This is a genomic window from Nocardiopsis sp. NPDC006139 (assembly GCF_040614155.1).
Taxonomy (GTDB): domain Bacteria; phylum Actinomycetota; class Actinomycetes; order Streptosporangiales; family Streptosporangiaceae; genus Nocardiopsis; species Nocardiopsis changdeensis.
Genome location: NZ_JBEXTT010000008.1, coordinates 217,643 through 272,607, shown reverse-complemented (window position 1 = coordinate 272,607; position 54,965 = coordinate 217,643). Strand labels below are relative to the sequence as shown.

The 54,965-nt window shown below is 74.2% G+C and carries 53 protein-coding genes and 2 CRISPR repeat arrays (2 of these 55 running past the window's edge); of the genes, 26 read left to right on the top strand and 27 right to left on the bottom strand.

Features of this window, described 5'->3' with window-relative positions; translation table 11 throughout:
• From ABZ249_RS13670 to ABZ249_RS13650, 5 genes are all read right to left on the bottom strand, one after another.
• Positions 1 to 54, bottom strand: partial view of a thioredoxin domain-containing protein gene (locus ABZ249_RS13670; RefSeq protein ID WP_355261718.1) — the start only. It extends 642 nt beyond the left edge of the window; 54 of the gene's 696 nt are visible here — the first part of the coding sequence; its start codon is at positions 52 to 54; its stop codon lies off the left edge, out of view.
• 123 nt (positions 55 to 177) lie between these two features.
• Positions 178 to 564 (bottom strand): DUF2946 family protein, encoded by a 387-nt coding sequence (locus ABZ249_RS13665; RefSeq protein WP_355261715.1) that lies wholly within the window; start codon positions 562 to 564, stop codon positions 178 to 180.
• Between the two features lie 80 nt (positions 565 to 644).
• On the bottom strand, positions 645 to 1,481 hold the full coding sequence (locus ABZ249_RS13660; protein ID WP_355261712.1) for a citryl-CoA lyase: 837 nt from the start codon (positions 1,479 to 1,481) through the stop codon (positions 645 to 647).
• Entirely contained in the window at positions 1,478 to 2,698 is a 1,221-nt protein-coding gene (locus tag ABZ249_RS13655) for a CoA transferase (RefSeq protein ID WP_355261709.1), read from the bottom strand. The genes ABZ249_RS13660 and ABZ249_RS13655 overlap by 4 nt, the downstream gene beginning before the upstream one ends.
• The gene (locus tag ABZ249_RS13650) at positions 2,695 to 3,480 is read right to left on the bottom strand and encodes an IclR family transcriptional regulator (protein ID WP_355261706.1); all 786 of its coding nucleotides are present in this window, start codon (positions 3,478 to 3,480) and stop codon (positions 2,695 to 2,697) included. The genes ABZ249_RS13655 and ABZ249_RS13650 overlap by 4 nt, the downstream gene beginning before the upstream one ends.
• 307 nt (positions 3,481 to 3,787) lie before the next feature.
• Here ABZ249_RS13650 and ABZ249_RS13645 point away from each other — a divergent pair, with 307 nt between their 5' ends.
• Genes ABZ249_RS13645 through ABZ249_RS13635 form a run of 3 tightly spaced genes read left to right on the top strand, consistent with a single transcriptional unit; the run spans position 3,788 to position 6,934 of the window.
• Positions 3,788 to 4,780, top strand: coding sequence for a tripartite tricarboxylate transporter substrate binding protein (locus tag ABZ249_RS13645; RefSeq protein ID WP_355261703.1), 993 nt, complete (start codon positions 3,788 to 3,790; stop codon positions 4,778 to 4,780).
• Positions 4,777 to 5,385, top strand: coding sequence for a tripartite tricarboxylate transporter TctB family protein (locus ABZ249_RS13640; RefSeq protein WP_355261700.1), 609 nt, complete (start codon positions 4,777 to 4,779; stop codon positions 5,383 to 5,385). The genes ABZ249_RS13645 and ABZ249_RS13640 overlap by 4 nt, the downstream gene beginning before the upstream one ends.
• A 1-nt stretch (position 5,386) precedes the next feature.
• Positions 5,387 to 6,934, top strand: a complete 1,548-nt coding sequence (locus ABZ249_RS13635; RefSeq protein ID WP_355261697.1) for a tripartite tricarboxylate transporter permease — start codon at positions 5,387 to 5,389, stop codon at positions 6,932 to 6,934.
• 186 nt (positions 6,935 to 7,120) lie between these two features.
• Here the strand turns inward: ABZ249_RS13635 and ABZ249_RS13630 are convergent, their stop codons facing one another.
• Entirely contained in the window at positions 7,121 to 8,137 is a 1,017-nt protein-coding gene (locus ABZ249_RS13630; RefSeq protein WP_355261694.1) for an ABC transporter substrate-binding protein, read from the bottom strand.
• Between the two features lie 196 nt (positions 8,138 to 8,333).
• Here ABZ249_RS13630 and ABZ249_RS13625 point away from each other — a divergent pair, with 196 nt between their 5' ends.
• From ABZ249_RS13625 to ABZ249_RS13605, 5 genes are all read left to right on the top strand, one after another.
• Positions 8,334 to 9,503: a PP2C family protein-serine/threonine phosphatase gene (locus ABZ249_RS13625; protein WP_355261691.1), complete on the top strand. Its 1,170-nt coding sequence runs from the start codon at positions 8,334 to 8,336 to the stop codon at positions 9,501 to 9,503.
• 126 nt (positions 9,504 to 9,629) lie between these two features.
• Complete coding sequence (locus tag ABZ249_RS13620; RefSeq protein WP_355261688.1) at positions 9,630 to 10,202, top strand: XRE family transcriptional regulator; 573 nt, start codon at positions 9,630 to 9,632, stop codon at positions 10,200 to 10,202.
• Positions 10,203 to 10,242: 40 nt separating this feature from the next.
• Complete coding sequence (locus ABZ249_RS13615; protein ID WP_355261685.1) at positions 10,243 to 11,676, top strand: FAD-dependent oxidoreductase; 1,434 nt, start codon at positions 10,243 to 10,245, stop codon at positions 11,674 to 11,676.
• Complete coding sequence (locus ABZ249_RS13610; RefSeq protein ID WP_355261682.1) at positions 11,673 to 13,184, top strand: oligopeptide:H+ symporter; 1,512 nt, start codon at positions 11,673 to 11,675, stop codon at positions 13,182 to 13,184. The genes ABZ249_RS13615 and ABZ249_RS13610 overlap by 4 nt, the downstream gene beginning before the upstream one ends.
• A 103-nt stretch (positions 13,185 to 13,287) precedes the next feature.
• On the top strand, positions 13,288 to 14,268 hold the full coding sequence (locus ABZ249_RS13605) for a hypothetical protein (protein WP_355261679.1): 981 nt from the start codon (positions 13,288 to 13,290) through the stop codon (positions 14,266 to 14,268).
• Between the two features lie 370 nt (positions 14,269 to 14,638).
• On the opposite strand, the gene ABZ249_RS13600 is transcribed toward ABZ249_RS13605, so the two are convergent.
• Positions 14,639 to 15,475, bottom strand: a complete 837-nt coding sequence (locus ABZ249_RS13600) for an NAD(P)H-binding protein (protein ID WP_355261676.1) — start codon at positions 15,473 to 15,475, stop codon at positions 14,639 to 14,641.
• An 85-nt stretch (positions 15,476 to 15,560) separates the two neighbouring features.
• Positions 15,561 to 16,313: a siderophore-interacting protein gene (locus ABZ249_RS13595; protein WP_220560850.1), complete on the bottom strand. Its 753-nt coding sequence runs from the start codon at positions 16,311 to 16,313 to the stop codon at positions 15,561 to 15,563.
• 189 nt (positions 16,314 to 16,502) lie between these two features.
• On the opposite strand from ABZ249_RS13595, the gene ABZ249_RS13590 reads away from it, so the two are divergent.
• Complete coding sequence (locus ABZ249_RS13590) at positions 16,503 to 17,264, top strand: TetR/AcrR family transcriptional regulator (protein ID WP_355261672.1); 762 nt, start codon at positions 16,503 to 16,505, stop codon at positions 17,262 to 17,264.
• Positions 17,265 to 17,434: 170 nt separating this feature from the next.
• Here ABZ249_RS13590 and ABZ249_RS13585 read toward each other — a convergent pair whose 3' ends face one another.
• Complete coding sequence (locus ABZ249_RS13585) at positions 17,435 to 18,406, bottom strand: DJ-1/PfpI family protein (protein ID WP_220565735.1); 972 nt, start codon at positions 18,404 to 18,406, stop codon at positions 17,435 to 17,437.
• A gap of 232 nt (positions 18,407 to 18,638) precedes the next feature.
• Here ABZ249_RS13585 and ABZ249_RS13580 point away from each other — a divergent pair, with 232 nt between their 5' ends.
• Positions 18,639 to 19,232 carry an isochorismatase family protein gene (locus ABZ249_RS13580; protein WP_355261669.1) on the top strand — a complete coding sequence of 198 codons (594 nt, stop codon included), beginning with the start codon at positions 18,639 to 18,641 and terminating at the stop codon, positions 19,230 to 19,232.
• Positions 19,233 to 19,314: 82 nt separating this feature from the next.
• Here ABZ249_RS13580 and ABZ249_RS13575 read toward each other — a convergent pair whose 3' ends face one another.
• The 3 genes from ABZ249_RS13575 to ABZ249_RS13565 form a co-directional block, all read right to left on the bottom strand.
• Positions 19,315 to 20,595 (bottom strand): alpha/beta fold hydrolase, encoded by a 1,281-nt coding sequence (locus tag ABZ249_RS13575; protein WP_355261666.1) that lies wholly within the window; start codon positions 20,593 to 20,595, stop codon positions 19,315 to 19,317.
• Between the two features lie 119 nt (positions 20,596 to 20,714).
• Positions 20,715 to 21,398, bottom strand: a complete 684-nt coding sequence (locus ABZ249_RS13570) for a DNA alkylation repair protein (protein WP_355261663.1) — start codon at positions 21,396 to 21,398, stop codon at positions 20,715 to 20,717.
• A gap of 31 nt (positions 21,399 to 21,429) precedes the next feature.
• Positions 21,430 to 22,719: an MFS transporter gene (locus ABZ249_RS13565; protein ID WP_355261661.1), complete on the bottom strand. Its 1,290-nt coding sequence runs from the start codon at positions 22,717 to 22,719 to the stop codon at positions 21,430 to 21,432.
• 180 nt (positions 22,720 to 22,899) lie between these two features.
• Here ABZ249_RS13565 and ABZ249_RS13560 point away from each other — a divergent pair, with 180 nt between their 5' ends.
• The 3 genes from ABZ249_RS13560 (at position 22,900) to ABZ249_RS13550 (ending at position 25,131) form a co-directional block, all read left to right on the top strand.
• Positions 22,900 to 23,457 (top strand): Chromate resistance protein ChrB, encoded by a 558-nt coding sequence (locus tag ABZ249_RS13560; RefSeq protein WP_355261658.1) that lies wholly within the window; start codon positions 22,900 to 22,902, stop codon positions 23,455 to 23,457.
• Positions 23,458 to 23,629: 172 nt separating this feature from the next.
• Positions 23,630 to 24,580, top strand: a complete 951-nt coding sequence (locus tag ABZ249_RS13555; protein WP_355261655.1) for a GNAT family N-acetyltransferase — start codon at positions 23,630 to 23,632, stop codon at positions 24,578 to 24,580.
• Entirely contained in the window at positions 24,577 to 25,131 is a 555-nt protein-coding gene (locus ABZ249_RS13550; protein WP_355261652.1) for a CYTH domain-containing protein, read from the top strand. Before ABZ249_RS13555 ends, ABZ249_RS13550 begins: the two co-directional genes overlap by 4 nt.
• Before the next feature lie 69 nt (positions 25,132 to 25,200).
• Here ABZ249_RS13550 and ABZ249_RS13545 read toward each other — a convergent pair whose 3' ends face one another.
• Both ABZ249_RS13545 and ABZ249_RS13540 read right to left on the bottom strand, forming a co-directional pair.
• Positions 25,201 to 25,443, bottom strand: coding sequence for a DUF397 domain-containing protein (locus tag ABZ249_RS13545; RefSeq protein WP_355261649.1), 243 nt, complete (start codon positions 25,441 to 25,443; stop codon positions 25,201 to 25,203).
• Complete coding sequence (locus tag ABZ249_RS13540) at positions 25,440 to 26,303, bottom strand: helix-turn-helix transcriptional regulator (protein WP_355261646.1); 864 nt, start codon at positions 26,301 to 26,303, stop codon at positions 25,440 to 25,442. Before ABZ249_RS13540 ends, ABZ249_RS13545 begins: the two co-directional genes overlap by 4 nt.
• Positions 26,304 to 26,552: 249 nt before the next feature.
• On the opposite strand from ABZ249_RS13540, the gene ABZ249_RS13535 reads away from it, so the two are divergent.
• A complete protein-coding gene (locus tag ABZ249_RS13535) occupies positions 26,553 to 27,128 on the top strand; it encodes an ATP-binding protein (RefSeq protein ID WP_355261643.1) in 576 nt (191 codons plus the stop codon).
• Positions 27,129 to 27,576: 448 nt separating this feature from the next.
• Positions 27,577 to 28,835: a CRISPR direct-repeat array (repeat unit 29 nt; unit sequence GTGCTCCCCGCGCACGCGGGGATGGTCCC).
• 40 nt (positions 28,836 to 28,875) lie between these two features.
• On the opposite strand, the gene ABZ249_RS13530 is transcribed toward ABZ249_RS13535, so the two are convergent.
• Both ABZ249_RS13530 and ABZ249_RS13525 read right to left on the bottom strand, forming a co-directional pair.
• Positions 28,876 to 29,628, bottom strand: coding sequence for a metal-dependent hydrolase (locus ABZ249_RS13530; protein ID WP_355261640.1), 753 nt, complete (start codon positions 29,626 to 29,628; stop codon positions 28,876 to 28,878).
• Positions 29,629 to 30,111: 483 nt separating this feature from the next.
• Positions 30,112 to 30,753 carry an acyltransferase gene (locus ABZ249_RS13525; RefSeq protein WP_355261637.1) on the bottom strand — a complete coding sequence of 214 codons (642 nt, stop codon included), beginning with the start codon at positions 30,751 to 30,753 and terminating at the stop codon, positions 30,112 to 30,114.
• Between the two features lie 230 nt (positions 30,754 to 30,983).
• Positions 30,984 to 32,355: a CRISPR direct-repeat array (repeat unit 29 nt; unit sequence CTGCTCCCCGCGCACGCGGGGATGGTCCC).
• 224 nt (positions 32,356 to 32,579) lie between these two features.
• Here ABZ249_RS13525 and ABZ249_RS13520 point away from each other — a divergent pair.
• The 3 genes from ABZ249_RS13520 to ABZ249_RS13510 all read left to right on the top strand — a co-directional run bounded on the left by ABZ249_RS13520 (position 32,580) and on the right by ABZ249_RS13510 (position 35,241).
• Positions 32,580 to 33,149, top strand: coding sequence for a TetR family transcriptional regulator (locus tag ABZ249_RS13520; RefSeq protein ID WP_355261634.1), 570 nt, complete (start codon positions 32,580 to 32,582; stop codon positions 33,147 to 33,149).
• Complete coding sequence (locus tag ABZ249_RS13515; protein WP_355261631.1) at positions 33,146 to 34,357, top strand: FAD-dependent monooxygenase; 1,212 nt, start codon at positions 33,146 to 33,148, stop codon at positions 34,355 to 34,357. Before ABZ249_RS13520 ends, ABZ249_RS13515 begins: the two co-directional genes overlap by 4 nt.
• Positions 34,358 to 34,479: 122 nt before the next feature.
• Positions 34,480 to 35,241 (top strand): phytanoyl-CoA dioxygenase family protein, encoded by a 762-nt coding sequence (locus ABZ249_RS13510; RefSeq protein ID WP_355261628.1) that lies wholly within the window; start codon positions 34,480 to 34,482, stop codon positions 35,239 to 35,241.
• A gap of 61 nt (positions 35,242 to 35,302) precedes the next feature.
• On the opposite strand, the gene ABZ249_RS13505 is transcribed toward ABZ249_RS13510, so the two are convergent.
• The 3 genes from ABZ249_RS13505 to ABZ249_RS13495 are packed head-to-tail and all read right to left on the bottom strand — an operon-like array spanning position 35,303 to position 36,310.
• The gene (locus ABZ249_RS13505) at positions 35,303 to 35,629 is read right to left on the bottom strand and encodes a DUF1048 domain-containing protein (protein WP_220560865.1); all 327 of its coding nucleotides are present in this window, start codon (positions 35,627 to 35,629) and stop codon (positions 35,303 to 35,305) included.
• A gap of 1 nt (position 35,630) precedes the next feature.
• On the bottom strand, positions 35,631 to 35,987 hold the full coding sequence (locus tag ABZ249_RS13500) for a DUF1048 domain-containing protein (RefSeq protein WP_355261624.1): 357 nt from the start codon (positions 35,985 to 35,987) through the stop codon (positions 35,631 to 35,633).
• Complete coding sequence (locus ABZ249_RS13495) at positions 35,984 to 36,310, bottom strand: PadR family transcriptional regulator (RefSeq protein ID WP_355261621.1); 327 nt, start codon at positions 36,308 to 36,310, stop codon at positions 35,984 to 35,986. Before ABZ249_RS13495 ends, ABZ249_RS13500 begins: the two co-directional genes overlap by 4 nt.
• Before the next feature lie 224 nt (positions 36,311 to 36,534).
• Between ABZ249_RS13495 and ABZ249_RS13490 the strand changes: the two genes are divergently transcribed.
• Both ABZ249_RS13490 and ABZ249_RS13485 read left to right on the top strand, forming a co-directional pair.
• Positions 36,535 to 36,981: a hypothetical protein gene (locus ABZ249_RS13490; RefSeq protein ID WP_355261618.1), complete on the top strand. Its 447-nt coding sequence runs from the start codon at positions 36,535 to 36,537 to the stop codon at positions 36,979 to 36,981.
• Positions 36,982 to 37,222: 241 nt separating this feature from the next.
• The gene (locus ABZ249_RS13485; RefSeq protein WP_220560869.1) at positions 37,223 to 37,717 is read left to right on the top strand and encodes a hypothetical protein; all 495 of its coding nucleotides are present in this window, start codon (positions 37,223 to 37,225) and stop codon (positions 37,715 to 37,717) included.
• 69 nt (positions 37,718 to 37,786) lie between these two features.
• Here ABZ249_RS13485 and msrA read toward each other — a convergent pair whose 3' ends face one another.
• Positions 37,787 to 38,296, bottom strand: a complete 510-nt coding sequence (gene msrA, locus ABZ249_RS13480; protein WP_355261615.1) for a peptide-methionine (S)-S-oxide reductase MsrA — start codon at positions 38,294 to 38,296, stop codon at positions 37,787 to 37,789.
• A 335-nt stretch (positions 38,297 to 38,631) separates the two neighbouring features.
• Here msrA and ABZ249_RS13475 point away from each other — a divergent pair, with 335 nt between their 5' ends.
• The 5 genes from ABZ249_RS13475 (at position 38,632) to ABZ249_RS13455 (ending at position 44,453) form a co-directional block, all read left to right on the top strand.
• Positions 38,632 to 40,038 (top strand): MDR family MFS transporter, encoded by a 1,407-nt coding sequence (locus tag ABZ249_RS13475; RefSeq protein ID WP_355261846.1) that lies wholly within the window; start codon positions 38,632 to 38,634, stop codon positions 40,036 to 40,038.
• Between the two features lie 171 nt (positions 40,039 to 40,209).
• Positions 40,210 to 40,728 (top strand): 2Fe-2S iron-sulfur cluster-binding protein, encoded by a 519-nt coding sequence (locus ABZ249_RS13470; protein ID WP_355261612.1) that lies wholly within the window; start codon positions 40,210 to 40,212, stop codon positions 40,726 to 40,728.
• Complete coding sequence (locus ABZ249_RS13465) at positions 40,725 to 41,717, top strand: xanthine dehydrogenase family protein subunit M (RefSeq protein ID WP_355261610.1); 993 nt, start codon at positions 40,725 to 40,727, stop codon at positions 41,715 to 41,717. Before ABZ249_RS13470 ends, ABZ249_RS13465 begins: the two co-directional genes overlap by 4 nt.
• Positions 41,714 to 43,795, top strand: a complete 2,082-nt coding sequence (locus ABZ249_RS13460; RefSeq protein WP_355261607.1) for a xanthine dehydrogenase family protein molybdopterin-binding subunit — start codon at positions 41,714 to 41,716, stop codon at positions 43,793 to 43,795. The genes ABZ249_RS13465 and ABZ249_RS13460 overlap by 4 nt, the downstream gene beginning before the upstream one ends.
• 97 nt (positions 43,796 to 43,892) lie before the next feature.
• A complete protein-coding gene (locus ABZ249_RS13455) occupies positions 43,893 to 44,453 on the top strand; it encodes a TIGR03086 family metal-binding protein (RefSeq protein WP_220560878.1) in 561 nt (186 codons plus the stop codon).
• A gap of 43 nt (positions 44,454 to 44,496) precedes the next feature.
• On the opposite strand, the gene ABZ249_RS13450 is transcribed toward ABZ249_RS13455, so the two are convergent.
• On the bottom strand, positions 44,497 to 45,891 hold the full coding sequence (locus ABZ249_RS13450; RefSeq protein WP_355261604.1) for a PLP-dependent aminotransferase family protein: 1,395 nt from the start codon (positions 45,889 to 45,891) through the stop codon (positions 44,497 to 44,499).
• Between the two features lie 46 nt (positions 45,892 to 45,937).
• Here ABZ249_RS13450 and ABZ249_RS13445 point away from each other — a divergent pair, with 46 nt between their 5' ends.
• The gene (locus ABZ249_RS13445) at positions 45,938 to 47,215 is read left to right on the top strand and encodes an MFS transporter (protein WP_355261601.1); all 1,278 of its coding nucleotides are present in this window, start codon (positions 45,938 to 45,940) and stop codon (positions 47,213 to 47,215) included.
• Here the strand turns inward: ABZ249_RS13445 and ABZ249_RS13440 are convergent.
• The 4 genes from ABZ249_RS13440 to ABZ249_RS13425 form a co-directional block, all read right to left on the bottom strand.
• Positions 47,197 to 47,859 carry a lysophospholipid acyltransferase family protein gene (locus tag ABZ249_RS13440; RefSeq protein WP_355261598.1) on the bottom strand — a complete coding sequence of 221 codons (663 nt, stop codon included), beginning with the start codon at positions 47,857 to 47,859 and terminating at the stop codon, positions 47,197 to 47,199. The two genes, ABZ249_RS13445 and ABZ249_RS13440, sit on opposite strands and share 19 nt — an antisense overlap.
• A 169-nt stretch (positions 47,860 to 48,028) precedes the next feature.
• Entirely contained in the window at positions 48,029 to 49,888 is a 1,860-nt protein-coding gene (locus ABZ249_RS13435; RefSeq protein WP_355261595.1) for an FHA domain-containing protein, read from the bottom strand.
• Positions 49,889 to 50,251: 363 nt separating this feature from the next.
• Positions 50,252 to 50,749 (bottom strand): ASCH domain-containing protein, encoded by a 498-nt coding sequence (locus ABZ249_RS13430; RefSeq protein ID WP_220560883.1) that lies wholly within the window; start codon positions 50,747 to 50,749, stop codon positions 50,252 to 50,254.
• Positions 50,750 to 50,819: 70 nt separating this feature from the next.
• Positions 50,820 to 51,740, bottom strand: coding sequence for a threonine/serine dehydratase (locus ABZ249_RS13425; RefSeq protein ID WP_220560884.1), 921 nt, complete (start codon positions 51,738 to 51,740; stop codon positions 50,820 to 50,822).
• A gap of 97 nt (positions 51,741 to 51,837) precedes the next feature.
• Between ABZ249_RS13425 and ABZ249_RS13420 the strand changes: the two genes are divergently transcribed.
• Positions 51,838 to 52,755, top strand: coding sequence for a LysR family transcriptional regulator (locus ABZ249_RS13420; protein ID WP_220565741.1), 918 nt, complete (start codon positions 51,838 to 51,840; stop codon positions 52,753 to 52,755).
• A gap of 7 nt (positions 52,756 to 52,762) precedes the next feature.
• On the opposite strand, the gene ABZ249_RS13415 is transcribed toward ABZ249_RS13420, so the two are convergent.
• Positions 52,763 to 53,395: a trimeric intracellular cation channel family protein gene (locus ABZ249_RS13415; RefSeq protein ID WP_220560885.1), complete on the bottom strand. Its 633-nt coding sequence runs from the start codon at positions 53,393 to 53,395 to the stop codon at positions 52,763 to 52,765.
• 162 nt (positions 53,396 to 53,557) lie between these two features.
• Positions 53,558 to 54,965 carry the 3' portion of an MFS transporter gene (locus tag ABZ249_RS13410; protein WP_355261590.1) on the bottom strand. Its footprint extends 146 nt past the window's final position, so the window shows 1,408 of its 1,554 coding nt (coding positions 147–1,554); its start codon lies off the right edge, out of view — the gene reads right to left on this strand; the stop codon is at positions 53,558 to 53,560.

The following is a 54,965-nucleotide window of genomic DNA, read 5'->3' as shown; positions in this document are numbered from 1 at the left end:
GAGCAGGCCCAGGACGGTGAGCATCACGAGGGTGAAGGTCGTGTTCTGGTTCACGGTTCTTCCGTTCCAACGGGTCCGTGCGCGGGGCACGGAGGGATCACGACGGGACCGCCGGTCGGGGCGGTCCGGGGAAGGGGGAGGCGGCGCGGACGCGGAGGGCGTCGGCGCGGTCGTGTTCTAGACCCGTTGCACGCAGAGCAGGGTGAGCAGCCCGGGCCCGTGCCGGGGCGCCGCGGGGGCGTCCTCGACGGGCGGGGCCGGCGCGTGCGCGGCGCGGACCAGCGCCCACAGCAGGGGGAGCGGGGCCAGGAGGAGCGGCGGGCCCGAGGCGGAAGCCGAAGCGGGGGCCACCCCGCAGGTGTGGTCCCCGTGCCCGGCGCCGCCGGTGTCGGTCGCCGGGGCGTCGGTGGCCGCGGCCACCGGGACGGCCCCGGAGCCCGCGGGCGGGGCGGTGTGCGCCGCGGTGCCGGTGCGCACCAGGGCGCAGGCCAGGCAGGCCAGCACGAGCACGGCGAGCAGCACCGCGAGGGTGCGCGTGCCGCGTGTGCCGGGGTGCCCGTCCATGATCGGCACTTTAACGGCGCCCCGTCCCGCCCCCGCCCCGGGGTGCCCCTGAGACCCCGCGGACAGCCCGGGCGCGGGTGTCACCGTGGCAGGTGGCGCGTCTCCGGCCCGTGGTGCCCGGCCAGGACCCGCCGGGGCAGCGGGCCCTTGATCCGGGCCCCGGCGCCGCTCTCCTCCCAGGCGTGGGCGAGGATGCCCACGGACCTGGACAGGACGAACAGGCCGCGCCCCAGCTCGGCGGCGAACCCGAGGGAGGCGTAGACGATCGCCGTGGCGCCGTCGATGTTCATCGGCACGGGACGGCTGCGCCCCCGGGCCAGCGCGGCCTCCAGAGCCAGCCCCGACTCCAGGTGCGTCGGCGGCACCAGGCCCCGGTCGACCGCCTCGCGGACCCGGTCGACGAGGGGGTCGCGGCGCGGGTCGCGGGGGTGGAAGCGGTGGCCGAAGCCGGGGACCCGCTGCCCGTGCTCCCGGTGCTCGGCCACGACGGCCTCGGCGGCCCCGTCGGCGGACGCGCCCTCCTCCCGCAGCAGGGCCATCCGCTCCAGGAGGGCGATGCACTGCTGGCCCGCGCCCCCGTGCACGTCCCCCAGGAGGTTGACCCCGGTGGCGACCGCGTTGTTGAGCCCCACACCGCAGGTGGCGGCCATCCGGGCGGCGGCGATGGAGGGCGCCTGCGGCCCGTGGTCGACCGCGGCCACCAGGGCCGCCTCCAGCAGGCGGGCGCGCTCGGGGTCCGGCAGCTCGCCGCGCAGCAGGAGCCAGACGGTCTCCACCAGGGAGACCCGCCCGATCAGCTCCTGGACCGGGTAGCCGCGCAGGTCGATCTCCCCGGGGGCGATCCGCGTGATGGCGGTCGACCACCACGCGCCGATCTCCTCGTGGGTCATGGACCCCGCCGTGTCCTGTGTGCTCATACCGCGCCTTCCTCTCGCAGGGCCTCGATCTCGGCGTCGTCGAACCCGGCCTCGCGCAGCACGGGGACGGTGTGCTCGCCCAGCAGGGGAGGCGGGGTCCGGGGCGCCAGGGGCGCCCCGTCCACGTGCACCCCGCTGCCCAGCACCCGGAGCCCGCGGTCTCCGGAGCCGGGGAAGGGCAGGGTGTGGACCAGGCCGCGGTGGGCGATCTGCTCCGACTCCAGGGCCTCCCGGACCCCGAGCACCCGTCCCGCCGGGACGCCCGCGCCGGAGAGCTCTTCCTCCCACTCCGCGGCGGACCGCGCCCGCAAGTGCTCCTCCAGGGCCTTGCGGAGCTCCTCCCGGTGGGCCTTGCGGTCCTCGCGCCGGGCGAAACGGGGGTCCCCGCACAGCTCGGGGGCCCCGACGACGCGGCAGAGGACCTCGAACTGCTCCTGCTTGTTGGCGGAGATGTTGAGCGCTCCGTCGCCGGTGGCGAAGGTTCCCGAGGGCGCGGCGGTGGCGTTCTCGTTGCCGATGCGCTCGGGCTCGGCTCCCGTGGAGAGGTAGTTGGACACGCCCCAGCCCATAGCGGTGATCGCGGTCTCCAGCATGGACACGTCCAGGTGGGTGCCCTGCCCGGTGCGCTCGCGCCGCGCCAGGGCGGTGGACACCGCGAAGGCGGCGGCCAGGCCGCCCAGCACGTCGGCGATGGGGAAGCCCGCCCGCAGCGGCCCCGTGTCGGGGGTGCCGGTGGCGCCCATCATCCCCGACAGGCCCTGCACGATCTGGTCGTAGGCGGGCCGGTCGCTCAGCGGGCCGTCGGCGCCGAACCCGGAGATGGCGCAGTACACCAGGCGCGGGTTGACCTCGCGCAGCACGTCGGGGCCGAAGCCGAGGCGCTCCAGCACCCCGGGGCGGAAGTTCTCCAGCAGGACGTCCGCGCCGGCCAGCAGCGTCCGCATGACCCGTCGGCCGGAGGCGGACTTCAGGTTCAGGGTGAGCGAGCGCTTGCCGCTGTTCTGGGCGAGGAAGGACGCGCCCAGCCGCCGGTCGTTGAGCTCGGCCGAGGCGCCCAGCCGCCGGGCCAGGTCGCCGGTCCCGGGGACCTCGACCTTGACGACGTCGGCGCCCATGAGGGCGAGCTGGTAGCCGGCGTAGGGGCCGGCCAGCACGTTGGTCATGTCCAGGACCCGGACGCCCGCCAGGGGCGGGCCGTCCCCGCCGGTGCCGGTCATCGGTCCTCCCCCGGGGCCGGGGCGCCGCCGGCCGGGTCCAGGCCGATCTCGGAGATGCGCCGGGCGGCGCCCATGACGGACTCGGTGAACCCCCGCACGGCGGCGTCGGTGAAGCGGGCCGTTGGCCCGCCGACGGCCAGCGCGGCGACGGGGGTCCGCCCGGTCCGCCCGAAGACGGGGGCGGCCACACCCGAGGCCCCGTGCTCGCGTTCGCCGTGGCTGACGGCGTAGCCGCGTTCGGCGGCGTCCTCGACCTGCGCGCGCAGCCGGTCCACGTGGGCCGGGCCGTAGGGGGAGGCGGCGGCCACCCGCAGCAGGGTGGCGTCGTCGGCCCCGATGAGCAGGACCTTGCTCGCGGCACCGCCCCACAGCACCATCTCGTCGCCGGTGTTGACGACGTGCCGCAGGCGCTGCGGCCCCTCCTCCTGGGCCACGCACACGCGGACGGCGTCGGCGCGCACGTACAGGTTGACGGTCTCGGCGGTGTCGGCGACGAGTTCGCGCATGACGGCGCGGGCCGCCTCGGGCACCTGCCAGACGGCGTGGGCCAGACGGGCCCAGCGGAGCAGGCCGGGACCCGCGGCGATCCTGCCGTCCGGGCCCGTCCACAGCAGGCCCCGCTGCTCCAGCGTGCCGACCAGGCGCAGGACGGTGGTCTTGGCCAGGCCGGTGCGCTCCACCAGCTCGCGCGTGGTGTAGCGCAGGTTCCGCTCGTCGAACAGGTCGAGCATGTCGATCGCGCGCGTCACGCTCCGGACGCCCCCGTCCGAGTCACCGGACATGCGCCCTCCTCTCATGTGGTCCGCTAGGCGGACCTATAAGACCATCAAGTGGACTGTGGTGGTCAGCGTAACGCATCGCCAGCCACCCCGCCAGAGCGCTCCGGAGATCCGGGCGCCGCCCTCCCCTGATCGGTAAATCCCGGATTCACCAGGGGTTCCCCCTCCCTCGACAGGGGGGAGGGGGAATGTTGCACAAAGGTTCCGCGACCCCATTGACACGGACAAACGTGATCCGCATCATTTCCTGAACCGAACAGCGGCCCGTTCGGTCCGCCAGGCGGACCAATCGGGGCGAGAGGGAGTGAAGATGGACAAGCAGCGGGCCCTCCGGGCGACCGGGGCCGTGTGCGCGGCCCTGGTCGTGGGCGCCGCCGCGGTGAACGCCGCGCTCACAGGAACGCACGAGTCCCAGGCGCGGGCGAGGATCGACATCCTCGTCCCCGCCGACCCCGGCGGCGGGTGGGACCTGGTGGCCCGCGAGACACAGCACGCGCTGCGGGTCAACGGCATCGTCGACAACACCCAGGTGCTCAACCTGCCCGGTGCGGGCGGCACCATCGGGCTGGCCCAGACGGTGCGGCGCGAGGGGGAGGCCACGACCCTCATGACCACCGGGACGGTCATGATCGGCGGCATCATCGTCAACGACTCCGCCCAGACCCTGGAGGACGTCGTCCCCATCGCACGGGTCGCCGACGACTACGAGGTGTTCGTGGTCCGCGCCGACTCGCCGCTCCAGGACATGGGCGACCTGGTCGAGGAGTGGCGGGACGACCCGGGCTCGGTCGCCGTCGGCGGGGGCTCCCTGGGCGGCACCGACCACCTCCTGGCCGGCCTGGCCGCCCGCTCCCAGGGGATCTCCCCCGACGAGGTCAACTACATCCCCTTCGCGGGCGGCGCCCAGGCGCTGACCTCCCTGCTCTCCGGCAGCATCGACGTCGGCGTCTCCGGCTACAACGAGTTCCGCGACCAGGTGGAGGCCGGGAACCTGCGGGTGCTCGGCGTCTCCGCCCGGGAGCGCGTGGACGGCCTGGAGGAGCACCCCACCCTCCCCGAACAGGGGGTGGACGCGGTCCTGCCGAACTGGCGCGGCTTCATGGCCCCGCCCGGCATCACCGAGGAGGAGCGCGCCGAGCTCACCGCCGTCGTCGAGGAGATGGTGGCCACCCCGGAGTGGCAGGACACGCTGGAACGCAACCGGTGGGACGACACCTTCCAGTCCGGCCCCGAGTTCGAGGAGTTCCTGGAGGCCGAGATCGCCCGCATCACCGAGGTCACCGAGGAGCTGGGACTGTCATGACCACCCACCGCACCGAGGCCGCCCCCGGCGGCACGGCCCCCGCGGCCCCCGGGGCCCGCTCCTGGTGGCGGGGGCGCAGCGAGATCTTCGTCGGCCTGCTCACCGTCGCCATCGGCGTCTTCCTCGCCGTCCAGACCGGCGCCATGCACGTGCCGGACAACTCCGCCTCGCCCGGCCCCCGGCTCTTCCCTTCCCTGGTGTCGGCCCTCATGATCGTCCTGGGCGCGGTCCTGGTCCTCCAGGTCGTCCGCCGCCCCGCCCCCGAGCCGGACGGCGGGGAGGCCGACCGGCCCGAGGGCGCCGGGGTCGTCGGCGCCCTGGTGGAGGGCGAGCGCCCCCACACCGCCGCGCCCGCCGCTCACAGCGACTGGCGCACCGTCGGCACCGTGCTCGGCTCCGTGGTCCTGTTCGCCCTGCTCCTCCAGCCCGTCGGGTGGCTGCTGTCCGGGGCGCTCCTGTTCTTCGGCGTCGCCTGGGCCTTCGGCGGCCGCCGCCCCCTCTTCGAGGCGACCGTCGCCCTCGTGTACTCGTCCGTCGTCCAGCTGGCCTTCGTGGCGGGCCTCGGACTCAACCTGCCCTCCGGCATCCTGGGAGGGGTGCTCTGACATGGAGACCTTCGGACTCCTGGCGGGCGGCTTCGCCGCGGCGCTGACCCCCGAGAACCTGCTGTGGGCCCTCGTCGGCGTGCTCCTGGGCACGGCGGTGGGCGTCCTGCCCGGACTGGGATCGGCCATGGCCGTGGCGCTCCTGCTCCCGGTCACCTTCAAGCTCGACCCCACCGGGGCGTTCATCATGTTCACCGCCGTCTACTACGGCGGCCTGTTCGGCGACTCCACCACGTCGATCCTCATGAACACCCCCGGCAACAGCTCCGCCATCGCCACGGCGATCGAGGGGCACCGGATGGCCCGGCGCGGCAGGGCCCCGCAGGCCCTGGCCACGGCCGCCGTCGGGGCGTTCCTCGGGGCGGTCGTCTCGACCACGGTCGTGGCGTTCTTCTCGAACGTCATCATCGACATCGCCCTGCGGTTCGGCCCGGCCGAATACCTGGCGCTGGCCGTCTTCGCGTTCCTGGCCACCTCCGCGGTGGTCGCCCAGTCCATGGTCCGGGGCACCATCGCCCTCACCATCGGCCTGGCCATCGCGATGGTCGGCATCGACTCCCAGAGCGGGGCCGCGCGCTTCACCCTCGGCGTGCCCTCCCTGTTCGAGGGCATCAGCGTGGTCACCGTGACCGTGGGCCTGCTCGCCCTGGGCGAGGTCCTCCACGTGGCGTCGCGCGTCCACCGGGGCGGCCACGCCGCGGCGCCCGTCAGCGCGGGGGGGACGCCCTGGCTCGGCCGCGGCGACCTGCGCCGGGCGCTGCCCGCCTGGCTGCGCGGCATCGGATTCGGCCTGCCCTTCGGCGCGATCCCCGCGGGCGGCTCGGAGATCCCGACCTTCCTGGCCTACGGGACCGAGCGCCGGCTCGCCCGGTTCCGCGCCCGCCGCGGCCGGGGGGCCGACGAGTTCGGGGAGGGCGCGATCGAGGGGGTCGCGGCGCCGGAGTCCGCGGCCAGCTCCACGGCGGGGACCGCGATGGGCGCCCTGCTGGGCCTGGGGCTGCCCACCTCCGCGACGGCCGCCATCATGCTCGCCGCCTTCCAGCAGTACGGGATGCAGCCCGGTCCGCTGCTCTTCGAGCGCAACGCGGACCTGGTCTGGACCCTGCTGGCCAGCCTGTTCGTCGGCAGCGTCATGCTGCTCGTCCTCAACCTGCCGTTCGCGCCGCTGTGGGCCAGGCTGCTGCTGATCCCGCGCCGGTACCTGTACGCGGGCATCACCGGGTTCGCGGTCCTGGGGGTCTACGCGGCGTCGTACTCGACCACCGACCTGTGGCTCCTGATCCTGCTGGGGCTGCTCGGCTTCATGATGCGCCGCTACGAGATCCCGCTCGCCCCGGTGCTCATCGCGGTCATCCTGGGGCCGCTGGCCGAGACCGAGCTGCGGCGCGCGCTGGCGATCGGCCAGGGGGACGTGGGCGTCCTCTTCGCCGGGCCGATCACCCTGGGCATCTACACCGTGGTCCTGGCGGCCGTCGCCTTCGTGGGGATCGCCCGGGCGCGGTCCCGCGCCCGGGCGGCCGCACCCGCCCCCGAGGACACCCCGGCGTGATGACGCCCCGCCCCGGGGCGGCGCCCACCGGTGCCGTCCCCGCCCGGGCGGGGACAGGGGCGCCCGCCCCACCCGGCCGGGCGCCCATCGGTGCCGGTTCCCGGCGGGGTGGTGGGGGCCGGGGTTCGGTGACCGGACCGGCTCCTCGCCGGGCCGCGGGGCTCGGGGGCGTTCCCGTGTGGCCGTCTAGGCCAGGGCGCCGACCACTGGGGCCAGCTCGTCGCGCAGCCAGCGCAGGGAGATCGGCGCGGGGGAGTTGATGGCGTTGGCGAAGTCCAGGCCCGCGAAGTAGACGGTGCCGTTGCGGACCGATGGCAGCTCCCGGAACAGCGGGTCGGCCTCCAGCTCCGCCTGCCGCTCCCCGGTCTGCGCCCACACCGCCAGCAGGTCGGCGTCCAGGTCGCCGGTGTTCTCCAGGGAGAGCGCGGCCGCGGTCTGGGTGTTGTCCTGGTTGTCGGCCGGGCGCATCCCGAACAGCTCGAACAGGGAGCCGTTGCCGAACACGTAGCCGTTGTCGTCGGCCCGCACCCACTGGTAGGTCCGGTCCCCGATCCCGGGCACCTCCGCGCCGACGGCGGCGAACTCCTCCTCCAGTTCGGCGATCAGCTCCCGCGCCCGCTCGGTGCGGTCCACCGCGGCGGCGGTGGAGAGCAGGCGCTCGTCCCAGTCGGGGTTGAAGGCGTCGGTGTCGGGGGTGATGGTAGGGGCGATGGCGTTGAGCCGGTCGAACGCCGCCCGGTCCGGCACCTGGTAGACCTCGGCGATGATGAGGTCCGGCGCCGCGGTGGCGATCGCCTCCAGGTCGGGGCTGCCGTCGGCGGTCACCAGGGAGGGGTCGGCGATCGAAGCCAGGTCGCCGTCCCCGGCGGCCTCGGTGAGGGGGTCGACCAGCCAGGGGGCGTTCTCGGCCAGCGTGTCGGGGTCGACGGCGACCTTGACGGGGTCGATGTCCAGGGAGATGAGCTCGTCGGCGGAGGAGAAGCCGAGCGCCACCACCCGCTCGGGCGCCGACTCGACGGTGACCTCGCCCTGGGATGTCGCCACGGTGATCGGGTAGGCACCACCGCCCCCGCCCCCGCCCCCGTCTGCCGCGGCCGGGGCGTCGTCCTGCGCCGCCGCCCCGCAGCCGGTGAGCGCGGCCGCCAGCAGCCCCGCCAGTGCGATACCCCCGAGCCGGGCGGTGCGCCCTCGTGCTCCCGTCACGGTGTTCCTCCTCGATCCCGCCATGTGGTGAGGGGAGCCTAACCTAATTCGATATGAATTGGATGGCCGGGTCTGGTCGAAATGAGTGCTATGTGGGTATCTGTGCCTGGTGTGGCGGATGTGCGACCATGGACGTTCGGTCGCGAAGACACCGCGGAGGGGAGGGCCGAGAGGCCCTCGGGGGAACGGGGTTGCCATGCCCGTACAACACTCGTCCAACGACTTGATGGTCTCCCTGGTGCGGGCCGGGCACCTGGCCACCTTCGAGGAGCTACCGGAGCTGGTGGCCAAGAAGGCCGACGCGGCCGGCCTGCCCGAGGCCCGGTTCTACCTTTCCGACCACCAGCAGCAGGTCCTGCGCGAGGTCACCGGCGTGGGCCCCGACGCCCACGGCGGCGGCGAGGACCTGTCCATCGACCACTCGCCGGCGGGCCAGGCCTACATCACCGGCGTGGCGGTGCGCTCGGACGGCGGGCCGCGCTACTGGGTCCCCATCCTGGACGGCGCCGAACGCCTGGGCGTGCTCCACGTGGCCTGGGCCGGCGACCCCGACCGCTCGGCGATGCGCGACCTGGCCGCCATGGTGGGCCTGCTGGTCATCGCCAAGCGCTCCAACAGCGACTCCTACGCGCGGCTCATCCGGACCGAGCCCATGTCGGTCTCCGCCGAGATGCAGTGGACGCTCATGCCCCCGGGCACCTTCGCCGACGCCCGGGTGACGATCTCCGCCGCGGCCGAGCCCGCCTACGAGAACGCCGGGGACTCCTTCGACTACGCCATCACGGAGGAGACCGTCCACCTGGCGATCTTCGACGCCATGGGCCACGACACCGCCGCGGGGCTCATCGCCAACCTCGCGGTCGGGGCCTTCCGCAACGAGCGCCGCAGGGGCACGCCGCTGGCCGAGATCCCCCAGGGGGTGGAGGCCACCCTGATCCAGGAGTTCGTGCGCACCCGGTTCGCCACCGCCGTCCTGGCCGAGCTCCACCTCACCACCGGAATGTTGGAGTGGGTCAACTGCGGCCACCTGCCACCCGTGCTCATCCGCGGGGAGAAGGTGCGCGAGCTGGAGTGCGACCCCTCCCATCCCCTGGGCATGGACCTGGGGCTGCCGGTGACGGTGTGCCGTGAACGGCTCGAACCCGGCGACCGCCTGCTCTTCTACACCGACGGCGTCATCGAGGCCCGCGACGCCGACGGCAACGAGTTCGGTGTCGATCGGTTCGTGGACTTCGTCATCCGCAACCAGGCGGACAACCTGCCCGTCCCCGAGACCCTGCGGCGCCTGGTGCACGAGGTGCTGGCCTACCACCACGACACGCTCAACGACGACGCCACCGTGCTCTTCTGCGAGTGGCACGGCTGACCCGGACCGGTCGGCGTCACCCGCGCGTTTCGGCATCGCGGCTGCTCACGGCCGGGCACTAAAGAAAACTTTAGTGCTGGCAACATCCATTGTGCTCCCAGTCGGGGTTCTGTTAGGTTCCTCACCATGCCGAACGACCAGACCGGCGCCGAGGCGGGCGTCGGCTCCCGCCTCCGCCGCCGCAGGCGGGCCCTCCACCTCACCCTCAAGGACGTCGCGGAGCAGACCGGCCTGACCGAGGGGTACCTGTCCCAGATCGAACGCGACCAGGCCAACGCCAGCGTCCGCACCCTCCAGCGCCTGTGCGCCGTCCTCAAGCTCTCGGTGGGCGACCTGTTCGCCCCGCCGGGCGCGGCGGCCAGCGCCGTCCTGCGCTTCAGCGACACCCGGGGCATGGCCTTCGGGGAGGGCGCGACCAAGTTCAAGCTCACCCCCGGGGCCTTCGACCACCTGGAGGTCCTGCTCGGGCACTTCGGGCCCGGCGGCTCCACCGGGGTCGAGCCCTACACCCACGGGGACTCCGAGGAGATCCTCCTGGTCCTGTCCGGCGAGGTCGAGGTGCAGGTGGACGGCCAGGTCCACCGCCTCTCCGCCCTGGACTCGATCCACTACCGCAGCAGCAGCCCCCACAAGGTCGTCGAGACGACCGGCCGGGAGGAGGCCCGGGTGCTGTGGGCGATCGCCCCGCCCACGTACTGACCCCGCCGCGCACACCCCACGACCCCCACAGGAGACGTCCATGACCGGCTACCGCAACGGTGCGATCTCGCACTGGATGTCCGCGCCCCCCGATCCCGGCCGGGCGGCGGAGCGGCGCACCACTCCGCTCCCCGAGGAGGAACAGGACCTCGTCATCGTCGGCGGCGGCCTCACCGGGCTGTGGGCCGCCCACACCGCGAGCCTGGAGAACCCCGGATGGCGGATCACCGTCCTGGAGGCCCGCGAGGTCGGCTACGGCGCCTCCGGCCGCAACGGCGGCTGGATGTCCCCGCTGATCCCCGGCAACCGCGCCGTCTACGCCCGCGCCGCGCAGGCGCGGGGCCGGGACGGCGTCGAGGCGGTCCGCGTCTTCCAGCGCGAGATGATCACCGCCGTCGACGACACCCTGCGCCTGCTGGAGGAGGAGGGCATCGAGGCCGACCAGCACCGGGGCGGGCACCTCAAGGTCGCCACCACCCCCGCCGCCATGCGCCGCCTCGAACGCGCCCACGCCGCCGACCTCGCCTTCGGGTACGAGGAGTCCGAGCTGTCGCTGCTGGACGCCGCCGGGGTCGCCGAGCGCGTGGCCGTGGGCCCGGCGCTGGGCGGGCTGTTCACCCGCGCCACCGCCCGGGTGGACCCGGCCAAGCTCGTCCGCGGCCTGGCCGACCTGGTCGAACGCCGGGGCGTGCGCATCGCCGAGGGCACCACCGCCACCCGCGTCGACCCCGGCGCGGTGGCCACCGACCGCGGCACCGTGCGCGCCGCCACGGTGTTCGTCTGCCTGGAGGCCTACTCCGGGACGGTCGCGGGCACCGCCCCCGGCCTGGGACCGCGCCGTGTCATCCCGGTCAACTCGTCCATGATCGTCACCCGGCCCCTCCCGGACGAGGTGTGGGAGCGCATCGGCTGGCGGGGCCGCGAGTGCCTGGGCGACGCCGCGCACACCTTCGTCTACGCCCAGCGCACCGCCGACGGCCGCATCGCCATCGGCGGCCGCGGCACCCCCTACGCCTACGCCTCGGGCACCCCCGGCCAGGGCGTCGTGGACGCCCGCACCGTGCGCACCCTGAGCGAACGGCTCCGGCTGTTCTTCCCCGGCGTGGAGTTCGGGATCGAGCACGCCTGGCGCGGTGCCATCGGCGTCACCCGCGACTGGTGCGCGGGCGTCACCTTCGACCCCGCCACCCGCGTCGGCGTCGTCCGCGGCTTCGCCGGACACGGGGTGACCGCGACCCGGCTGGCCGCGCGGACCCTGGTGGACCGCGCCGCCGGACGCGACACCGTCGCGACCCGGCTGCCGTGGAACGATCACGACTCGGGCAGGTGGGAGCCCGAACCACTGCGCTGGACCGGTGTGCACGGCATGTACCGGCTCTTCGGGGTCGCCGACCACTGGGAGGAGAGCCGGGGCTCGCGGGAGACCTCGCTCATCGCACGCTTCGGAGCACGACTGGCGGGACTGGCAGAATGACGCACACCGATCCCCGGAACCCCGGGACCCCCGACACCCACGGCGCCCCCGACGCCGCCCCCGGCCGGGCCTCCCGGCGCGGCCTGCCCCGCGGCCTGTGGAGCATGGCCTTCACCGAGCTCTGGGAGCGCTACTCCTTCTACGGCCTCCAGGGCATCCTCTCGTTCTACCTGCTCTACGAGCTGTCCCAGGGCGGCCTGGCCCTGGACCCGGCCGCGGCGGCCGGGATCGTGGGCGCCTACGGCGGCGCGGTGTACCTGTCCCAGATCCTCGGGGCGTGGCTGGGCGACCGGCTCGTCAGCCCCAAGGACATGGTGCTGTACGGGGCGGTCGTCATCACCGCCGGCCACCTGGTGCTCGCGTTCGCGCCCGGCCTCGCCGGGCTGGGCGTCGGCCTGGCCCTCATCGTCGCCGGGACCGGGGCCCTGAAGACCAACATCACCTCGATCGTCGGCTTCGTCATGGACGCCGCCGACGGCCGCCGCCGCGACGAGGGCTTCTCGTACTTCTACATGGCGATCAACATCGGCGCCGTGGTGGGCCCCCTCACCACCGGGCTGGCCCAGAACGAGCTCGGCTTCCACTACGGGTTCGGACTGGCCGCGATCGGGATGGGCGCCGCCCTGGTGCAGTACATCCCCTCGATGAAGTCCCTCCCCGAACGCGCCCGCGTGGTCAACGACCCGCTGCCCGCCCACCGCCGGCCCCTGGTGGCGCTGGTCGCCCTGGCCGCCGTCGGAGCGGTGGCCGCGGCCGCCGCCACCGGGCTGCTGCGCGCGGAGAACCTGGCCACGGTGGTGACCTTCGCGGCGCTCACCGCCGCCGCCGTCTACTTCGTGACGATGACGAGGTCGTCGGCGGTCTCCCGGGACGAACGCCGCCGCATCCTGGGGTTCCTGCCGCTGTTCCTGGTCTCGGGCCTGTACTTCGGGTTCCTGTTCCAGAAGTTCACGGCGATCTCGATCCTCATCACCGAGCGCATCGACCTCCAGATCGGCGGGTGGACCTTCCCGGTCGCCTGGATCACGACGGCCAGCCCGCTGGCGGCCGTGCTGATCACCCCGCTCATCGCCGGGCTCTGGAACCTGCTGGGGGACCGGCAGCCGGGACCGGTGGCCAAGTTCGCGGTCGGGCTCACCCAGATCGGCTGCGCGTACCTGTTCCTGCTGGTCGTCTCCGAGGCCACCGGGGAGGCGCACATCCCCCTGGTGCTGATCCTGCTGTTCATGGTGCTCGCCGGGTCCTCGGAGGTGTTCGTGGGGCCGATCGGGCTGTCCCTGGCCACCCGGATCGGGCCGCGGGCGTTCCGGTCGCAGATGGTGGGCCTCAACTTCCTCACCCTCGCCCTGGGCTCGTCCCTGTCGGGGCTGCTGGGGCAGCTGTTCACCGTCATCGACAACGCGTCCTACTTCACGGTCATCGCGACGGCCGGGATCGGCCTGGGCCTGGTGCTGTTCGCGGCCCGCGGGCCGGTGGGCCGCCTGCTGGAGTCGGGCCTGACCCGCTGAGCCCGGACGGACCCCGCCCCGGCCGCCCCCGCGGCCGGGGCTCCGGCGCTCCGTGCCCGGGGCCGGGTGCGCCCGGCGGCGGGCGGGCGGGGATGATACCGGGGTGGACTTCCCCGAACTCCAGCGGCGGCTGCGCGCGGCCGGGCACGACGCCCACCTCGCCTACGACGGCCGCCGCGACCCCTTCCTGGCCCACCTGCCCGCCGAGCACAGGGCGCGCGGCGGGTACTGCCGCGGCGCCTGGAACCTCTACCCGCTCGACGGCGGCCGGTACGCGGTGACCCTGCGCGAGCTGTACCGGCCCTCCCGGTACCCGCCCGACACCACCGGGCCCGAGCCGGCGGAGTTCGACACCGAGCAGGAGGCCTGCGCGTACCTGTGGGAGGCGGTCGCGGCGCAGAGCCCGCCCGAGGGGACGCGCGACCTCGCCTTCGGCGAACTGCCCGGGCCGGTCGCCGGGTGGATCCGCGACTGCGGGTTCGAGCCCGGGCGGACGCTGTTCGGGAACCCGTTCGTGGCGACGCTCCCCTCGGGGTCGGTCCGCCTGTCGCGCGTGGGCGACGCCTACGAGCTGCGCCGGCGCTCGGACTTCCCGCCCACCGTGGGGGAGGCGGTGTACTCCACGCCGGTGTGGGAGGACGTGTGCCGGGTGCTCATGACCCTGGCCGGCGACGCGCGCGCCCCGGGGCCCCTGGGGTCGCCCCGGGTCGGGTTCGCGCCCGGGGTGCCGGGGCCGGAGCGGGCCCGGCGGCTGGCCGGGGCCGGCTACGCCGACATCGCCCGGGCCTACGAGGACGGGCGCGGCGGGCCGCTGCTGGACGTCCTCGCGGAGGGGGCCGCGGTCGACCTGGCCACCCCCGAGATCCTGCGGCGGGCCGAGGCGGCCGGACTGCCCGCGTACCCGTACGGGGACGGCTGTTCCATCACGTTCGGGTACCTGGAGGAGCGCTACCGGTTGTCCCGCACCGGCGACGGCCATGTCCTGGAGCGGGGGCGCGAACGCGAGAACACCTACTCGGTGCTGGCCGGGCCCACGGACCTGGAGGAGGTACGGGCCCTGCTGCTGCGCCACCTGGGGGGTTAGGCCGCCGAGCCTGGAGCCCGGTGCCGTAGAGCGCGCCGTGCGCGGTGTCCCCGCGCTGCCGCGGTGCGGGGCGGTGTCGCCCCAGCCCTGCGGCGGTCGGCCCACTCCTCGCCCTTGCGGGGTTCGGCGGGCATGAGCGGGGCGGGTAGGGGCCGCTCGGTACCGGCGCGTTCCTGGTGTCCGGGGCGCGTTCACCCGCCCTGCCGGAGCAGGCCCTGCTCCGCTCCCACTTCCCGGGAACAGTTCCCGGTCGCCGTGCTCCCCGCGCACACGGGGAGGGTCTCGCCGCCCGCCTGGTCTCTCCCGAGCGGACGGCGAGTGGTGGGGCGGCCCGCGCGGCGCGGGCCGCCTCCCGGTGCGGAACAGATGCTCAGCGGAATCGGTCGGCGTACCGGGCGGCCCAGTCGGCGTAGGTGTGCGAAGGGCGCCCGGTGACGCGTTCGACCGTGGGAAGGACGGGGCCGGGGGCGACGGCGAAGTGCGCGCCGAAGTCGAGCATGGCGGTGGCGTACTCGGGCGGGTACCCCCGGCCGGTGACAGTCCGGACGAACTCGTCGGCGGGCTGGAGTTCGAGGCGCAGCGGGCGGCCGATGGCCCTGGCGAGGATACGGGTGCGCTGGGCGGGGGTGAGCGACTGAGGCCCGGTGATCTCGTGGACTCGGCCGGCATGGGCGTCGTCCAGCAGCGCGGCGACGGCGACGGCGGCGATGTCGCGTTCGTCGATCAGGGCGACGGCGGAGTCGGGGCACGGGTCGCGGACCACGCCGCCGGTCCTGACCGAGTCCGCCCAGGCCAGGTCGTTGGCCATGAAGCCGCCCGGCCGCACGAAGGTCCACGGCAGGCCCGCCTCCCGCACGATGCGCTCGTGCGCCAGGTGAGCGTCGCTGATCGGGTCGGGCTCGGGGTAGCCCGGCACGGTGGACGACAGCAGGACCAGGTGGCGCACACCGGCGTGCGCGGCGGCGGCGGTGAGCGCGCGCGTACCGTCCGGGGCGGTGGGGAACACGAACACCTTGTCCACGCCGTGCAGTGCGGCTCGCAGGGTTCGGGGATCGGCGAGGTCGGCGTGCAGGACCTCGACGTCCTCGGGCAGCCCGGCCCGTCCGGGGGAGCGGGAGATGGCGCGTACGGTGCGTCCCGCGGCCAGCAGCCCGGTGACCACGTTGCGGCCGACCTTGCCTGTCGCGCCGGTGACCAGGATCGTCATGGTGTCTCCATGGGGAGTGTCGGGGGCGTGCGGGTGAGGGGTGGAGGACCGGCACCGGTCCGGCCGGTGCACGAGGGCGCGCGGGTCAGTGCAGGCCGCGTTTGCCCGGGGCCCAGAACGGTTTGACCTTGATCGAGCGGCGGTCCCAGCCGCGGTCGCGGACCAGGTGGTCGCGGATCTTCTGGCAGGTGCGCGCCTCACCGGCCAGGTAGGCCGCGCCCTCGCCCGCAGGCAGGTCCAGGTCGGCGACCGCCGCAGGCAGCGTGTCCGATGAGGCGGCCGGGGCGCCGTGGCGGTGCACCCGCAGCAGGCGGTGCGGGCCGGGCATCGGCAGGTCGTGCTCGGCGGACTCGCTTTCCAGCACCCCGTACACCGCGGCCGACGGGTCCAGCGCCCGCAGCATCGGTCCGAACGCCGCGCTCGCGGTCTCCTCACCGGCGAACAGGTGGAACGGCGCCTCCCTGGTGAACAGGTCGCCCTGCGGCCACCAGACCGGTACCCGGTCGCCCGGCGCGGCCGCACGTGCCCACCTCAGTCCGATGCCGTCCCCGTCGTACAGGTGCGCGCGCAACTCGATCGCGCGCTCGCCGCGGTCGAACTCCCAGATCGTGTAGGTGCGCAGCGTCTCGCCCGGGCGCAGCAGCCCCGGCACCGAGAGCGGGTCGTTGATCTCGACCCGCACATGCTGTCCGGGAGCGTACGGAAAGGAGACCGGCCCGTCGGCCACCAGGCGGATCCGCCGCATCGTCGGCGTCACCGCCTCGACGGCGGTGACGGTGGTCTCCAGGCGGTATTTGGCGAAGGCTCCGGCCAGGGGGTTGCGCGAGCGCCTCGGCATCTCAGGCCTCCCCGGCGCCGCGCGTGCGGGAACGGCGGGACAGCCCCCACCACACCGCGGCCGTCAGTACGAACAGGGCGACAGGCAACAGCCGTTTCACGACCATCTCCTTAGAGGCTCTAGATCTTTTAGAGCCTCTAAGGAAGCATAGAGGCATTAGACTGTCAAGACCGTTCAGGAAGGACCCGCATGGCCGCCCCCACCGCCCGCCGGCGCGAGAAGCTCCGCCAGGCCACCCTCGCCGAGATCCACCAGGCCGCCCGCGAGTTGCTGACCGACCAGGGCCCCGCGGCGGTGACGATCAACGCGGTCGCCCGGCGGATCGGCATGAGCGGGCCCGCGCTCTACCACTACTTCGCCTCACACGACGACCTGGTCGCGGCCGTGACCGCCGGTTTCCTCCGGGAGCTGACCACGGCCATGCGGACCGCCCGTGACGCCCGGCCCGCCGACGCGGCCGGTGACCGGTTGCTGGCCACCTGCCGCGCCATGCGCCACTGGGCGACCGCCCACCCCGCCGAGTTCGGATGGATCTTCGCCAGCCCCATCCCGGCCGCCGCCTCCGCCCGGCACCGCCCCGACACCCCCCGCAACCAGGCCGCCCGCGATTTCGAGCTGGTCTTCCTCCAGCAGATCGAGGAACTGTGGGCGCGCCGGGGCTTCCCGGTCCCCGCCCTCGAAGACCTGGACCCCTCCATACGCGAGCAGTTGCGTGCCTACGCCGAGTCCCTGGGCCGCGACCTGCCCATCGAGGCGCTCCACGTCGCCCTGTCCTGCTGGATCAAGCTCTACGGGCTGCTGTGCATGGAGGTGCTCAACCAGCTCGACTTCGTCTACTCCGACCCCGGTCCGATCTACGAGGAGACCCTCCGCGACCTGGTCGACACGCTCGGCCTCGACTACCGGCCGCCCGAACCGTCCGAGCTCCCGCCGCACGCCCCGCCTTCGTGAGACGGGTGCGGCGGCCGTGGAGCGCCGGCCCGCCCCTGGGAGGAGGTTGTTCTGCGGTGTCCACGCGCTCGCCGGAGTGTGCCGGGAGCGGGGTCAGCCCGCGGTCACGGATCGTCCGCCCGTACCGGGCGGATGCGTGCTGCCGTGCCCGAGCGCCCCGGACGGCAGGGTCAGCGCACGGCCTCGGGGGAGAGGCGGAAACGCTCCCGGTACCGGGCGGGGGTCGTGTTGAGGACGCGGCGGAACGCGCGGGTGAGCGTGTCGGTGCTGGCGAAGCCGCAGGCCGAGGCGACCCGCTCCAGGGTGTCGTCGGTGGTCTCCAGCCGCTGGCGGGCCACCTCCACCCGGGCCGCCTCGATGTAGGCGGCCGGGGTGGTCCCCAGCTCGTTCTTGAAGATCCGGGTGAGCTGCCGCTCGCTGACATGGGCGTGGGCCGCCAGGTCGGGCACGGTGAGGGGCCCGGCCAGGTTACGGGCGATGTGGTGGCGCAGGTCGTCGATGCGGCGCGTGGTCGACACCGGGTCCAGGGCCACGCTGAACTGGCTCTGCCCGCCGGGGCGCTTGAGGTACACCACCAGCTGCCGGGCCACCCGCAGGGCGGGCTCGCGCCCGAAGTCCTCGGCCACCAGTGCCAGGGACAGGTCGATGCAGGCGCTCAGCCCCGCCCCTGTCCAGATGTCCCCGTCCCGGATGAAGATCGGGTCGGCGTCCACCTCCACCCCGGGGTGCTCGGCGGCCAGCTGGCGGGCGGTCGACCAGTGCGTGGTGGCGCGCCTGCCCTCCAGCAGCCCGGCGGCGGCCAGCAGGTGCGCGCCCACGCACACCGAGGCGATGCGCCGGGAGCGCGGGGCCAGCCGCCGCACCTGGTCCACCACCGCCGGGTCGGCGACCGCCCGGATCCCGGAGCCCTCCCCGGTCTCGACCGAGCCCGGCACGAGCAGCGTGTCGATGCGCCGCCCGGCGACGTCGTCGAACGTGGCGTCGGGCAGCACCCGCACCCCCGCCGAGGTGGTGACCGGGTCCAGGGACGGCGAGGCCAGCACCACCTCGTAGCCGGTGGGGCCGCCCATCTCCCGCCGCAGCAGCGAGAACACCTCCGCGGGGCCGGTGACGTCCAGCAGGTCGACCCCCTCGAAGAGCATCACCACCACGAGCCGCCCGTCCACGGCACCCCCCTTTGTTCGTCCCCGTCCATGGCCCCGCGCGCAGGCCCGCCCTCCGGTCGGAGCGCCCGCCCCGCATGTCCGAATCTGCGGTTCGCACGACATTGCCGACATCGGGGTCCCGATCCTAGCGTGGACGGTGACCGCCCCACGAGGGCGGACCGCCGACGCCGCACCCCGCGGCACGGCACGGAAAGGAAGAACGACACCGATGGCCTCCACCACCCTGCGCGACATCAGCGGCCTGGACCCGGCCCCGGCCGCGCTCGCCGACGCGACCCTGGTCCTCATCGACTACCAGAACACCTACACCCGGGGTGTGATGGAACTGGAGGGCTGGGACGAGGCCCTGGACGCCGCCGCCGACCTGCTGGCCCGGGCGCGCGCGGCCGGGACCCCGGTCGTCCACGTCGTCCACGACGGCGGCGAGGGCAGCCCCTACGACATCCGAGAGGAGATCGGGGAGATCCACCCGCGCGTGGCACCGGCCGAGGGCGAGCAGGTCGTCGTCAAGGGCGCCCCGAACGCCTTCGTCGGCACCGACCTGCTGGAGCGCGTCAACGCCACCGGCCGCGGCGGGAACGTCGTCATCGCGGGCTTCATGACGCACATGTGCGTCACCTTCAGCTCCGAGGGCGCCTTCCTCAACGGGCTGCGGCCGACCGTCGTCGCCGACGCCTGCGCCACCCGGACGCTGCGCTCCCCGGTGGCCGAGGTGCCCGCCGCGCAGCTGCACGCCGCCGCCCTGGCCACCATCGGCGACCTGTACGGGGTGGTCGTCCCCACCGCCGCCGACCTGGGCTGAACCCGGGCGGCCCCGCCCCCGCACGGGGGCGGGGCCGCGGCCGGTCAGCGGCGGCGCGCGGCCGTCCGGGGCCCCGGGCCGCTCAGCGGGGCTCGCCCCCGCGGTCGCGCACCGACTCCCGCAGCCGCCCGAACACCCGGCCGGAGTGGATGCCGTCGTGCTCGAACTCGTTGGTGACCCACGCCCACGAGTTCCCCACCCCCTCCAGGGTGTCCAGCTGCAGGTGGGCGTCCACGTACAGGTCGTCGTAGTACACGGCGGCCGCCACGGGGACCTCGTTGGCGGCCAGGCGCTTCTCGTCGTACAGCGGCGGCCAGTCGGTGCGCCGGGCCAGCTCCTCCACCGCGGGGCGCAGCTCCTTCAGCAGCCGCACCTCCTCGAACATCCACGGGAAGGCCATCTCGCCGGTGAACATCAGCGGCCGGGCGTCCTCGGCGAACACCGGGCGCCGGTCGCGCTCGCGCTGGGCAGCCCAGGCGGTGGCGGTGCCGGGGCGGTCGGCGTAGATCGCCTCCTGGAGGGTCCAGTACAGCGGGTCGGCGGCGCTGGAGGTGCGCACCAGCACCTCCTGGAGGAAGCCGTCGGACAGTCGGCCGGGGCGGATGAACGCGTTCTCCACCAGCCAGTGCATCCGCTCGAACCCGGGCTTGCGGCCGAACTCGATGCCCAGGGTCTGGAACCGGCGGACGGTGAGCCGGTCGCCGTCGGGCAGGCGCACGTCGTCGGCGGCCAGGTGGTCGGCGATCGCCGCCACGGCCTCCACGTCCTGCGGGTAGCGGCGGCGGTACTCGGCGGTCTTGCGCTCCACCCGGGTGAAGGTCCGGCGGTACACCTCCTCCACGTCGGCGGGGACCCCGGGGACGCCGCCGCAGATGTAGCAGGCGTTGAGGGCCTCGGGGGCGTGGGAGAGGTAGGCCAGGGTCAGCCAGCCGCCGTAGCTCTGGGCCAGGGTGGTCCAGCGCCTGCCGCCGTAGACGGACTCCCGGACGTGCTCCATGTCGCGCACGATCGAGTCGGCGCGGAACCGGGACAGGTAGTCGGCCCCGGCGGCGGCGTCGCCGCGTTCGGCGACGGCCCGCGCGTCCAGGGGCGTGCTGCGCCCGGTGCCGCGCTGGTCGACCAGGACGATCCGGTACTCGCCGACGGCCTCCCCGATCCAGCCGGAGGGCTCCAGCGGGCGGGGGTTGGCCCCGCCGGGTCCGCCCTGGAGGAAGGCGAGCAGGGGGAGGTCGTCCCCCTTGCGCTCGGGGGCGACCAGCTCCCGGACGAAGAGCTCGATCCGCTCCCCGCCGGGGTCGGACCAGTCCAGGGGGACGGTGACCGTGTGCTCGGTGACCCACAGCCCGGGCATGGCGTAGCCCATCAGCGATCTCCTCGGTGTCGGCCGCTTCCCGGGATTGGCGGATGCGGGGGGATTCGGGAAGTCGGCCCGAACATCGTAGGGGAGTTTTCGGCCTCGTTGTCCGATCCGGCGCGCGGGGCCTACGCCTCCTGCCGGCGCACCACCTCCCGGATCCAGACGGGCGCGAACGGGGACGTGCAGCCGGGGGGAGTGGGGTAGTCCTCCAGCACCCGCAGGCGCTCCCCGATCCCGATCGCCCGCTCCCGGTACCCGGGGTGCTCGATCCCGATCCGGGCCAGGCACTCGTTCATCGCCCACTGCAGGCGGTCGGGGGCGTCCTTCATCCGCGCCTCGACGGTGTCGAGCAGCCCGGCCAGGTCCAGGCCCTCGGGCCGCTTCGCCACGCGGTCGGTGGTCAGCGCCCACCCGGCGCTCGCGACCACCGGGTCCGGGTCGGCGAACCAGGCCAGGCGCAGCTCCTCGGCGTGCGGGCTCTTCTTGACCACGTAGTTGACGAGCCAGTCCTGCACCTTGGGCCTGCGCGCCTCGCGCAGCATGGTGTCCAGCTCCTCGCGCCCGAACGCCTTGGGGCGGCAGACCAGCAGCGCCAGCAGGCGCGCCGCCGTGTCGCCGGTCGCCCACAGTCCGACCGCGAGGTCCTGCTGTGTCTTCAGCCGCTTGGCGACCGCGCGCAGCTTCGTGAGGTTCACGCCGTGGTCGTCGCCGTGCTTCTCGTTGACCCGGCGGACCCTGGGGTCCTCCAGCGCGGCCAGCTCGGCCATCACCTCGGCCACCGTCGTCCCGCCCCGCGTCTCCCCGGCCATGCCGATCCCCTTTCTCACGTGCGGGTTCAGCCTACGGCGCGGGTCGGACGCCCGTGCCCTCCCCGGGTTCCCCGGGGTCTTCGGGGTCTGCGGGGGCGCCGGGACCCTCGGGGGCGCCGGGTTCTCCAGGGCCGCCGGGGGCGCCGGGGCCTCCGTGCTCTCGCGCGGACCGCAGGGCGGTCCGGCTCAGGACCCCGCCGCCCAGGGCGACCGCGGCCAGGGTCGCGAGGGCCGCGGGCAGACCGGACGCGGTGGCGACCGCGCCGACGAGCAGCGGACCGCCCGCGTCGCCCAGCTCGCGGCCGAGTTCGGCGTTGCCCATCGTCCGGCCCATACGCTCCTCGGGGGTGACGGCGGCCAGGTGGGCGAAGGCCAGCGGGGTGACGGTGCCGACGGCCAGGCCGATCACCGCGGCGCAGGCGAACAGCGTGACCGCGTTCGGGAGCAGCGCCAGCAGCAGGAGCGCGGCGGCGGCCGCCCACAGGCCCAGCATGCCCCCCGTGCGGGTGCCCACCCGGTCTTCGTCGCGCAGGCGTCCGGCGGCCGGCTGGACCAGGGTCGAGGTGAGCGCGAGCAGCGCGACGGCCGCGGCCCCGGCCAGGGGGTGCAGCTCCAGGCGGACGGCCAGCAGGGGGAGGAAGCCGACGGCGACGCCCAGGACCGCGGTCGTGGTGGCGAGGAGCAGGGTGGGGACGAGGAAGCCGCGTTCGGTGGTCTGCCGGACCAGGTCGGCGACGGTGTACCGGGGGCGGGGCACGACCGGCAGGGCGGGAACGGCGAGCAGCACCCACACGGCGGCGACGGCGGACAGCAGCCCCAGCGCCAGGTAGAGCGATCCGATGCCCCACAGGTGGGCGAGGCCGACGCCGATGAGCGGGCCCAGGACGTAGCCCAGGCTCTTCCACGCGCCGTACCGGCCGAAGGAGCGGCCCAGCCGCTCCCGCCCGGCCAGGCGCGCGACCGCGGCCGAGGAGGCGGGGGAGAACGCCGAGGCGGCGGCGCCCTGCCCGAGCCGGGCCAGGCCGAGCAGCAGCGGGGTGGGGGAGACGAGCGCGAGCAGCGACGCGGCGGTGAACGCGACCAGGCCGCCGACGATCACGGGCTTGGGGCCGATCCGGTCGCTGAGCGCGCCGAAGAGCGGTTTGAGGACCACTTCGGCCACGTCGTAGAGGGCGAGCATGAGGCCCAGGTGGATCAGGGACAGGCCGATGTCGTCGCTCTGGGCGCCGAGCACGCCGGCGACGCCGTGGGCGCCGAACGCGGTGGTGAAGCCGGCGAGGTAGAGCGGGGCCACGGGGCGCATGGAGGAGGAAGCCGTCACGTAGGGGAACGTAACACCTGTTACTGAGAACCTGAAGAGGGGTGGGGAAGGGGGTGGTGCCAGTACCGCCCGGACCGGTTCGGAGCGGAACGGCCCGGGAGGCCCGGGAGCGGATCCCGGTCCACCGGCTCCCGCCCCACCGGCTCCCGGCCCGCGGCACCGGGTGTTACGGTCGGGCCTGTGACGGACGATGCGGTGCGGTGGATGCTCGCGGTGGTACAGGTGCCGGCCAGGCCGTCCCGGCACCGCGTCGCGGTGTGGCGGGAGCTGCGGCGGGCGGGCGCCGTGCCGGTGTCCCAGGGGACCTGGGCGCTGCCGGCGGCGGAGGTCTTCCGCGAGGCGGCGGCCCGGGCCGGGGAACTGGCGGCCGAGGGCGGCGGGCGGGTGGCGGTGTTCGACGTCGAGCCGCGCGACGCGGCGGCGCGGGAGTTCATCGTGGACGCCTTCACGGCGGCGCGGGTGGACGAGTGGGGCGAGTACGCCACCGACTGCGGCCGGTTCCTGGAGGAGATCGCCAAGGAGATCGCGAAGGAGAAGTTCACCTTCGCGGAGCTGGAGGAAGAGGAGCAGAGCCTGGAGCGGCTGCGCCGCTGGTTCCGCGACCTCAAGAAGCGCGACGTCCTCGCGCTCCCGCAGGCCCGGGACGCCGCCGAGCGCCTGCGCGCCTGCTCCGACGCCCTGGACGACTACGCCGAACGCGTCTACGCGGCCGTCCACGGCGGTTCGTCGGACGGGTGACCCGGGGCCGGGCGTGGGCGGGTGGAGTGGCGTGCGGGGCGGGCGTGTCGGCCCTGCCGGGAGGCGCCGGGCGCGGGCGGGGGAGCGGGGAGAGCCGGGAGAGGGCGGGCGCGGCGGGCGGGAGCGGAAAATCGGTCGACGGCTCAGCGGTGCCCTGACACGGTGGGGCACCATGACGAGCTCGGAACTTTTGACCGCCGCGGACGTGGAACTCATGCAGGGGTTGGCGCAGCGCCTCACCGCCACCCACCCGGAACTGGTGAACAGCGACGCGTCCTACGGCGAACTGGCCTGGAACTGGGGCCGGGGGCACGCGGCCTTCGCCGACAAGTGGCGGCGCCGGCTGTGGTTCTCCGACGGCGACCTGGTGGCGTGGGGGTGGGCGCAGCTCCCGCGCCGGGCGCGGCTCAGCGACGGGACGGTCAAGGAGGTCACCGGCGCCTACCTGGCCCACCAGGTCCATCCCGACCACGCGGGGCTGCTGGACGAGGTGATCGACTGGTTCGACGCGACCGCGCCGGGTCTGGAGCGCTCGGTGCTGCCGTGCGCCCTCGACGGGGCCGCCCTGGAGCGGTGGGCGGCGCACGGGTACGGGACCGACCCGGACGCGCTCGGGGACGAGGGGTCCTGGACCCAGTTCAACCAGCGGGACCTCACCGACATCGAACGGCCGGAGCTGCCGGACGGCTTCCGGTTCCGCACCGCGGACGAGGCGGGGGCCGAGGCCGCCGTCCAGGCCCACCTGGACGCGTGGCGTCCCTCCGGGTACTCGATCGAGGCGTACGAGGGCGTGCGGGCGACGGCCGCGTACCGCGGTGACCTGCACGTCCTGGTGGAGGCGCCGGACGGGACGATGGCGTCCTCGGGGATCATGTGGTTCGACGAGGTGAACCGGACCGTCGAGTTCGAGCCGGTCGGGACCCATCCGGACTACCGGCGCCTGGGGCTGGGGCGGGCGATGCTCCTGCACGGGATGGGGCTGGCGAAGGGGGCGGGGGCCGTGCACGCGACGGTGGCCTGCCTGGGGGCGCCCGGGCACCCGTCGGCGCGCGGGCTGTACTACAGCGTGGGGTTCCACAAGTTCACGTGGGACGCGCCTCTGGTCAAGGGGGCGGACGCTTGAGCGCGGATGGGGACGTCGAGTACGAGGCCAGGGTGCTGGAGGTCGACCCCGAACGGGTGGCCCGGCTCATCCTCGACAAGGGTGGAACGGACCTGGGGGAGGTGCTCCAGCGGCGCTACGTGTACGACCTCGCGCCGGAGGGGGACGTGTCCCGGTGGGTGCGGCTGCGGGACACGGGGGAGCGGGTGACGCTCGCGGTGAAGGAGATCGTCTCCGACGCCATCGACGGCACGCGGGAGACCGAGACCGAGGTGGGGGACTTCGAGACGGCGAACGTGCTGCTGGGGAAGCTGGGGTACACGGCGAAGGCCTACCAGGAGAACCGCAGGCACAGTTTCGTGCTGGAGGGGGCGCGGCTGGAGATCGACAGCTGGCCCCGGATCCCTACGTACCTGGAGATCGAGGCCGACAGCCGCGGAGAGGTGGTGCGGGTGGCTGCGCTGCTGGGGTACGCGGAGGAGGAATTGACGGGGGAGAACACCGTCAAGCTGTACACCCGCTACGGCATCGACCTGTCGGCGATCGAGGACCTGCGGTTCGAAGGACCGTGAGGGAGGTCGGGGTCGGCCGTGGTGTGCCCCACCGGTGACCGGAGGGGCGCACCACGGCCCGCGGGACCACTATTGAGACAGCGTGGAGCGGAGGAAGGCCGCCCACTCGGGGGAGGGGAAGGGAAGGTGCCCGGCGGTGGGGTGCTTGGAGTCCCGGACGGCCGCCCCGCAGGGCAGGTCCGCGACCTCGACACAGTTCTGCCCTTGCCCGCTGTGGCTGCTCTTCCGGAAGTTCACAGGGATGTGCGCGACCTCGACGCAGTCCTGGTCTTGGCCGCTGTAGCTGCTCTTGCGGAATACGAGGTTCGTCACGTGTGGCTCTCTAGGGTTGCCGTCACCTCCTTGATGAAGGCGGCGGACCGGGCGGTGCTGAGGGCAGCTCCCTGAACATCCCCGAAGGTCGCACTGTACTGGGTGACCTCATCGACTTCTTCGATGAACAGTGCATTGGTCACGGTTCCGACGTAGACGATCGGTGTGTCCAGTGGTTCTGCGAACTCCAAGATAGTGAATGGGGCTGCCAAGGCGGCATGGGCGCCTGCTGAGAACGGCAGCACTTGGACGTCGATGTTCGGAAGTTGAGCCATGTGCAGAAGGTGGTCCAGTTGTTCCTTCATCACTACGCGGTCTCCGATCTGGCGGCGCAGGGCTGCCTCGTCGATGACCGCGCGTAGCTGTACGGGACGGAACTTGGTCAGGACCTCGCGTCGTGCCATGCGGAACTCGACGCGGCGGTTCACTTCCTCGGGGCTGACGTACCGGCCTCCCTGGAAGATGGCTTCCGCGTAGCCGGGGGTTTGCAGAAGTCCGGGGATGGTCTGCGTGGAGAAGGCGCGTATGACCGAGGCTTCGGCCTCGAAGTCGGGTAGTGCCTGATCACCGAAGATGTCTCGGTACTTGCTCCACCAACCTCTTATTTTGGCGTCCTTGGCCAAGGCCTGCATGGCCTCGCGCTTGCGAGGATCGGTGATCCCGTAAAGGTCCATCATCTTGTCGAGGTCGCCGCTGGTGATGCGTTTGGTCTCGGTCTGTTCGATCTTGCTGATCTTGCCGCCGCTCCAGCCGAGTTGTTTGGCTGCTTGGGATCCGGTGAGTCCAGCTTGTTCGCGAGCTCGTCGGAGTTCGGCGGCCAGGCGGCGTAGACGGAGGGAGGGGCTGCGGTCGTTCGTCATGGCACGATCCTAAGAGCGAAACTCTCAATTTTCTAGTTTGCCGTTGACTCCGGTGGAGTTGAGAGTATGTTGGTGTGTGGCTGGTGATCAGGTCTTCACCGAGAGTTGGTGAGGGTTCCTGCTGGTCAGACTATGCCCTGGTCGTCCCCCGCGTCTGTGGAACGCGCAAGTTCACCCTGCGCGGATGGGCGCACCGGTCGGGTCCGTTCGAGGTTCTTCGCCACATCCATGCCAAGGAGTGTCTTTGTCATGCTCGCAATCGTTCCCTCACCCCCGCCGATGCCGCCGTTGCCGGAGGTGACCCTTCCCCTCGGGGAGCTGGTGCCGCGGCGGTGCCGGCACTACTTCAACCCGCACGCCCGCCGGGCGCACTACAAGGTGCGCTCCTACGAGTTCGGGTCCTCGCCGCAGCTGATGCCGCTGGTGCGGGCGTTCCTGGACGCCAGTGCCGCCGAACGCGACGCCGACTACCGGTACCTGTTCACCCTGCTCGGGTCGGAGCTGGCCGCGAACGCGCTCACCCACTCCCGCTCGGGTCGGCCGTTCGGCACCTTCACGTTGCGCTGCGAGCGCAGCCGTGTGGGACTGCGCCTGACCTGCACCGACCAGGGGCACCCGGACGGGCGCACCACCCCGGACGGGCAGCGCGACCACCTGACTGCCGACCCCGCCGGGCTGGACGTGGGAGCCGAATCGGGCCGAGGGCTCGCCCTGGTCGATGCCCTGGCCACCTCCTGGGGCGACAACGGCATCGCAGACCACCGCCAGGTGTGGTTCTTCCTGGCCTACGACCTGACCGACAACCTCTGGGCCACTGCGGCCTGAACGGACTTCGCGTCCCGAACGCGAAACGGGCCCAGGAGAGCGCGGCAACGCTCCCCGGGGCCCTCAATCCCGAAATCCACAGTTCCACGTGTAAGAAAGCAGGATCGGTGACGCATCCTATCCCGCGCCCCCGCCCGCCGACCGGACCGCCCAGGCCGCTGCCCAGGCGCCCCCGTCCCCCGAAGGAGTGGGCCGCCTGACCGGAGCCGCGCGCCCCGCCCGCGCCTGTGCGGGCGGGGCGTTCTGTGTTCCCCGGAACCCGACAAGGGCTTCTCCGTCGTGGCGTTCGTGGTGGGATCGCGGTGACTGTGGGGGTGCCCGTTGCCTTGGTGCGCTCAGTCCGGTAGAAAGCCTTGGAGCTTAAGAACGAAGCTTGGGTGTTTTGTCTGTTTCTTGAAAAGTCATAAAATCGGCCGGTTCCCGGTGGCATATGCCCAGGTCATTTACTGTGCTCCCCGCGCACGCGGGGATGGTCCCGCCGCGCTCCCGAGGCTGGCCACGGCCCCGACGTGCTCCCCGCGCACGCGGGGATGGTCCCCCCCCACGGGAGCGCCGCCAAAACGTCGGAAAGTGCTCCCCGCGCACGCGGGGATGGTCCCATCAAGTAGCGCTTGTTCGTGTAGGCGCTCCAGTGCTCCCCGCGCACGCGGGGATGGTCCCCCACCCCGGCACAGCTGGTCCACCGGCTCCGCGTGCTCCCCGCGCACGCGGGGATGGTCCCGATTTCCTCAACGAGGAAGAGGCCGAGCAGGTGTGCTCCCCGCGCACGCGGGGATGGTCCCGGCTCCCGGTCGATCCACCGTTGCGCCATCACGTGCTCCCCGCGCACGCGGGGATGGTCCCCCACAGGCTCGTGCCCGGGTGCCTGCGCAGGGGTGCTCCCCGCGCACGCGGGGATGGTCCGCCGGGGCGCCCCCAGGGGGTCAGCGGGACAGGGTGCTCCCCGCGCACGCGGGGATGGTCCCGATCTTGGCGTGGTCCTCAGCCTGCGGGGTGTGTGCTCCCCGCGCACGCGGGGATGGTCCCCACCGGCCGGACCGAGTGCGGCGGGCGCCGGCGTGCTCCCCGCGCACGCGGGGATGGTCCCACGGCACTGCTCGCCCCATCAACATCGGCCACGTGCTCCCCGCGCACGCGGGGATGGTCCCCAGGTCGACGCCTGGTGGCTGCGCGCGATCGGGTGCTCCCCGCGCACGCGGGGATGGTCCCTTGAGGTACGTTTTCGCTGGTCAGAGTGCCATGTGCTCCCCGCGCACGCGGGGATGGTCCCTTCGGGCGCTTCTTGTCCGCGTAGGCGCTGCCGTGCTCCCCGCGCACGCGGGGATGGTCCCTGGGAGTGGGACGGAGGCGCCGGGGTCCCCACGTGCTCCCCGCGCACGCGGGGATGGTCCCGGTCCACGCTCACCGCCCCGGACGCTTACGTCGTGCTCCCCGCGCACGCGGGGATGGTCCCCGCACGGCCACCGCCTCCCCGAGCAGGAGCTGTTCCTGCGAGGTGCTCCCCGCGCACGCGGGGATGGTCCCGCGGTGGTGATCTCCATCCACTTCCCGGTGGTGTGCCCCCCGCGCACGCGGGGATGGTCTCTCCAGGCGGATCCCGGCGTTCGCGGTCTTGTCGTGCTCTCCGCGCACGCGGGGATGCTCCCGGCGAGTCGGCCGACGACGCTACCCCGGAGCAGTGCTCCCCGCGCATGCGGGGATGGCCTTTGGTCCTGTCAGCCTGTCAGCCACAGGGAGACCGCCCCGATCACACCGGCGGCACCGGCGACCCCAGCAGCACCGTCACCGGTGCCGCGATCACCGACACCACCCGGATCCCCACCTCCACCGGCGACTTCCCCGTGTGGAACGCCACCGGGCTGCGGAACATCCACCACCGTTTCCCGTTCACCACGAACGGCCACGCCAGCGGGACCCCTGACCTCGTGAGCCAGTCTCCGAGGACGTGCACCAGAGCGCCCGCGAACACCACCGAACCGATCAACCACCACGCCGGTGTCTGCTCGTACCCCAGCATCGCCGCCACCGCCAGTCCTCCGGCGATCCACAGCGTCGTGTGCTTGCGCTTCTTCAGCGAGCCCAGCTTCTTCATCGGCCGCAGCACCGTCCCCAGTCCGAGGGCGACCATCGCGAACACCACCAGGCCCGCACCCAACGGCACCAGCGACACCAGCAGAGCGACCAGCCCGAACACCGCACACGCCGGCACGGTGTGGGTGAGGTACCGGTGCCCACCCTCCTGCGGATGTCGCCGCTCCACGTCGGTGGCGGTCCTGCGGTACACGGCCTTGGAGGCGTCCCGGAGTTTGCGGGATGCCAGCTCCGTCACCCGCCCCAGTGACCGGCCGACCGTGGACCCGGGCTCGTCCAGGTCCGGGAGCAGCGCCGCGCCGCCGCCGATGAGGGCGCACCACAGGGCGGTGAACGGATCGGTCTGGACGGCGACCGCGACGGCGGCTCCGGCGAGCAGGCCGGTCGCGGCGTGCGAGGTACCCATCATGGGGGACTCCAAAATGCAGGGGAGGGAGGGCGCCTTGACTGTCTCTCGGACATACGACAAGAACCCGGATAAATGTGCCAGAAGGTCGTTCGTGAATGCTCTCCGCGCACACGGAGCTGGGGTAGCGGACACGACTCCCGAACCTTCTGCATGCGGTGACAGGCGGCGATCTCGGTGAACCAGGTCTCGGCCCCTGCCGGTGAGGACGCACGGGCGACCGCGAACCGGCCGGGCGCTACCCACCCCGAGGGTGCGCGCCGTCGGTGGTCGGCCCGATGCGGGCACCGCGTGACCGGCGGTGTTCGGGGAGCGGCGCACGGCGGGGGCCGTGCCACCACGGCGCGGACGGGCCCGGCGGGCAGATGCGTTCCCGTGGCTCAACCCATCGCCACCAGGAACACCACAGACGGAGAAGACCGCACGGCCGGAGGGGTACCCGGGCAGCGCATCGCTTCACCACGGCACAGGGGGAGGAACGCGGCACTAGTCGGGGTTCAGGACCTCGTCGTCCGCGTGCGTGCCGAACTCGGCGACGCGCACCTCCGCGATGCGCTCGTACCGGCTGATCCGGTCGGTCCACTCCGCGTCGACGCCGAACGCCGCCTTCGCGAAGCCCACCCTCCCGATGGCCTCCGCCAGCTCCGGATCGCCCGGGGCCAGCAGCCGCAGCGGCGCGTCGAGCGCCACGGTGTTCGGCGGCACGAAGAACTCGTCCGGCACCACCGCGCGCGCATGGACGAGTGCGCCCACGGCGACGACCGCGCCGGCCCCCAACCGGGCGCCCTGAAGGACCGTCGCCGCGGTCGCCACATAGGCGCACCTGCCGACCTCGCAGCCCAGCAGAGTGGAGTGCGGGCCCACGAAGACGTGGTCGTGGACGAGCACCGGCTGGTCACTGGCGACCGCGGACGCGCGCAACACCGCGTTCTCGCAGATCACCGCAGCCTTCCCGACCTCGATCCGGGACCCCTCGGAGTCGAGCACCGCGCCGTACATCACCCGGGCCCTGGGGCCCACGCGGACGTCACCGACGAGCGTGGCGGTGGGGGCCACGTAGGCGGTGGGGTGGACCTGCGGCTCTTGGCCGCGATGCCGGATACGGATCCCCTGTGCTCCAACGGTCATGAGCGGATTGTCGCCCGAGGGGGTGCAGGAGTGCTGGCGGATTTCAGACGCCGCGTTCGCCGGGATCCGTGCCGCCCGCCGCCTGCCGATCCACGGCTCCCATTGCCCGGACCCGATCCATCCGGTAGAAACCCCTGAGAGCCCACCGAGCAAGGCCGGGCGTTTTGTCCGTTTCTTGAAAAGTCATAAAATCGGCCTGTTCCCAGGGGTATCCGCGCAGGTCATTTACTCTGCTCCCCGCGCACGCGGGGATGGTCCCGTTGCCGCACACGACGAGGCCGCGGTCCATGACTGCTCCCCGCGCACGCGGGGATGGTCCCCGCCACTGGGCGTTGCCGTGGTAAGGGCACCCCTGCTCCCCGCGCACGCGGGGATGGTCCCACAGCGCGCGGGGGCGCCCCGGCGGCCTGGGCCTGCTCCCCGCGCACGCGGGGATGGTCCCTGCGTCGAGGTCGCGGAGGGGCCGACCACGGCCTGCTCCCCGCGCACGCGGGGATGGTCCCACCCCGCTCCCGCTCAGCCGGAAGCAGCTGGACTGCTCCCCGCGCACGCGGGGATGGTCCCGACGTCACCGCCAGACGCGCCGACGGCGGGCACTGCTCCCCGCGCACGCGGGGATGGTCCCCGGTTTGGACACCCGCTGACCTGTAACACCGCCTGCTCCCCGCGCACGCGGGGATGGTCCCGCGATCCGCCGCGAGATCAAGATGCCTAGGTGCTGCTCCCCGCGCACGCGGGGATGGTCCCCGGTGGCGCACCCCTGAGGGGGTGCGAGCTGGCTGCTCCCCGCGCACGCGGGGATGGTCCCAGCTCCAGCCCGTGGATTTCGCCTTCCTTGGCCTGCTCCCCGCGCACGCGGGGATGGTCCCGCCGACGACAGGAGAGACGATGACCGTCCAGTCTGCTCCCCGCGCACGCGGGGATGGTCCGCCCCGGACCTGGGGCGGTCCGGGGCCGGGGCGCTGCTCCCCGCGCACGCGGGGATGGTCCCGAGCTGGGGAAGATGATGGGGTGGGGGCGCCACTGCTCCCCGCGCACGCGGGGATGGTCCCGGAACTCCTCCAGTCAGCACGCGGGGGCGGACCTGCTCCCCGCGCACGCGGGGATGGTCCCTCCCCGGCGGCATCCTGAAGCGCGGAGCGTCGCTGCTCCCCGCGCACGCGGGGATGGTCCCCGGGTGGTGGCCGGCGCCCGCTCGGGGAAGGACTGCTCCCCGCGCACGCGGGGATGGTCCCAGCGCGGCGGCGTCCCACCGCATCAGCGCCCCCTGCTCCCCGCGCACGCGGGGATGGTCCCCCCCGGGGCGGCATCGTGGGGTGGAGCTCCGGCTGCTCCCCGCGCACGCGGGGATGGTCCCAGCGCCGGGTCCTGGAGCGGGCCCATGACGTTCTGCTCCCCGCGCACGCGGGGATGGTCCCGTGAAGGAGGCGCTGGCGGCCTACATCGCCCACTGCTCCCCGCGCACGCGGGGATGGTCCCGACCCGCAGACCCTGGCCAACCGCATCGGGGCCTGCTCCCCGCGCACGCGGGGATGGTCCCGGCCTGTACACCCTGACCGGGAGCGTCGCCTCCTGTCTCCCGGCGCATGCGGGGATGGTCCCCGAGCCCGGTGCTGCCCGCGAGGGTTGGGGCGCTGCTCCCCGCGCATGCGGGGGGCTTGTGGGCTGGGACCGGATGTGGGTGAGGGGCCTGCCTGGCGTGAGGTCGGGGCCTTGGGGGTGAGTCCGGCCGAGCGGCAGGGGTGTACGAGCGCCCCCGACATGTGGCATGCTCGGATTTGGGCACTCGTCCAAGGCGATCGCCCAAAACCTGTTCAGGAGGACGCATGACCACACAGCGAGCGCAGGAGGTGCGGGAGCGCCTGCTGGCCGCCGCGGCGGAGCTCATCGCAGAGCGGGGCTGGGCGGGGGTGAGCACCCGGGTCCTGGCCGAGCGGGCCGGGGTGGGGCCCGGGCTGGTCCACTACCACTTCTCCTCCCTGCGCGTCCTGCTCAACGAGGCCGCCCTGCGCACCATGTCCGGCGTCGTCCTCGAAGGCGCCGCCCACCTCCCCGGCACCACCGCCCGGGAGGGCCTCGACCTGATGCTCGGCAAGCTGGACGCCTACTCCGGCGACGACCCCACCTCGGTCCTCTTCATCGAGACCTACCTCGCCGCCGGGCGCGACGCGGAACTGCACCAGGCCCTCACCCGCCTGCTGGCCGACTTCCGCGACCTGCTCGCCGACTGGATGCGCGCCGCCGGCGTCCCCGACCCCGACACCACCGCCCGCGTTCTCGCCTCGGCCGTGGACGGGCTCATGCTGCACCGCCCCCTGGACCCCTCCCTGACCGCCGAGTCCGTCGTCCCCGTTCTGCGCAGGCTCCTCCTCGGAGCCGTTGAGGAGTCACGATGAGCACACCCCACGCCGTCATCGCCGGAGCCGGGATCGCCGGCCTGGCCCTGGCCCGGCGCCTGGCCCACCACGACTGGCGGGTCACCGTCGTCGAACGCGCCCCCGGCCCGCGCCCCCAGGGCTACATGATCGACTTCTTCGGCCCCGGCTACGACGCCGCCCGGATCATGGGCCTGCTGCCCCGCCTGCGCGAACTCGGCCACGACTTCTCCGAGGCCGTCCTGGTCGACGAGCGGGGCCGCCGCCGCGCCTCGGTCGGATTCCAGCGCTTCGCGGAGGCCCTGGGCGGCTCCGTCGTCTCGCTCATGCGCCCCGACCTGGAACTGGCCCTGCGAGAGTCCCTCCCGGCCGGCGTGGACCTGGTCTACGGCACCGCCCTGACGGGTGTGGAGGAGCGCCCCGACGGCGTCGCGGCGCGGCTGTCCGACGGCCGCGTCCTGGAGGCCGACCTGCTCGCCGGCGCCGACGGCATCCACTCCACCGTGCGGAGCCTGGTCTTCGGCCCGGAGGAGGACTACCTGCACCACCTGGGCTTCCACACCGGGGCCTTCGTCTTCGAGGACGCCGCCCTGCACGCCCGCACCCGGCAGCGCTTCCTGCTCACCGACAGCCTCGGCGCCCAGATGGGGTTCTACGCCCTGGAGGGGGCCGAGGTCGCCGTCTTCACCGTGCACCGGACCCGGGACACCACCCTGCCCGAGGACCCCCGCCGGGCCCTGCGCGAGGCCTGCGCGGGCCTGGGCTGGGAGGTGCCCCGGGCGCTGGAGCTGTGCCCCGAGCCCGCGCAGGTCTACTACGACCACGTCGCCCAGGTGCGGATGGACTCCTGGTCCCGGGGCCGGGTGGTGCTCCTCGGGGACGCCTGCCAGGCGGTGTCGCTGCTCGCCGGCCAGGGCGCCTCGATGGGCGTGGGCGGTGCGTTCGTCCTGGCCGAGGAACTCGCCGGGGCGCCCACCCTGCGCGAGGGGCTGGAGCGCTACGAGGCGCGGTGGCGGCCCGTGGTGGAGGAGCGCCAGCGCGCGGCCCTCACCGGGACCTCCTGGTTCCTCCCCGACACCGCGCTGCGCCTCCGGCTGCGCCGCCTGGTCCTGCGGCTGTCGGCCCTGCCCGGGGTGGACCGCCTGGTGGCCTCGGCGGTGTCGGGCAAGCCCAGCCGGGTGATCGGCGACCTGGCCTCCGCCTCCCCGGGCGAGCGCACCGCCCCCTGAGCCCCGGCCGGGACCCGACCGAACGCGCACGCCGACTGTCGGGTCGCGCCGCCCGGGCACCGCATAGCGTTTCCTGCGGACGGGGCACGCCGCCCCGCGACCGTGGTGAGAGGAGACCGCACATGCTGTCCGAGCGCGACGTCGAGGCGTTCGTCCGGGACGGGTTCGTCGCCCTGCGCGGCGCGTTCCCCCGCGAACTCGCCGACCGGGGGAGGGAGCTGCTGTGGGCCGACCTGGACTGCGACCCCGGCGACCCGGCCACCTGGACCCGGCCGGTCATCCGGCTCGGCGGCTACCACGACCCGCCGTTCCGCGAGGCCGCGTGCGCCCCCGCGCTGCTCGAGGCGTTCGACGCGCTGGTGGGGGAGGGGCGCTGGCAGCGGCCCGGCGGGCTGGGCACGTTCCCCGTGCGCTTTCCCAGCGAGGAGGACCCCGGGGACGCCGGCTGGCACCTCGACGCCTCGTTCGCCGGAGAGCAGGGGGAGGCCCGGATCAACCTCCGCTCGCGCGGGCGCGCGCTGCTGATGCTCTTCCTGTTCTCCGACGTGGGCCCCGACGACGCACCCACGCGCATCCGCGTGGGCTCGCACCGGGACCTGCCCCGGCTGCTGGCCGACGCGGGCGACGAGGGGCGCGAGTTCATGGACCTGTGCGGCGAGGCGGTCCCCGCCGGTGAGGGGCGGCCGGAGGCACTGGCCACCGGAGAGGCGGGCGACGTGTTCCTGTGCCACCCGTTCCTCGTGCACAGCGCGCAGCCGCACCGGGGCTCCGTGCCGCGCTTCATGGCCCAGCCCCCGCTGCTCCCGGTGGGGGAGCTCGACCTCGAGGCCGAGCACCCCACCCCGGTGGAGCGCGCCGTCATCGAGGCGCTCCGCGACGGCTGACCCGCGGCGGCCCGGGGGGCGTTGTCCACCGGGCCGCGCGGCAGCCGCCCCGGGCGCGGGTTCACGCGCCGGGGGAGCCGGAGCCCTCGGCCGCGGACGCCTGGTAGAGGTCCGCGTAGGTCGGCGTGTCCTTGATCAGGTCGTCGCAGAAGGCGGCGACGTCGGGGCCGATGAGGTCCATGACCCCGGTGCCCGCTGCGGCCCCCTCCTCGAAGAAGTCGACGATCCCCGAGAGCAGGTCCCCCTCGGCCAGGCCGACCGGCCCGACCTTGAAGTAGTACCTCTGGATCTCCTTGTAGACGATCTGGTAGTCCGGCGGCAGCGCCTTGACCCGCGCCACGTGCGCGCGCCACTGCCGCTTGCCCTCGATGATGTCCTGGACGCCCATGTCAGCCTCCCAGCCGGGCCAGTTTCCTCGCGACGTTCCGGTTCAACTGCTCGCGCCACCGGTCCCGGTGGCTCCGGGCCCCCTCCCCGCCGGCCAGCGCCGCACAGAAGCCCGCGATGTCGTCGCCCAGGACGTCGCGGACGTCCTGCCCGTCCGCCGCGGTCTCCTCCAGCAGCCCCAGGGCGCCGTCGAAGATCGGCATCAGGTTGCGTCCCGAGAAGTCCGAGTAGGGGTACAGGTGGGCCTTGATCTGCTCCCACGCCTCCCGGTGGCCGGTCGGCAGGGCCGCGGCCCGGACCTCGAACGCCTTCCACTCCCGGGTGAGGTCGCTGCCCGTCACCGTCTCCCAGAGGTTCATCCCCCGTCCTTCCTGAGCTTCTCGATCCGGTCCGAGACGTAGTCCCACTTGGCCCAGAACGTGGCGAGCTGCGCCCGCCCCGCGTCGTTGAGCGCGTAGAACTTGCGCGGCGGCCCCACCCCGGAGGGCCGTTTCGTCACCTGGACGAGGCCGTTCTTCTCCAGGCGCAGCAGGATGGTGTAGACCGTCCCCTCGACGACGTCGGCGAAGCCGAGCTCGTTCAGCCGCCGCGTGATGGCGTACCCGTAGGTCTCCTCGCCGCCGATGATCTCCAGCACGCAGCCCTCGAGCGTGCCCTTCAGCATCTCCGTCAGGTCTTCCATCGCAGGTCCTCTTCAGTCCTCCTGGTACTTCGTGGCACAGAGTACTACTATAAAGTACCACAAGGTAGCGGTGGACGTGAGGCGAACGGGAGAACCCGGCCCGGGGTCCGGGCGCGGTCGCCGCCCCCTCGGCAATACCTCGGCCGGACCGGCGAGGCGCTCCCGCCGTTCGGGCCCGACATGGCGCAGGATCGGTTGCGGGACCACGGCACGGGGAGGACACCATGACGGAACGGAAGGGCATCCCGGTACGGGCCTGCCTGCTGGGCCTGGCGGCCGGATCGCGAGCCAGCCTGGGCGTGGGGACCGCGCTGCGCACCGTCCCCTGGGGCGGCCGGGCGCTGACGGTGTTGACGGTGCTCGGCACCGCCGCGGAGTTCGTCGGCGACAAGCTTCCCGGCGTCCCCAGCCGCCTGGGCTGGGCGGGGCTCGCCCCCCGCATCGCCAGCGCCGCCACCGGCGGCGCCCTCCTGGCCCGCGCCGCGGGCGCCCCGGCCCTTCCCGCCGCCCTGATCGCGGGCGCCACCGCCCCCGCGGGGGCCTGGGCGGGCGTCGCCTGGCGCGAGGCGTGGGGCCGCGTCGGCCCGGACACCGCCGGGGCGCTCATCGAGGACGCCGTCGCGCTCGCCGTCTCCGCGGCCGCCGCCCGGGGCCTGGCCCGCGAGGACTGACCGCCGCACCCGGCGCGGACCGGGCGTCCGCCCGCGGACCCGGACGGACGACCGAAAAGCCGGAAGAATCAGGGAATTTCGACCGAACGGCTCCGAACGGTGACTTCGCCATCACAGGTGCGCTGAGCTGCGCCTTTGTGTGCGACGGGGACGGGATTCCCAGGGCCGGGCCCTCGGGAACCCCTGGGGTTGCGGGAATCCTGGTTCACACCTGCACCTCCCGTCACTCTAAGGTTCGCTCATGATCAACAATCGGAACGGGCGCCCCATCGTGCGAGGCGAGTCCCCCGCCCTGGTCGGCGAACTCCTGGCCGACTTCGAAGCGCGCACAGGGGCCGCGCACACCGCCGCCTTCGACCTGGACGGCGTCCTCCTCGGCCACGCCGGGCACCCCGACGACGAGGCGGCCACGGCGCGCGCCGAGCAGTCGGCCTCCAGCTCCTACATGCTCGCCTCCCTCTCCACCGGGGTGGGCACCACCCTGCCCTCCCTCAGCCGCCCCGGGGGGCTGGGCCGCCCCGACCACCTGCTGCTGCGCTACCGCGGCCGCGACGAGAACGGCCGACGGCCCTCGCCCTGGTGGGTGCTGGTGGTCCCCGTCCCCGAATGGGGCGGCCTGGTCACCGAGATCCCGCCGGGCTCCGACGCCTCGGTCACCGCGGTCATGAGCGAGCTGCTGCTGTCCTCCGAGCGCATCCACGCCGCCCTGGCCGAGGCCGGGCTCGTCGGCGGCTGACACGCCCTCCCGGAACGCCGAGGGGCCCCGGCCGTCCGGCCGGGGCCCCTCGGGCCTCGCTTCACGTCCTCACGCGGTGGCCCCGCGCCTGGGCAGGCGCCACTCGGGCCGCGGGAAGTGGCAGGTGTACCCGTTCGGGTACTTCTCCAGGTAGTCCTGGTGCTCCGGCTCGGCCTCCCAGAAGGCCCCCACCGGCTCGACCTCGGTGACCACCGGGCCCGGCCACAGGCCGGACGCGTTCACGTCGGCGATGGTGTCCTCGGCGACCTTCCTCTGGTCCTCGTCCACGTAGTAGATCGCCGACCGGTAGCTCATCCCGATGTCGTTGCCCTGGCGGTTCAGGGTCGTCGGGTCGTGGATCTGGAAGAAGAACTCCAGCAGCTCCCGGTAGGAGGTCCGCTCCGGGTCGAAGTGGATCTCGATCCCCTCGGCGTGCGTCCCGTGGTTCCGGTAGGTCGCGTTCTCGACGTCGCCCCCGGTGTAGCCCACCCGGGTGTCGACCACCCCGGGGAGCCTGCGGATGAGGTCCTGCATGCCCCAGAAACAGCCTCCGGCCAGGACGGCGCGCTCGGTCGTCATCTGTGACCACCCTTTCTTCGTGCGGCGTCCTTCATAACACCTCCGGGCCGCGGGGAGTTCCCGCCGCCCCGGGCGCGCGGGTGCGGGCCGCGCCACACGGCCGCGGACCCGTTCCCGCCCAGGTGGGGATGCCGCAGAACACAGCGCCGCAGCGGGAATGTCCTAAACATGTGGAAGGTTGGGAGTTTTCCGGGAGAGAATATTTGCACTCCCTGCATCCCCCGCGCACTGACGGACACCACGAACCACAGAGGACACTTGTGACCGGGACACCCACACCATCCGACCGCGCGCCGGAGACCGCCGACACCGGGCCGGAGCCGCGCGCCGACCGCCTGGTCATCCCGTTGCTCCTGGTCTCGGCGTTCGTCGTCATCCTCAACGAGACCATCATGGGCGTGGCCCTGCCCGCGCTCAACAAGGACCTGGGCATCTCCGTCTCCACCGGGCAGTGGCTCACCTCCGCCTTCATGCTGGTGATGGCCGTGGTGATCCCCGCGACCGGCTACCTGCTCCAGCGCTTCCACGTGCGGCAGGTGTTCATCGCCGCCATGTCGCTGTTCACCCTGGGCACCCTGCTGTGCTTCCTGGCGCCGGGCTTCGCGTTCCTGCTCATGGGGCGGGTCGTCCAGGCCGTGGGCACGGCGATCATGATGCCGCTGCTCATGACCACCATCCTCAACACCGTGCCCGCCGAGCGGCGCGGCCGCACCATGGGCAACATCTCCATCGTCATGTCGGTGGCGCCCGCCGTCGGCCCGACGCTGGCCGGCCTCATCCTCAGCGTCCTGGACTGGCGCTGGATGTTCGGCCTGGTGCTGCCCATCGCCCTCCTGGGCCTGACCCTGGGCGCCCTGTTCATCCGCAACGTCACCGAGCCGCGCCCCTCCACCATCGACATGTTCTCGGTGCTGGTCTCGGCGTTCGCGTTCGGCGGCCTGGTGTACGGCTTCTCCAGCCTGGGCGGCCACGGCGGCGGCCCGATCCCGCCGCAGCTGGCCATCGGCATCGGCGCGGTGGCGCTGGTGGTGTTCGTGTGGCGGCAGATCCGCCTCCAGCGCGACGAGCGCGCCCTGCTGGACCTGCGCGTGTTCCGCTCCACCCAGTTCTCGATCTCCATCGGGCTGGTCGCGGTCAGCTTCATGGCCCTGTTCGGCACGCTGATCCTGCTGCCGCTGTACATGCAGAACGTGCTGGAGTACGACACCCTGGCCACCGGCCTGGCCCTGCTGCCGGGCGGCCTGACCATGGGCCTGATCGCACCGTTCGTCGGCCGCCTCTACGACAAGCTCGGCCCCCGGCCGCTGGTCATCCCGGGCGCCGCGCTGGTGTCGGCGATCCTGTGGGCGATGACGACGTTCGACACCCAGACCCCGCTCGGGTTCATCATCGCCACCCACGTCATGCTCACCATCGGCCTGGGCCTGATGTTCACGCCGCTGCTCACCGGCGCCCTGGGGTCGCTCACCCCGCAGCTGTACTCGCACGGCAGCGCGGTCGTCGGCACCGTGCAGCAGGTCGCGGGCGCGGCGGGCACGGCCGCGTTCGTCGCGGTGATGGCGGCCTCCACGGCCGGCTACCTGGGCGACGGCCTGCCGGAGACCGAGGCCATGGCGGGCGGCATCCACGTCGCCTTCCTGCTCGGCGCCTCGATCTCGGTGCTGGCGTTCGCGGCCACGTTCTTCGTGCGCCGCGCCGCCGCCGGCACCGGGGAGGTCCCGGCGGCCGCCGCCGCGCACTAGCCGCACCGCGCCACGGCCGGCTCCCCACCGGGAGCCGGCCGTTCGCGTGCCCGGGACCGGACGCCGGGATCGGTTCCCCCCGCCGTGTCGGCTTCGTTCCGCCGTGCCCCCGTCGCAGACTGTGGGGAGCCGTCGCCCGCGGCTGCGCAGATCACGGAGGGGGCACCCGCAGTGGACGTCACGATCACCCTGCACGTCGACGGCCGCGAGCACGAGCTCACCGTCGACACCCGCACGGGGCTGCTGGACGCCCTGCGCGACCGGCTGGGGGAGACCTCGCCCAAGAAGGGGTGCGACCACGGGCAGTGCGGCGCCTGCACCGTCCTGGTGGACGGCCGCCGCATCCTGTCCTGCCTCGCGCTGGCCGTCGCCCACGACGGAGCGGAGGTGACCACCGCCGCCGGACTGGCCCCGCCGGGCCGGCTGCACCCGGTGGCCCGCGCCTTCGTCGACCGCGACGCCCTCCAGTGCGGCTACTGCACCCCGGGGCAGGTGTGCTCGGCCATCGGCGTCATCGACGAGGCCGCCCGCGGCTGGCCCAGCCTCATCACCGGGGACACCGGGGACACCGGGGAAGGGGCACCGGTCCCGCTGGACCGCGAGGAGATCCGCGAGCGCATGAGCGGCAACCTGTGCCGCTGCGGGGCCTATCCCCGCATCGTCGAGGCGGTCGAGGAGGCGGCGCGGTGAGGCCCTTCGACTACAGCCGGCCGACGGACGCCGCCGCGGCGGTCGCCGAGGTCTCGGCCGACCCCGGGGCCGCCTACCTGGCGGGCGGCACCAACCTGGTCGACCACCTCCGGCTGGGCGTCGAACGCCCCGGCCGCCTCGTCGACCTGCGGTCCCTGCTCGACGACGGCGTCGAGGAACTGCCCGGGGGAGGGCTGCGGATCGGCGCCGGGACGCCCAACGCCGACCTGGCCGCCCACCCCCTGGTCCGCCGGCGCCACCCGATGCTGTCGGCCGCCCTGCTCTCGGGCGCCTCCGGGCAGGTGCGCAACGCCGCCACCACCGGCGGCAACCTGCTCCAGCGCACCCGGTGCCCCTACTTCCGGAACCCCGCCACCCCCTGCAACAAGCGCGAACCGGGCTCGGGCTGCTCCGCCCTGGAGGGGCACGGCCGCCACAACGCGGTCCTGGGCGCCTCCCGCCACTGCGTCGCCGTCCACCCCTCGGACATGGCGGTGGCGCTCACCGCCCTCGACGCGCGGGTGCGCGTCCTGGGCCCCGGCGGCGAACGCACCGTCCCCATGCCCGGCCTGCACCGCCTGCCCGGCGAGGAGCCGCACCGCGACACCGTGCTGGAGCACGGGGAGCTCATCATCGCGGTGGACCTGCCCGACCCGCCCGGCGGGCAGCGCTCGGCCTACCGCAAGGTGCGCGACCGGGCCTCCTTCGCCTTCGCCCTGGTGTCGGTGGCCGCCGCACTGGAGGTCGACGGCGGCCGCGTGCGGCGGGTCCGGCTGGCCCTGGGAGGCGTGGCGCACGCCCCCTGGCGCGCCCGCCGCGCCGAGGAGGCCCTGACCGGCGGCCCCGCCACCGAGGACGCCTTCCGCGAGGCGGCCCGCGCCGAACTCGCCGACGCCCGCACCGGGCCCGACAACGCCTTCAAGCCGGGGCTGGCGGTCTCCACCGTGACCGCCGTGCTGCGCGACCTGGCCGGGGAGGGGGACCGGTGAGCGGGCGGGACGGAACGCGCGCCCTGGGACTGCCGCTCGCCCGGCTGGAGGGCGCCGACAAGGCCACCGGCCGGGCGCCCTACGCCTACGAGCACCCCCTGCCCGACCCGCTGTACCTGCACCCCGTGACCTCGACCGTCGCCCGGGGGCGGATCACCTCCGTCGACGCCTCCGCCGCCCGCGGCACGGACGGGGTCCGCCTCGTGCTGACCCACACCACCGCCGAGCGCCTCGCGGACACCGCGGACCGCGAGTTCGCCGTCCTGCAGTCCGACCGGGTGGCCTTCCACGGGCAGCTCGTCGCCGCCGTGGTCGCCGACACCCCCGAGACGGCCCGCGAGGCGGCGTCCCTGGTGCGGGTGGACTACGCGGTGGAGCCGCACGACGTGGTCCTCACCGCCGACCACCCGGGCCTGTACCGCCCCGAGGACGAGGACGACCCGGCCGACACCGAGCAGGGCGACCCCGACGCCGAGCTGGCCCGGGCACCGGTCGTCGTCGACCGCACCTACCGCACCCCCATGGAGCACAACAACCCCATGGAGCCCCACACCACCGTCGCCGTGTGGGACGGCGACGGCGGCGGGCTGACGCTGTACGACTCCACCCAGGGCGCCCACCCGGTCCGGGAGACGGTCGCCGGAGTGTTCGGCCTGGACCCCGCACGGGTCCGGGTGGTGTCCCCGCACGTGGGCGGCGGGTTCGGGTCCAAGGGGTCGGCGCACGCGCACAACATCCTCGCCGCCATGGCCGCCCGGGAGCTGCCGGGCCGGCCGGTCAAGTTCGCGCTGACCCGCCCGCAGATGTTCTCCCTGGCCGGGCACCGGACACCGACCGTCCAGCGGGTGCGCCTGGCCGCCGAGCGCGACGGCCGCATCCGCGCCCTGGTCCACGACTCGGTGGAGCACACCTCCACGGTCAAGGAGTTCACCGAGGGCAGCGCGGCGGTCTCGCGCATGATGTACGCCGCGCCCCACCGCCGCACCACCCAGCGCCTGGCCCCGCTCGACGTGCCCATCCCCTTCTGGATGCGGGCCCCCGGCGAGGCGCCCGGGATGTACGCCCTGGAGTCGGCCATGGACGAGCTGGCCCAGGCCTGCGGGATCGACCCCGTCGAGCTGCGCCTGCGCAACGAGCCGGAGACCGACCCGCGCACCGGCGAGCCCTGGTCGGACCGCCGGCTGGCCCGGTGCCTGCGCGAGGGCGCCGAACGGTTCGGCTGGGCCGGCCGCGACCCCGCGCCCGGGACCCGCCGGGAGGGCCGCTGGAGGGTGGGCACCGGGGTGGCCGCCGCCGTCTACCCGCACCTGTACAACCCCGGCTCCGCCGCCGAGATCGGCTACGACGGGGACCGCTACACGGTGGACATCGGAGCCGCCGACATCGGCACCGGGTCGCGCACCGCGCTCACGCAGATCGCGGCCCAGGCGCTGGAGCGGCCGGTGGAGGAGGTGCTGCTGCGCCTGGGCGACACCGACCTGCCCCCGGCCACGGTGGCCGGCGGCTCCAGCGGCACCGCGTCCTGGAGCGCGGCCGTGCTCGCCGCCGCGGCGGCCTTCCGGGAGGAGCACGGGGCCGACCCCCGGCCCGGGGCCCGGGCCCGCGCCGCGGCCCCGGAGGACACGGTGGAGCCGGGCCGCGCGGTGGCCTCGTTCGGGGCCCACTTCGCCGAGGTGCGGGTGGACGCCGACACCGGGGAGGTCCGGGTGCCGCGCATGCTGGGGGTGTTCTCGGTGGGCCGGGTCGTCAACCCGCGCACCGCGCGCTCCCAGTTCGTGGGCGGCATGGTCATGGGGCTGTCGATGGCGCTCCACGAGCGCAGCGTCCTGGACCCCCGTTTCGGGCACGTGGTCAACGCCGACCTCGCCGAGTACCACGTCGCCGTCAACGCCGACGTGGGCGAGGTGGAGGCCCACTGGCTGGAGGGCGAGGACCCCTCGGCCGGCCCCCTGGGGCTGCGCGGGGTCGGGGAGATCGGCATCGTCGGCACCGCGGCGGCCATCGCCAACGCCGCCCACCACGCCACCGGGGTCCGCGTCAGGGACCTGCCGCTCACCCCGGACCGGTTCGCGGGCTGAGGGCGGGACGGGGCCGCCGGGGGCCGCCGCCGGGTGTCCCGGGGCTCCGGGGCGGGTAGACGGCCCTGAGTGACCGGACACCGCGGAGGGAACCGACATGGAACGGCTGATCGACCTGCACGGCACCGCCCTGGAGGAGTTCGACCGGCGGGTGCGCCTGATCCGGATGACCGACTGGGCGCTGCCCACCCCCTGCTCCGACTGGGACGTCCACGACCTGGTCGACCACCTGACCACCGAGCAGCTGTGGGTGCCGCCGCTGTTGGAGGGCCGCACCCCCGAGGAGGTCGGCGACCGCTTCGACGGCGACGTCCTGGGCGAGGAGCCGCTCGCCGTCTGGGAGGTGGCGGCCCGGGAGGCCCGCACCGCCTGGCTGGCGCCCTCCGCGCAGAACCGCACCGTCCACCTGTCGTTCGGCGACGCCCCGGCGGAGCTGTACCTGTGGCAGATGACCTTCGACCTGGGCGTGCACGCCTGGGACCTGGCCCGGGCGCTGGGCGCCGACGAGAACCTGGACCCCGACCTGGTCGCCGAGCTCTACGGCTGGGCCCGGCGCCAGGACTTCGGCCCGGGGCCGATGTTCGACGCGCCCGTGGAGGTGGGGGAGGAGGCCGGGACCCAGGAGCGCCTGCTGGCCCTGGCCGGCCGCGCGCTGTGACCCCGCCGCGGGCCGGGGCCGCCACCGCTCCCGGCGTGCGCGCTCAGGGCAGGTGGGCGGCCACGGCGGCGACGGCCGCGGCCAGGGCGGGGGCGAACAGGTGCGGGCGGGGCGCACCGTAGCCGATCACCATCGCCGGACCCCGCTCCGGCGCACCGGACCCGAACGAGGCCAGCCCCTCCAGCGCCAGCCCCCGTCGCGCAGCCTCGGCCGACACGGCCGCCTCCGACACCCCCGCGGGCAGCTCCAGCGGGCAGTGCAGCCCCGCCTCGGGCCCCGACAGGGAGCAGCCGGGCAGCCCGGCGACGGCCGCGGCCACCGCCCGCCGCCGGTCCCGGTGGACGGCCCGGGCCCGGCGCACCGCCAGGTCGTAGCGGTGCGAGGTGATCAGGTCCGCCAGCGCCAGCTGCCCCGGGACGTGGTGGCCCGCCCCCGACAGCTCGCGCAGCCCCACCAGCTCGGGCACCAGCTCCGCGGGCGCCACCGCCCAGGCCGTCCCCAGGCCCGGGGCCAGCGACTTGCTGGCCGTGCCCAGGTAGACGACGCGGTCGGGGGCCAGCGCCTGCACCGCGCCCACCGCCCGGCGGTCGTAGCGGAACTCGCCGTCGTAGTCGTCCTCCAGCACCAGGGCGTCCCGCCGCTGCGCCCACCGCACCAGCGCCCGGCGCCGCTCGGGTGAGAGCACCGCCCCCGTCGGGAACTGGTGGGCCGGGGTGAGCAGCACCGCTCCCACATTCAGCCCCTCCAGCGCCGCCACGTCCGCGCCGTCGGCGTCCACCGGCACCGGTACCGGCTCCAGCCCGTGGGCGGCCGCGATGCGCCGGTGCCGCCCGTGCCCGTACGCCTCCACCGCGATGCGCTGGGCCCCGCGCCGGGCCAGCGCCCGGCACAGCAGTGCCAGCAGGTCACCGAAACCGTGCCCCACCACCACGTTCTCCGCGCGGGCGCGCACGCCGCGCGCCCGCGCCGTGTACCCCGCCAGGGCCTCGCGCAGCGGTGCCGCCCCGCGCGGGTCGGGGTAGTCGAAGGCGTCGGCGGGCGCGGACTCCACGGCCCGGCGCAGCGCCGCCGCCCACTCCCCGCGCGGGAACGCCGACGGGTCGGGGATGCCGCCGCGCAGGTCCAGGGCGGGCGGTGGCGGTGGCTCGGCGTCGGCACCCGCGGGCGGCGGCCCGGGGCGGCGGGCCACCCAGGTGCCCGCCCCCACACGCGACTCCAGCCACCCCTCGGCGGCCAGCCGCCCGTACACCTCGGCCACGGTGTTGCGGGCGATGCCCAGGTCGGCGCCGAGCGTGCGCGAGGACGGCAGCCGGGTCCCGGCGGGCAGGCGCCCCCCGGTGACGGCGGCGCGCAGCTCCCGCTCCAGGGACCGGGCCACCCGGGTCCCGCCGACCTCCACGTGCAGGTCGATCCCGGAAATGGCCCATGTTCTCTCCATGGGATCGCACTGTAGCGGTGGGCCGATCGCTCCGTAGCCTCGACCCGTGAACACGGGAACGAACCCGGCCGGCGCCGCCCTGCGGGCCGCCCGGGACGGCGGGTTGCGGCGGATGTACGCCGCGCAGGCGGTCGGAGCGGTGGTCGACGGCGCGGTGCTGGCCACGGCGGTGCTGTACTTCGGGACCCGGGTCGGGGTGCCGGTCCCCTGGATCGGCCTGGTCCTGGGGGCGGGCAACCTGGCAGCCCTGGCGGCGGCGGTGCCGTTGGGGGCCCTGGCCGACGCGGTCGGGGCGCGCCGGGCGGCGGTGGGCTTCACCTGCCTGGTGGGGGCGTCCCTGGCCGTCTACGCGGTGGCGGACGGGCCGTGGACGTACGCGGTCGGCGCGGTCGTGTTCGTGGTGGCCCAGACCGGGCTGGGCGCCGCCCGCCAGGCGGTGGTGGCCGCCCGGGTGGAGCCCCGGGCCCGGGTGGCCGCCCGGGGGAGGATGCACACCCTGCTCAACGCGGGCATGGGCGCCGGGACGGTGCTGGGCGCGCTGGTGCTGGCCGCGGGCGCCGACGCCGGGTTCACGCTCCTGTACGGGGGCGGGGCGCTCGTGGTGCTCGGCTGCGCGCTGCTGCTGGCGGGGATGCCCGCGGACCCGGCCGACTCCGCGGCGGCGGGCCGCGACCGCCGGATCTCGGCCGCCCTGGGCGACCGGCGGCTGCTGGCGGTCACCGCGCTGACGTCGGTGGTGCAGCTGTGCCTGCCCGTGCTGTCGGTGATCCTGCCGCTGTGGGCGGCCCAGGGGACCCGCGCACCCGGGTGGGTCCCCGCGGTGGCGCTGGGCCTGAACACGGTGCTGGTCCTGGCCGTGCAGCGCCCCTGGGCCGACCGCGTGGTCTCGGACGCGGCGGCGGCCCGGTCGGCGCTGTGGGCGGCCGCCGCCCTGCCGGGCGGGTGCGTGCTCCTCGGCGCGGCCGGAACGGGCGGCGCGGCCGCGGCCACCGCCCTCGTCCTGGCGGGGATCGTGCTGATCACCGTCGGCGAGGTGGCGGGCGGACCGCCCGCCTGGCATCTGGCCCTGCGCGACGTGCCGGCCGCGCTCCAGGCCAGGCACCAGGCCGTGTTCGGGATGGCCGGTTCGGTGGCGCGCATCGCCGGGTCGGCGGCGCTGCTGCCGTTCGTCCTGGCCGCGGGGGCCTGGGGCTGGGCGGCGGTGGGCGCGGCGATGGCGGCGGCCGCCGCCGGACTCGCCCTGCTGGCCCGCCCGGTCCGCCGGGACCTCCCGCACGGGCGCCCCGGCCCCGGGCAGGCGCCGGGTCAGCCCACGGAGTTGTAGTGGTCCGCCCGCTCCTGTCCGGACAGGGAGTGGATGGCGTCCATCACCCGGTCGGTGATCTCGCGGCGGGCCTTGCCGGGGGCCAGGTGGTCGTAGCCGGTGGAGAAGTCCAGCGGCTTCCCGAAGCGCACGGTGAAGGGGCGCGGCCGCGGCATCGACGCCCCGATCGGCTGGACCTCCTGGGTGCCCGCCACCGCCACCGGGACCACCGGGGCCTTGGACTCCAGGGCCAGGTGCGCCACCCCGGTGCGGCCCCGGTACAGGCGGCCGTCCTTGGAGCGGGTGCCCTCGGGGTAGATCACGCAGGCCTCGCCCTCGCGCAGCCGCTCCAGCATCACGTCCAGGGACACCAGGGCGTCGCGGGCGTTGCGCCGCTCCACCGGGATGGCCCCCAGCGCGCCGAACACGGTGCCGGTGACCCGGCCCTTGATCCCCTTGCCCTCGAAGTAGTCGCTCTTGGCCAGGAACCGCACCCGGCGCTGGGTCACCGACAGCGGGATCACCACGCTGTCCACGAAGGACAGGTGGTTGCTGGCCAGCAGCACCGGCCCGGTCGCGGGGACGTTCTCGCGGCCCTCGATGGTCGGGCGGCACAGGGACCGGGCCAGGAGTGACGCCGTCTGCCGCAGCACATCGTAGAGCACGTGGTCTCCCTCACTCAGGGTGGTGGTCGAACCCGATGGTAAGGGTGACCCACGGGTAATGAGCGGTTCCGCCGGGGAGAGTGCCGCAGGTCACCGAACAGGGACGACGCGGACGAACAGGGCGCGCCCGCGGTCACGTTCCGCACCGCGCCCCGCTCCGCCCCGTGCGTCACGCCCGTGCGGGCTGGGCCGCCTCCTCGCGGTAGAAGATGTCGATGTCGACCTCCTCGCCGCCCACCGTGAGAGTGTCCCACGGACCCCCGGCGACCAGCGAACGCAGGGTCTCGTCGGTGAGCCGGGCCAGGTGCTCGCGCAGGGCCCCGTCGTCGGGCAGCCCCTCGATCCGGCCCGCCAGCCGGGACCGGATCGACCCCAGCCGCTCCATGAGCACCTCGGTGTCGGCCTCGCGCCCGGCGCCCTCCCCGGCCAGGCTCCGGGCGATCAGCTCCTTGACCGTGCTCGTCACCCCGTCCTCGTCGCTGGCCACCATCGCCTTCCAGGCCCGGCTCTTGTGCCGGTACTGGAGCATCGACATGGCCGCCTCGTGGCGGATGAAGTCCGCGTCCCGGAAGGGGCGCCCGCTCCAGGCGCTGCTCAGCGAGCGGGCCAGCGAGATCGCCGAGGCCAGTCCGCTGTTGAGGCCGCGCCCGGGCCAGAAGTGGATGGCGTTGGCGGCGTCCCCCAGCAGGAACCCGTAGGTGCCGGGGGAGGCGGGGGTCTCCGCCCGCAGCTGGGCGGTGAACCGCGGCCGCTGCACCATGCTCAGCCGGAACGCGGTGACGGCGCTCAGGTCCTCCTCGGGGACCGCGAAGAACTCCAGCCCCTGGCGCACCCGCTTCCACAGTTTCGACCCCTTGACGAGGGCGGGCAGGAACAGGGTGCTGTGGGTGGAGCAGGCGAAGTCGCCGTCCCCGTCGCGGTCCATGACGCACGGGCGGGAGCCGATGCACTGCTCGAACGACCGCCGGACCGGGTCGATGCCCACGACCTCCTGCGCCTCCTCGTCGGTGAGGCGCATGTTGAGGAACCCCTCGCCGCGCAGCGAGTTGAGCAGGAACCGGTTCTGGGCGACCGTCAGCAGCACGGTCGCCGGGTCCGACAGGGCCGACCGCACCTGGAGCCCCAGCACCACGTCCTCGACGTGCTCGCCGTCCAGCGAGTAGATGCCGCTGTCGGCCTGCCCGAAGCGGCCGGTGAGGTGCTCGCGGGTGCGCGAGCGCGACCCCTCGCACACGGCCAGCACGTGCCGGCCCTCCAGCGCCCCGGGCGCGGTCACGTCGAACTTCTCCGGGACCAGCCGGATGCGGTCGGGCCGCTCGCCGCACATCCGCAGCAGCACGTCCTCGATGCGCGCGATGCGGATGTTGCGCGGCCCCAGGCCGCCGATGGAGTCGGCGCCCGAGGGCCACATCTCGGTGTACTCGCCGGGGGCGAACAGCCGCTCGCGCATCTCCTCGGACAGGTTGAGGAACTGGCGGCTCTGGATCGTCACCACCTGCCGGCGCCGGACGTTGCCCTGCCGTTCGTCCTTCCACACGACCCGGCCGTCCTCGCGGGTCCAGCGGGAGTCGTACACGGTCACCGACACCTGCGGGCCCAGCAGGTGGTCCAGCAGCAGGGCGAAGGCCAGCCCGACGGGGCCGCCGCCGGACACGGCGACGTTCAGGACGGGCCCGGAGAACACCTCGGGCCGGACGAACATCTGGGTCACCGGCAGGTCGGAGGGCGCCCCCGGGGTCTCGGCCGCCTCCCAGCGGAACGTCTCCTCGCCGATGGCGATGAGATCGCCGGGCAGCAGCAGGTGCTCGGTGACCCGCTCGCCGTTGACGAGGGTGCCGTTGCTGCTGCCGCGGTCGCGCAGGACGTGGTTCTCCCCCTCCCGCCGCAGCTCGGCGTGGAAGCGGGAGACCGCGCGGCCAGGGAAGACCACGGTGTTGTCGGTGTGGCGGCCGAACGTCACCGGCGCGTCGCCGACGGGGAAGCGGTGCCCGCAGAGGGCGCCCTCGGTTCCGACGATCTCGAAGGACACGGCTGCTTCTCTCTGTGCAGGGGGTGACGGGGGATGAACGACCTGGGGCCGATTCCCTGCGTAGGATGCGACCGCCGGGCATTCGGATCGGAATATTACGGAAAAAACCTCTGCTTCGTATATTCGGAAGGACCGGAACCCGGCGCTGTAATCGGTCTTTTTCGAGCCCCTGTGCGCCGTCCGCAGTTTCGGCCACGTGGGCGCGAAACCGCAGCTCACGGACCTGTGAGGCGGAAGTCCTTTTCCCGGCCTGGGGCGAATGGGGAGGATGTGACGCCGCATTCGCCCGCCGCCGTTCGGTGGAATTCCTTCGGGCGCCCGACCCGGGGACGCGTCCGCGCGCACGGGGCCGCGGGCAGGGGGTCAGCCGTCGGCGTGCTCCGGCGGCCAGACCACCGAGAACCGCTCGAAGACGATCTCCCTGTCCTCGTCCCATTCCAGGCCCAGGCCGCGGCACACCCGCCGCCAGTACCGCAGGTGCCCCTCGCGCCAGTACTCCAGGGACAGGTCGCCCTCGCCCTCGTCGCGGGCGAACGCCGCGTCCGCGCTCGCGAACCCGCCCAGCCGCAGCTCGGTACTGCGCAGGACCACGCGCGGGCGCCCGGAGGAGTCGCAGGCGATCCAGTGGCCGCCCACCCTGGGCAGCGGGTCGCCCGCGGCGGCGAACTCGACGGCCAGCGCGGCGGTGGCCCGCTTGGTCCCGGCCAGGACCAGCCCCAGCAGCTCGTCGGTCAGCTCGGGGTGGTCGCCGAAGTACTCCACGGACGGGGGTTCCGGGTCGGTCGCCAGGTCGGGCCTGGCCGACCGGTACTCCTCCCACAGGCGCAGGGCGGCGGTCCGGTCGACGGGTGCGTTCTCCATCGGACCAGGCTCCCACGCCCGGACCGGACCGCGCGCCCCCGGGGCGCGGCGCACGGGCGGCCGGCGGGGGTCAGCCCACGCGGTCCCAGCGGGCGTTGGCGCCGCACACCACCAGGCAGGGCCGCTCGCCCGGCACCCTGCCGGCCAGCCAGGCGGCGAAGGGCACCGCGGCGGCGGGCTCGGTGGCGATGCGGAACTCCGACCACAGCCGGTCCTGGGCGGCGACGATCTCGGCGTCGCTCACCAGCCTCCGGGTGATCGGGTTGTCGCGCAGCACCTCGAACGGCACCCGGCCCAGCACCGACGCGCCCAGCGCGGACGCCGCCACCGAGTCCACGGGGGTCTGCACCGGACGGCCCGCGTCCATGGCCGCGTGCAGGCTCCGGCAGCCCTCGGGCTCCACCCCCACGACCTCGCGCCCGTCCGCGCCCAGCCGCACCCCGGCGGCCAGTCCGCCGCCGCCCACCGCCACCACGACGGTGTCGCACTCGGGCGCGTCGGCGGCGATCTCCAGGCCCAGGGTGCCCTGGCCCGCGACCACCAGCGGGTCGTCGAACGCGTGCAGGTAGCGGATGCCCTCCCGGTCCGCGTGCGCGCGGGCGGCCTCGGCGGCCACGGCGTAGTGCTCGCCCACCCGGACGACCTCGGCACCCGTGGCGGCCAGCGGCGCCGCCTTGGCCTCGGGGACGGTCTCGGGCACGTAGACGGTGGCGCGCACCCCGAGCAGGCGGGCCGCGGTGGCCACCCCCAGCCCGTGGTTGCCGCCGGAGGCGGTGATCACCCGGTCGACGGGGCCGCCGCCGAGCAGGGCGTTGAGCGCGCCGCGCAGCTTGAACGCGCCGGTGAGCTGGAGGTGCTCCAGCTTCAGGGTCACGGGCCTGCCGTCGACCTCGGTGTGCATCACCGGGGTGCGGCGGGCGTAGGGCGCGATGCGTTCGGCGGCGGCACGGACGTCGGTGGCCGTGGGCACGGCGTGCGCGGTCGTGGTCATGGCACCATGCTGCCGCTACCCACGATTAACTTAAAGTTGGGTCTGCTAAGGAACCTTAAGCAGAACTTTGCACCGACCCTTGTCCCAGGAGGCCGCCGTGCTGGACGCCAACCGCCTGCGCGTACTCGTGGAGATCGCGCACGCCGGCTCCATCTCCGCCGCCGCCGAACGCCTCTCCTTCACCCCGCCCGCCCTGTCCCAGCAGCTCACCAAACTGGAGCGCGAGGTCGGCGCGGTGCTGGTGGAGCGCGGCCGCACCGGGGCCACCCTCACCGGCGCCGGGAGGATCCTGCTCGAACACGGCGAACGCGTCCTGGGCGAGCTCCGCGACGCCGAGGCGGCCGTCCGCGCCCACGCCGGGACCCCGCCCGACCACCTGTCCCTGGGGGCGTTCGCCAGCGCGGGCCAGATCCTGCTGCCCCAGACCCTGGCCGCGTTCGGCCGCGCCCACCCGAACGTGCGCCTGTCCCTGGCCGACATCGAGCCCCCCGGCGGCCACGACCTGGTCACCTCCGGCGAACTCGACGTGCTCGTCACCCACCGCTACCCGGCGGTCCCGCTGCCGCGCGCCTCGGGCCTGCACCGCGAGCGCATCCTCGTGGACCCGCTCATGGTGGTGGCCCCGGCCGGGCACCCCATCGCCGACCGGCCCATGTCCCTGGCCGACCTTGCGGGGGAGGAGTGGATCTGCGGCGCCCCGGGCATCGCCAACCGCACCACCCTGGACGCGGCCGCCGCGGCCGCCGGGGTGAAGCCGACCGTCACCTACGAGACCCGCGACTACGAGGTGGCCCTGGCCCTGATCGAGGTGGGCGTGGGGGTGGCGCTGATCCCCTCCACCATCCTGGGCGCCGCCCGCCGCGGCGGCTGGGTGAGCCGGCCGCTGCTCGGCGCCCGGCTGGCCCGCGAGGTGTACGTGGTGCACCGGCGCAGGCCCCCCGAACCGCTGCCGGAGCTGGTCGCCACCCTGCGCGGGGTCGCCGCCCGCGCCCTGGAGGAGGCGCCCGCCCCGTGAGCGTCCGCTACAGCGGCGGGACGCCCGGCGGGCGCGGCGCGTTCCACCGGTAGCGCAGGGCCAGCACCCGGATCGTGAAGCACAGCAGCGCGCCGACCACCGCCACCCACCCGGCGTCGAAGCCGAGCACGTGCGCCACCGACACCGTCCCCGCGCCCAGCAGCGCCGGGATCGCGTACAGGTGCGAGTTGGCGCTGAGCACCGTCGGCACCCGGTTGAGCAGCACGTCGCGGATGGTGCCGCCGCCCACCCCGGTGATCGCCCCCAGCAGGACCGCCTGCAGCGGCCCGAAGCCCAGCTCGATCGCCTTGGCCGCCCCGATGACCACGAACAGGCTCAGGCCCGCGGCGTCGAACAGCAGGATCGGCTTGGTCAGCCGGGTGAGCCGGGAGCTCAGGAAGAACGCCACCATCCCGCCCGCCAGGGCCACGGTCACGTACCGCCAGTCCTGGAACGTCGCGGGGGTCACCCCCAGCAGCACGTCCCGGATGATGCCGCCGCCGATGGCGGTCACCAGCCCCAGGACCAGGACGCCCACGATGTCCACCCGGGCGGTGCGGATGGCGGTGAGGGCCCCGTCGACGGCGAAGGCGAAGATCCCGACGAGGTCGAGGATCAGGAGGATGGTCTGCGTGGACATGGAGCGCGGGTCCCTGGTGAGAGCGGTGTGCCGACCGGTCATTTCACCACGCCCGGGCCGCGCGCACCCGCGTTCGCGGAGGTGACGCGCCGCACTCCGCCGGGGACGCGGCCGGGCCCGCCGCGGGGGCGTCCTCCCCGCGGCGGGCCCGGGACCCCCGGCTCAGCGTCCGGCGGCCTCCTTCTCCGCCGGCTCCGGCGCAGCGGCCCCGGCGGCCTCGGCCGCCCCGGTGGCGGGGACCCGGCGCAGCAGGGCCAGCGCCAGCACCGCGCCCAGCACCGCCAGGGCCGCGGCCGCCCACGCCGCCGTGTTCAGCCCGTCGGTGAACGCGGCCCGCGCCGACTCCGCCAGCGCCGCGCCCGCCTCCTGCGGCAGGCCCGCCGCCGTCTCCAGCGCCCCCGGCAGCGTCCGGCCGGCCTCCTCCCCGGCGCCCTCCATGCGGGCCCGGTAGACCAGGGTGCCCACACTGCCCAGCAGCGCCACGCCCAGCGAGGTGCCCAGGTCGCTGGCGGTCGTGTTGACCGCCGAGGCCGCACCGGCCTTCTCCGGCGGGGCCGCGCCGACGACCAGCCCCGGCACCAGCGCCATCGCCGGGGCGACACCCGGGTAGAGCACGTAGAACGCGGCGACCAGCAGCGGCAGCCCGCCCGCGGCGTCCACACCGGTCAGCATCAGGTACCCGGCCGCCGACAGCGCCATGCCGGCGGCGATCACGTAGGCGGGCCGCACCCGGCGGGCGATCACCGGGGTCACCGTCGAGACGATCACCAGCAGGACCGCCGCCGGGAGGATCCACAGCCCGGCCCGCAGCGGCGACTGCTCCGCCACCAGCTGCAGGTACTGGGTGAACAGCAGGTACACGCCGCCGATGCCCACGGCCGCCAGCAGGAACACCACCAGCGACCCGCTGAACACGCGGTTCGCGAACAGCCGCACGTCCAGCAGCGGGTCGGCCGCCCTGAGCTGGCGCCGCACGAACAGGACCCCGAAGACCGCACCGGCGGCCAGGGCCGTCAACGGAAGAGCTTCCCAGCCCTCCTCGGCGAGCTTCTTGACGCCGTACACGAACGGCAGCAGCGCGGCCAGCGACAGCAGCACGCTCAGCGGCTCCAGCCGCCCGGCGACCGGGGCACGGTACTCCGGCACCAGGAACGGCACCGCGACCAGCACCAGGGCCATCACCGGGACGCCGATGAGCATCGCCGCGCCCCACCACAGGGACTCCAGCAGCAGGCCGCCCACCAGGGGGCCCAGCGCCACACCGGCCGACACCGAGGCCGCCCACAGGCCGATCGCCGTGCCGCGCTGGCGCGGATCGGTGAACATCACGGTGATCAGCGACAGCGTGGCGGGCATGATCGCGGCCGCGCCCAGGCCCATCAGGGCGCGTGCGGCGATGAGGATCTCAGGGCTCGGGGCGTAGGCCGCCCCCACCGAGGCGAGCGCGAACACCGCCGCGCCGGCCAGCAGCAGGCGGCGCCGCCCCACCCGGTCGCCGAGCGTGCCCATGGTGACCAGGAACCCGGCCATGACGAAGCCGTAGACGTCGTTGATCCACAGCAGCTGGCCG

Coding starts and splice junctions, on each gene's coding strand:
- ABZ249_RS13665 (WP_355261715.1), bottom strand. CDS start 564: ATGGACGGGCACCCCGGCACACGCGGCACGCGCACCCTCGCGGTGCTG.
- ABZ249_RS13660 (WP_355261712.1), bottom strand. CDS start 1,481: ATGAGCACACAGGACACGGCGGGGTCCATGACCCACGAGGAGATCGGC.
- ABZ249_RS13655 (WP_355261709.1), bottom strand. CDS start 2,698: ATGACCGGCACCGGCGGGGACGGCCCGCCCCTGGCGGGCGTCCGGGTC.
- ABZ249_RS13650 (WP_355261706.1), bottom strand. CDS start 3,480: ATGTCCGGTGACTCGGACGGGGGCGTCCGGAGCGTGACGCGCGCGATC.
- ABZ249_RS13645 (WP_355261703.1), top strand. CDS start 3,788: ATGGACAAGCAGCGGGCCCTCCGGGCGACCGGGGCCGTGTGCGCGGCC.
- ABZ249_RS13640 (WP_355261700.1), top strand. CDS start 4,777: ATGACCACCCACCGCACCGAGGCCGCCCCCGGCGGCACGGCCCCCGCG.
- ABZ249_RS13635 (WP_355261697.1), top strand. CDS start 5,387: ATGGAGACCTTCGGACTCCTGGCGGGCGGCTTCGCCGCGGCGCTGACC.
- ABZ249_RS13625 (WP_355261691.1), top strand. CDS start 8,334: ATGCCCGTACAACACTCGTCCAACGACTTGATGGTCTCCCTGGTGCGG.
- ABZ249_RS13620 (WP_355261688.1), top strand. CDS start 9,630: ATGCCGAACGACCAGACCGGCGCCGAGGCGGGCGTCGGCTCCCGCCTC.
- ABZ249_RS13615 (WP_355261685.1), top strand. CDS start 10,243: ATGACCGGCTACCGCAACGGTGCGATCTCGCACTGGATGTCCGCGCCC.
- ABZ249_RS13610 (WP_355261682.1), top strand. CDS start 11,673: ATGACGCACACCGATCCCCGGAACCCCGGGACCCCCGACACCCACGGC.
- ABZ249_RS13600 (WP_355261676.1), bottom strand. CDS start 15,475: ATGACGATCCTGGTCACCGGCGCGACAGGCAAGGTCGGCCGCAACGTG.
- ABZ249_RS13595 (WP_220560850.1), bottom strand. CDS start 16,313: ATGCCGAGGCGCTCGCGCAACCCCCTGGCCGGAGCCTTCGCCAAATAC.
- ABZ249_RS13590 (WP_355261672.1), top strand. CDS start 16,503: ATGGCCGCCCCCACCGCCCGCCGGCGCGAGAAGCTCCGCCAGGCCACC.
- ABZ249_RS13585 (WP_220565735.1), bottom strand. CDS start 18,406: ATGCTCTTCGAGGGGGTCGACCTGCTGGACGTCACCGGCCCCGCGGAG.
- ABZ249_RS13580 (WP_355261669.1), top strand. CDS start 18,639: ATGGCCTCCACCACCCTGCGCGACATCAGCGGCCTGGACCCGGCCCCG.
- ABZ249_RS13575 (WP_355261666.1), bottom strand. CDS start 20,595: ATGGGCTACGCCATGCCCGGGCTGTGGGTCACCGAGCACACGGTCACC.
- ABZ249_RS13570 (WP_355261663.1), bottom strand. CDS start 21,398: ATGGCCGGGGAGACGCGGGGCGGGACGACGGTGGCCGAGGTGATGGCC.
- ABZ249_RS13555 (WP_355261655.1), top strand. CDS start 23,630: ATGACGAGCTCGGAACTTTTGACCGCCGCGGACGTGGAACTCATGCAG.
- ABZ249_RS13540 (WP_355261646.1), bottom strand. CDS start 26,303: ATGACGAACGACCGCAGCCCCTCCCTCCGTCTACGCCGCCTGGCCGCC.
- ABZ249_RS13535 (WP_355261643.1), top strand. CDS start 26,553: ATGCTCGCAATCGTTCCCTCACCCCCGCCGATGCCGCCGTTGCCGGAG.
- ABZ249_RS13530 (WP_355261640.1), bottom strand. CDS start 29,628: ATGATGGGTACCTCGCACGCCGCGACCGGCCTGCTCGCCGGAGCCGCC.
- ABZ249_RS13525 (WP_355261637.1), bottom strand. CDS start 30,753: ATGACCGTTGGAGCACAGGGGATCCGTATCCGGCATCGCGGCCAAGAG.
- ABZ249_RS13520 (WP_355261634.1), top strand. CDS start 32,580: ATGACCACACAGCGAGCGCAGGAGGTGCGGGAGCGCCTGCTGGCCGCC.
- ABZ249_RS13515 (WP_355261631.1), top strand. CDS start 33,146: ATGAGCACACCCCACGCCGTCATCGCCGGAGCCGGGATCGCCGGCCTG.
- ABZ249_RS13510 (WP_355261628.1), top strand. CDS start 34,480: ATGCTGTCCGAGCGCGACGTCGAGGCGTTCGTCCGGGACGGGTTCGTC.
- ABZ249_RS13505 (WP_220560865.1), bottom strand. CDS start 35,629: ATGGGCGTCCAGGACATCATCGAGGGCAAGCGGCAGTGGCGCGCGCAC.
- ABZ249_RS13500 (WP_355261624.1), bottom strand. CDS start 35,987: ATGAACCTCTGGGAGACGGTGACGGGCAGCGACCTCACCCGGGAGTGG.
- ABZ249_RS13495 (WP_355261621.1), bottom strand. CDS start 36,310: ATGGAAGACCTGACGGAGATGCTGAAGGGCACGCTCGAGGGCTGCGTG.
- ABZ249_RS13490 (WP_355261618.1), top strand. CDS start 36,535: ATGACGGAACGGAAGGGCATCCCGGTACGGGCCTGCCTGCTGGGCCTG.
- ABZ249_RS13485 (WP_220560869.1), top strand. CDS start 37,223: ATGATCAACAATCGGAACGGGCGCCCCATCGTGCGAGGCGAGTCCCCC.
- msrA (WP_355261615.1), bottom strand. CDS start 38,296: ATGACGACCGAGCGCGCCGTCCTGGCCGGAGGCTGTTTCTGGGGCATG.
- ABZ249_RS13455 (WP_220560878.1), top strand. CDS start 43,893: ATGGAACGGCTGATCGACCTGCACGGCACCGCCCTGGAGGAGTTCGAC.
- ABZ249_RS13450 (WP_355261604.1), bottom strand. CDS start 45,891: ATGGAGAGAACATGGGCCATTTCCGGGATCGACCTGCACGTGGAGGTC.
- ABZ249_RS13430 (WP_220560883.1), bottom strand. CDS start 50,749: ATGGAGAACGCACCCGTCGACCGGACCGCCGCCCTGCGCCTGTGGGAG.
- ABZ249_RS13425 (WP_220560884.1), bottom strand. CDS start 51,740: ATGACCACGACCGCGCACGCCGTGCCCACGGCCACCGACGTCCGTGCC.
- ABZ249_RS13415 (WP_220560885.1), bottom strand. CDS start 53,395: ATGTCCACGCAGACCATCCTCCTGATCCTCGACCTCGTCGGGATCTTC.